This window comes from Isoptericola sp. Y581 (genome assembly GCF_059445475.1).
The window spans coordinates 111353-167318 of the sequence record NZ_JCAIUK010000007.1 but is presented as its reverse complement, the minus strand read 5'-3'; the positions used below and the strand labels follow the sequence as shown (position 1 = coordinate 167318).

53 protein-coding genes (2 of these 53 cut by a window edge) are annotated in these 55966 nt (G+C 73.1%); 29 read left to right on the top strand and 24 right to left on the bottom strand.

The features are described from left to right. On the top strand, positions 1-470 hold the 3' portion of the coding sequence (locus tag AC1C2W_RS14620; RefSeq protein WP_495413485.1) for a response regulator transcription factor. The gene continues 169 nt to the left of window position 1, outside the view; the window shows 470 of its 639 coding nt (coding positions 170-639); its start codon lies off the left edge, out of view; the stop codon is at positions 468-470. A gap of 111 nt (positions 471-581) precedes the next feature. Further along, a complete protein-coding gene (locus tag AC1C2W_RS14615; RefSeq protein WP_495413484.1) occupies positions 582-1445 on the top strand; it encodes an HNH endonuclease in 864 nt (287 codons plus the stop codon). A 58-nt stretch (positions 1446-1503) separates the two neighbouring features. Here AC1C2W_RS14615 and AC1C2W_RS14610 read toward each other — a convergent pair whose 3' ends face one another. Beyond that, positions 1504-2061 (bottom strand): small multidrug efflux protein, encoded by a 558-nt coding sequence (locus AC1C2W_RS14610; RefSeq protein WP_495389987.1) that lies wholly within the window; start codon positions 2059-2061, stop codon positions 1504-1506. Between the two features lie 173 nt (positions 2062-2234). On the opposite strand from AC1C2W_RS14610, the gene AC1C2W_RS14605 reads away from it, so the two are divergent. The 5 genes from AC1C2W_RS14605 to AC1C2W_RS14585 all read left to right on the top strand — a co-directional run bounded on the left by AC1C2W_RS14605 (position 2235) and on the right by AC1C2W_RS14585 (position 5552). Next, on the top strand, positions 2235-2537 hold the full coding sequence (locus AC1C2W_RS14605; protein ID WP_495389986.1) for a putative quinol monooxygenase: 303 nt from the start codon (positions 2235-2237) through the stop codon (positions 2535-2537). 3 nt (positions 2538-2540) lie between these two features. Further along, the gene (locus AC1C2W_RS14600) at positions 2541-3698 is read left to right on the top strand and encodes an FAD-dependent monooxygenase (RefSeq protein WP_495413483.1); all 1158 of its coding nucleotides are present in this window, start codon (positions 2541-2543) and stop codon (positions 3696-3698) included. A 101-nt stretch (positions 3699-3799) separates the two neighbouring features. Next, positions 3800-4393, top strand: a complete 594-nt coding sequence (locus tag AC1C2W_RS14595; protein WP_495413482.1) for a DUF6318 family protein — start codon at positions 3800-3802, stop codon at positions 4391-4393. 1 nt (position 4394) lies between these two features. Then, positions 4395-5390: a hypothetical protein gene (locus tag AC1C2W_RS14590; RefSeq protein ID WP_495413481.1), complete on the top strand. Its 996-nt coding sequence runs from the start codon at positions 4395-4397 to the stop codon at positions 5388-5390. Positions 5391-5429: 39 nt separating this feature from the next. Further along, complete coding sequence (locus AC1C2W_RS14585; RefSeq protein ID WP_495389982.1) at positions 5430-5552, top strand: hypothetical protein; 123 nt, start codon at positions 5430-5432, stop codon at positions 5550-5552. Here AC1C2W_RS14585 and AC1C2W_RS14580 read toward each other — a convergent pair. Continuing rightward, positions 5539-6711, bottom strand: coding sequence for an FAD-dependent oxidoreductase (locus tag AC1C2W_RS14580; protein WP_495413593.1), 1173 nt, complete (start codon positions 6709-6711; stop codon positions 5539-5541). The genes AC1C2W_RS14585 and AC1C2W_RS14580 overlap by 14 nt on opposite strands. 123 nt (positions 6712-6834) lie before the next feature. On the opposite strand from AC1C2W_RS14580, the gene AC1C2W_RS14575 reads away from it, so the two are divergent. The 3 genes from AC1C2W_RS14575 to AC1C2W_RS14565 all read left to right on the top strand — a co-directional run bounded on the left by AC1C2W_RS14575 (position 6835) and on the right by AC1C2W_RS14565 (position 9171). Further along, the gene (locus AC1C2W_RS14575) at positions 6835-7200 is read left to right on the top strand and encodes a nitroreductase/quinone reductase family protein (protein ID WP_495389980.1); all 366 of its coding nucleotides are present in this window, start codon (positions 6835-6837) and stop codon (positions 7198-7200) included. Positions 7201-7309: 109 nt separating this feature from the next. Beyond that, a complete protein-coding gene (locus tag AC1C2W_RS14570) occupies positions 7310-7726 on the top strand; it encodes an Hsp20/alpha crystallin family protein (protein WP_495389979.1) in 417 nt (138 codons plus the stop codon). A 221-nt stretch (positions 7727-7947) separates the two neighbouring features. After that, complete coding sequence (locus tag AC1C2W_RS14565) at positions 7948-9171, top strand: NAD(P)/FAD-dependent oxidoreductase (RefSeq protein ID WP_495389978.1); 1224 nt, start codon at positions 7948-7950, stop codon at positions 9169-9171. A gap of 32 nt (positions 9172-9203) precedes the next feature. Here AC1C2W_RS14565 and AC1C2W_RS14560 read toward each other — a convergent pair whose 3' ends face one another. After that, the gene (locus AC1C2W_RS14560; protein WP_495413480.1) at positions 9204-9515 is read right to left on the bottom strand and encodes a MerR family transcriptional regulator; all 312 of its coding nucleotides are present in this window, start codon (positions 9513-9515) and stop codon (positions 9204-9206) included. Between the two features lie 51 nt (positions 9516-9566). Here AC1C2W_RS14560 and AC1C2W_RS14555 point away from each other — a divergent pair, with 51 nt between their 5' ends. After that, positions 9567-10757 carry a class I SAM-dependent methyltransferase gene (locus tag AC1C2W_RS14555; RefSeq protein WP_495413592.1) on the top strand — a complete coding sequence of 397 codons (1191 nt, stop codon included), beginning with the start codon at positions 9567-9569 and terminating at the stop codon, positions 10755-10757. Positions 10758-10769: 12 nt separating this feature from the next. On the opposite strand, the gene AC1C2W_RS14550 is transcribed toward AC1C2W_RS14555, so the two are convergent. Together AC1C2W_RS14550 and AC1C2W_RS14545 are read right to left on the bottom strand one after the other, a co-directional pair. Then, positions 10770-11621 carry a VOC family protein gene (locus tag AC1C2W_RS14550; protein ID WP_495389975.1) on the bottom strand — a complete coding sequence of 284 codons (852 nt, stop codon included), beginning with the start codon at positions 11619-11621 and terminating at the stop codon, positions 10770-10772. Beyond that, positions 11618-12349 (bottom strand): TetR/AcrR family transcriptional regulator, encoded by a 732-nt coding sequence (locus tag AC1C2W_RS14545; protein ID WP_495389974.1) that lies wholly within the window; start codon positions 12347-12349, stop codon positions 11618-11620. The genes AC1C2W_RS14550 and AC1C2W_RS14545 overlap by 4 nt, the downstream gene beginning before the upstream one ends. Positions 12350-12447: 98 nt before the next feature. On the opposite strand from AC1C2W_RS14545, the gene AC1C2W_RS14540 reads away from it, so the two are divergent. After that, on the top strand, positions 12448-13347 hold the full coding sequence (locus tag AC1C2W_RS14540; protein ID WP_495413479.1) for an LLM class flavin-dependent oxidoreductase: 900 nt from the start codon (positions 12448-12450) through the stop codon (positions 13345-13347). A gap of 23 nt (positions 13348-13370) precedes the next feature. Here the strand turns inward: AC1C2W_RS14540 and rbsD are convergent, their stop codons facing one another. The 5 genes from rbsD to AC1C2W_RS14515 are packed head-to-tail and all read right to left on the bottom strand — an operon-like array spanning position 13371 to position 18362. Then, complete coding sequence (gene rbsD, locus AC1C2W_RS14535) at positions 13371-13766, bottom strand: D-ribose pyranase (protein WP_495389972.1); 396 nt, start codon at positions 13764-13766, stop codon at positions 13371-13373. Between the two features lie 40 nt (positions 13767-13806). Then, on the bottom strand, positions 13807-14793 hold the full coding sequence (locus AC1C2W_RS14530) for a substrate-binding domain-containing protein (RefSeq protein ID WP_495389971.1): 987 nt from the start codon (positions 14791-14793) through the stop codon (positions 13807-13809). Between the two features lie 37 nt (positions 14794-14830). Continuing rightward, on the bottom strand, positions 14831-15805 hold the full coding sequence (locus tag AC1C2W_RS14525; RefSeq protein ID WP_495389970.1) for an ABC transporter permease: 975 nt from the start codon (positions 15803-15805) through the stop codon (positions 14831-14833). Further along, entirely contained in the window at positions 15802-17328 is a 1527-nt protein-coding gene (locus tag AC1C2W_RS14520) for a sugar ABC transporter ATP-binding protein (protein WP_495413478.1), read from the bottom strand. The genes AC1C2W_RS14525 and AC1C2W_RS14520 overlap by 4 nt, the downstream gene beginning before the upstream one ends. Next, positions 17325-18362, bottom strand: coding sequence for a LacI family DNA-binding transcriptional regulator (locus AC1C2W_RS14515; RefSeq protein WP_495413477.1), 1038 nt, complete (start codon positions 18360-18362; stop codon positions 17325-17327). Before AC1C2W_RS14515 ends, AC1C2W_RS14520 begins: the two co-directional genes overlap by 4 nt. A 297-nt stretch (positions 18363-18659) precedes the next feature. Between AC1C2W_RS14515 and AC1C2W_RS14510 the strand changes: the two genes are divergently transcribed. Beyond that, positions 18660-19421 carry a CPBP family intramembrane glutamic endopeptidase gene (locus AC1C2W_RS14510; protein ID WP_495413476.1) on the top strand — a complete coding sequence of 254 codons (762 nt, stop codon included), beginning with the start codon at positions 18660-18662 and terminating at the stop codon, positions 19419-19421. 425 nt (positions 19422-19846) lie between these two features. On the opposite strand, the gene AC1C2W_RS14505 is transcribed toward AC1C2W_RS14510, so the two are convergent. Beyond that, positions 19847-20944 carry a Gfo/Idh/MocA family protein gene (locus AC1C2W_RS14505; protein ID WP_495389966.1) on the bottom strand — a complete coding sequence of 366 codons (1098 nt, stop codon included), beginning with the start codon at positions 20942-20944 and terminating at the stop codon, positions 19847-19849. 16 nt (positions 20945-20960) lie between these two features. Further along, positions 20961-22115 carry a Gfo/Idh/MocA family protein gene (locus tag AC1C2W_RS14500; RefSeq protein ID WP_495413475.1) on the bottom strand — a complete coding sequence of 385 codons (1155 nt, stop codon included), beginning with the start codon at positions 22113-22115 and terminating at the stop codon, positions 20961-20963. Between the two features lie 107 nt (positions 22116-22222). Here AC1C2W_RS14500 and AC1C2W_RS14495 point away from each other — a divergent pair, with 107 nt between their 5' ends. Next, positions 22223-23233, top strand: a complete 1011-nt coding sequence (locus tag AC1C2W_RS14495) for a LacI family DNA-binding transcriptional regulator (protein ID WP_495413474.1) — start codon at positions 22223-22225, stop codon at positions 23231-23233. Between the two features lie 311 nt (positions 23234-23544). Here AC1C2W_RS14495 and AC1C2W_RS14490 read toward each other — a convergent pair whose 3' ends face one another. Beyond that, positions 23545-24912, bottom strand: coding sequence for a serine hydrolase domain-containing protein (locus AC1C2W_RS14490; RefSeq protein ID WP_495413473.1), 1368 nt, complete (start codon positions 24910-24912; stop codon positions 23545-23547). 173 nt (positions 24913-25085) lie between these two features. Here AC1C2W_RS14490 and AC1C2W_RS14485 point away from each other — a divergent pair, with 173 nt between their 5' ends. The 3 genes from AC1C2W_RS14485 (at position 25086) to AC1C2W_RS14475 (ending at position 26925) form a co-directional block, all read left to right on the top strand. Further along, positions 25086-25289: a hypothetical protein gene (locus tag AC1C2W_RS14485; RefSeq protein WP_495389962.1), complete on the top strand. Its 204-nt coding sequence runs from the start codon at positions 25086-25088 to the stop codon at positions 25287-25289. After that, on the top strand, positions 25286-25603 hold the full coding sequence (locus AC1C2W_RS14480) for a type II toxin-antitoxin system PemK/MazF family toxin (RefSeq protein WP_495413472.1): 318 nt from the start codon (positions 25286-25288) through the stop codon (positions 25601-25603). The genes AC1C2W_RS14485 and AC1C2W_RS14480 overlap by 4 nt, the downstream gene beginning before the upstream one ends. Before the next feature lie 236 nt (positions 25604-25839). Next, positions 25840-26925 (top strand): hypothetical protein, encoded by a 1086-nt coding sequence (locus tag AC1C2W_RS14475; protein ID WP_495413471.1) that lies wholly within the window; start codon positions 25840-25842, stop codon positions 26923-26925. 9 nt (positions 26926-26934) lie between these two features. Here the strand turns inward: AC1C2W_RS14475 and AC1C2W_RS14470 are convergent, their stop codons facing one another. Genes AC1C2W_RS14470 through AC1C2W_RS14460 form a run of 3 tightly spaced genes read right to left on the bottom strand, consistent with a single transcriptional unit; the run spans position 26935 to position 31663 of the window. After that, the gene (locus tag AC1C2W_RS14470; protein ID WP_495413470.1) at positions 26935-27915 is read right to left on the bottom strand and encodes an NAD-dependent epimerase/dehydratase family protein; all 981 of its coding nucleotides are present in this window, start codon (positions 27913-27915) and stop codon (positions 26935-26937) included. Beyond that, a complete protein-coding gene (locus tag AC1C2W_RS14465; RefSeq protein WP_495413469.1) occupies positions 27912-30647 on the bottom strand; it encodes an alpha/beta fold hydrolase in 2736 nt (911 codons plus the stop codon). The genes AC1C2W_RS14470 and AC1C2W_RS14465 overlap by 4 nt, the downstream gene beginning before the upstream one ends. Then, positions 30641-31663, bottom strand: a complete 1023-nt coding sequence (locus AC1C2W_RS14460) for a 3-oxoacyl-ACP synthase III (RefSeq protein WP_495389957.1) — start codon at positions 31661-31663, stop codon at positions 30641-30643. The genes AC1C2W_RS14465 and AC1C2W_RS14460 overlap by 7 nt, the downstream gene beginning before the upstream one ends. 224 nt (positions 31664-31887) lie before the next feature. Between AC1C2W_RS14460 and AC1C2W_RS14455 the strand changes: the two genes are divergently transcribed. Next, the gene (locus AC1C2W_RS14455) at positions 31888-33135 is read left to right on the top strand and encodes a threonine aldolase family protein (RefSeq protein WP_495413468.1); all 1248 of its coding nucleotides are present in this window, start codon (positions 31888-31890) and stop codon (positions 33133-33135) included. Positions 33136-33182: 47 nt separating this feature from the next. Here AC1C2W_RS14455 and AC1C2W_RS14450 read toward each other — a convergent pair whose 3' ends face one another. Next, positions 33183-34448, bottom strand: a complete 1266-nt coding sequence (locus AC1C2W_RS14450; RefSeq protein WP_495389955.1) for an MFS transporter — start codon at positions 34446-34448, stop codon at positions 33183-33185. Positions 34449-34544: 96 nt separating this feature from the next. On the opposite strand from AC1C2W_RS14450, the gene AC1C2W_RS14445 reads away from it, so the two are divergent. The 5 genes from AC1C2W_RS14445 (at position 34545) to AC1C2W_RS14425 (ending at position 38612) form a co-directional block, all read left to right on the top strand. Further along, complete coding sequence (locus tag AC1C2W_RS14445) at positions 34545-35429, top strand: winged helix-turn-helix transcriptional regulator (RefSeq protein WP_495413467.1); 885 nt, start codon at positions 34545-34547, stop codon at positions 35427-35429. A 41-nt stretch (positions 35430-35470) separates the two neighbouring features. After that, positions 35471-35953: an SRPBCC family protein gene (locus AC1C2W_RS14440; protein ID WP_495389953.1), complete on the top strand. Its 483-nt coding sequence runs from the start codon at positions 35471-35473 to the stop codon at positions 35951-35953. A 92-nt stretch (positions 35954-36045) separates the two neighbouring features. Then, positions 36046-37302 carry a glycoside hydrolase family 3 N-terminal domain-containing protein gene (locus AC1C2W_RS14435; RefSeq protein ID WP_495413466.1) on the top strand — a complete coding sequence of 419 codons (1257 nt, stop codon included), beginning with the start codon at positions 36046-36048 and terminating at the stop codon, positions 37300-37302. 105 nt (positions 37303-37407) lie between these two features. After that, a complete protein-coding gene (locus AC1C2W_RS14430; protein ID WP_495413465.1) occupies positions 37408-38241 on the top strand; it encodes a class I SAM-dependent methyltransferase in 834 nt (277 codons plus the stop codon). 149 nt (positions 38242-38390) lie between these two features. Continuing rightward, the gene (locus AC1C2W_RS14425; RefSeq protein ID WP_495413464.1) at positions 38391-38612 is read left to right on the top strand and encodes a TetR/AcrR family transcriptional regulator C-terminal domain-containing protein; all 222 of its coding nucleotides are present in this window, start codon (positions 38391-38393) and stop codon (positions 38610-38612) included. A 65-nt stretch (positions 38613-38677) separates the two neighbouring features. Here the strand turns inward: AC1C2W_RS14425 and AC1C2W_RS14420 are convergent, their stop codons facing one another. From AC1C2W_RS14420 to AC1C2W_RS14410, 3 genes are all read right to left on the bottom strand, one after another. Beyond that, positions 38678-38992 carry a hypothetical protein gene (locus AC1C2W_RS14420; protein ID WP_495389950.1) on the bottom strand — a complete coding sequence of 105 codons (315 nt, stop codon included), beginning with the start codon at positions 38990-38992 and terminating at the stop codon, positions 38678-38680. Beyond that, positions 38989-40269, bottom strand: a complete 1281-nt coding sequence (locus AC1C2W_RS14415; protein ID WP_495389949.1) for an inorganic phosphate transporter — start codon at positions 40267-40269, stop codon at positions 38989-38991. Before AC1C2W_RS14415 ends, AC1C2W_RS14420 begins: the two co-directional genes overlap by 4 nt. A 77-nt stretch (positions 40270-40346) precedes the next feature. Continuing rightward, positions 40347-42647, bottom strand: a complete 2301-nt coding sequence (locus AC1C2W_RS14410) for a S9 family peptidase (RefSeq protein WP_495413591.1) — start codon at positions 42645-42647, stop codon at positions 40347-40349. 340 nt (positions 42648-42987) lie between these two features. Here AC1C2W_RS14410 and AC1C2W_RS14405 point away from each other — a divergent pair, with 340 nt between their 5' ends. From AC1C2W_RS14405 to AC1C2W_RS14390, 4 genes are read left to right on the top strand one after another with little or no spacing between them, the layout of a single operon-like run. Beyond that, a complete protein-coding gene (locus tag AC1C2W_RS14405; protein WP_495413463.1) occupies positions 42988-44484 on the top strand; it encodes a branched-chain amino acid ABC transporter permease in 1497 nt (498 codons plus the stop codon). 13 nt (positions 44485-44497) lie between these two features. Beyond that, complete coding sequence (locus tag AC1C2W_RS14400; RefSeq protein WP_495389947.1) at positions 44498-45499, top strand: branched-chain amino acid ABC transporter permease; 1002 nt, start codon at positions 44498-44500, stop codon at positions 45497-45499. Beyond that, positions 45489-46502, top strand: coding sequence for an ABC transporter ATP-binding protein (locus AC1C2W_RS14395; protein ID WP_495389946.1), 1014 nt, complete (start codon positions 45489-45491; stop codon positions 46500-46502). Before AC1C2W_RS14400 ends, AC1C2W_RS14395 begins: the two co-directional genes overlap by 11 nt. Continuing rightward, positions 46499-47281: an ABC transporter ATP-binding protein gene (locus AC1C2W_RS14390; protein ID WP_495413462.1), complete on the top strand. Its 783-nt coding sequence runs from the start codon at positions 46499-46501 to the stop codon at positions 47279-47281. Before AC1C2W_RS14395 ends, AC1C2W_RS14390 begins: the two co-directional genes overlap by 4 nt. Before the next feature lie 246 nt (positions 47282-47527). Here the strand turns inward: AC1C2W_RS14390 and AC1C2W_RS14385 are convergent, their stop codons facing one another. From AC1C2W_RS14385 to AC1C2W_RS14375, 3 genes are all read right to left on the bottom strand, one after another. After that, the gene (locus tag AC1C2W_RS14385; protein WP_495413461.1) at positions 47528-48550 is read right to left on the bottom strand and encodes a hypothetical protein; all 1023 of its coding nucleotides are present in this window, start codon (positions 48548-48550) and stop codon (positions 47528-47530) included. Positions 48551-48854: 304 nt separating this feature from the next. Continuing rightward, on the bottom strand, positions 48855-50141 hold the full coding sequence (locus tag AC1C2W_RS14380; protein WP_495389943.1) for an ABC transporter substrate-binding protein: 1287 nt from the start codon (positions 50139-50141) through the stop codon (positions 48855-48857). A gap of 197 nt (positions 50142-50338) precedes the next feature. Then, positions 50339-51193 (bottom strand): aldo/keto reductase, encoded by an 855-nt coding sequence (locus tag AC1C2W_RS14375; RefSeq protein ID WP_495389942.1) that lies wholly within the window; start codon positions 51191-51193, stop codon positions 50339-50341. Between the two features lie 280 nt (positions 51194-51473). Between AC1C2W_RS14375 and cspE the strand changes: the two genes are divergently transcribed. Both cspE and AC1C2W_RS14365 read left to right on the top strand, forming a co-directional pair. Further along, positions 51474-51677: a transcription antiterminator/RNA stability regulator CspE gene (cspE, locus tag AC1C2W_RS14370; RefSeq protein ID WP_495389941.1), complete on the top strand. Its 204-nt coding sequence runs from the start codon at positions 51474-51476 to the stop codon at positions 51675-51677. Between the two features lie 131 nt (positions 51678-51808). Continuing rightward, positions 51809-52585 carry a hypothetical protein gene (locus tag AC1C2W_RS14365; protein WP_495413460.1) on the top strand — a complete coding sequence of 259 codons (777 nt, stop codon included), beginning with the start codon at positions 51809-51811 and terminating at the stop codon, positions 52583-52585. A 191-nt stretch (positions 52586-52776) separates the two neighbouring features. Here AC1C2W_RS14365 and AC1C2W_RS14360 read toward each other — a convergent pair whose 3' ends face one another. Further along, positions 52777-55966, bottom strand: partial view of a TM0106 family RecB-like putative nuclease gene (locus tag AC1C2W_RS14360; RefSeq protein ID WP_495413459.1) — the 3' portion only. Its footprint extends 605 nt past the window's final position; 3190 of the gene's 3795 nt are visible here — the last part of the coding sequence; its start codon lies off the right edge, out of view — the gene reads right to left on this strand; it ends in the stop codon at positions 52777-52779.

Genomic DNA, 55966 nt, shown 5'->3' with positions numbered 1-55966 from the left:
AGCGCATGGACGGCATCCGCGCCACGGCTGCCGTGGTGGCCCTGCCCTCCGCGCCCGGGGTCATCGCGATGACGTCCTTGGACACCGAGTCCGCCATCCTCGACGCTGTGCATGCCGGGGCGTCCGGGTTCCTTGCGAAGGACTCCGGGCCCGACGAGCTCGTCGCGGCTGTGCGTGCCGTCGCCGACGGCGAGGGGGCGTTGTCGCCACGCGCCGCCCGGATCGTCATGGAGCAGGTGAGCGCGAACCCCGCTGCGCGTGGTCAGCGCGAGGCGCGCGATCTGCTGGCACAGCTCACCGCGCGGGAGCTGGAGATCGCGAAGTGTGTCGCCGAGGGGATGTCGAACGCCGCCATCGCGCAGCGGCTGTTCCTCGGCGAGGCGACCATCAAGACGCACCTGACCCGCGCCACCACCCGGCTCAGCGCCAACCGTGTTCAACTGGCGCTGCTGGTGGACCGGGCGGGGTGAAATCGCCTGTCACCTGCCACGTTGCTCACGCGAACTCTTGCGGGAGCGCCCCGGCGATGGTGAGCTCCTCGGGTGGAGTCAGCGGTCGAAGCAGAGCTTCGCAAGCAGATCATGGCGTGGGTTGCAAAGCGTGCTGAGTCCAACGGCGGCTTCCTCCACCGCGACGAGCTGCTCGACTTCCACCTCGATGGCGAGAAGCTGCCGGTCATCGACTACTCCCGCGGCATCCGCAACCCCGCCACGTTCCACTCGACGCTCTCCATCGTCAGCGCCGCCAACGGACCGTACGACGACACGGAGTCCGACGACGGACTGCTGCACTACGCGTACCGCAAGGGCGACCCCTGGGCCGGCGACAACAAGAAGCTGCGCCATGCCATGGAGACCGGCATGCCGCTCCTCCTGTTCCGCAAGGAGATCGCGAACATCTACACGCCGGTGTTCCCGGTGTACGTGGTGGATGACGAACCGGAGAACCGGCAGTTCCTCATCGCCCTCGACGAGGCGTTCACGTTCCTGCACGACCCCCGCCACCTCACCGCGCCGCAGCGAGAGTACGCCCTCCGGCTCGCGAGACAACGCCTGCACCAACCGGCCTTCCGCACCCGCGTGCTCGTCGCCTACGACACCCAGTGCGCGATCTGCGAGCTCAAGCACGGCTCCCTGCTCGACGCCGCGCACATCGTGCCGGACGGGCACGCGCTCGGCGCGCCGACGGTGAACAACGGCCTCGCGCTCTGCAAGATCCACCACGCCGCGTACGACCAGAACATGCTCGGCGTGACGCCGGACTACGAGGTGCGGATCTCGTTCCGCCTGCTCGAGGAGATCGACGGGCCGATGCTCAAGCACGGCCTCCAGGAGATGCACGGCCGCCAGCTCTCGCTGCCGCAACGGCGAACCGACCGCCCCGATCGCGATCACCTCGACTGGCGCTACGAACAGTTCGGCGCCGCAACGGGCGTGCGCTGGTGACTCCAAGGCTGGGCCGTCCCAGAACCTGCCCTGGTCGTGGCCGGCTTCGTCGTCGTTGTCACCGGATGGCCTGGAGGACGCCGCTGATGACGAGCGCGGTGGCCGTGGTCCATGCGACGATCGCGGCCGCCTGCCAGATGAGGATGCGGACCTTGCCGACGCCCGAGGCAGCGAGCATCGTGGCCGTGAACTGGGTCGGCAGCAGCGCGGGCCCGAGCAGGCTCACGCCCGGTACGCCGTAGCGTTCGTAGGCGCGCTGGAACTTCGCCCGGCGCGCGGAGCTGCGAGCTTCATCGGGCTCCATGGCCGGTGCTGACTCCATGGCGGACCAGCCGCCGACCGTCGCGCCGACCCGTGCCTGGGCGTTCGCACGATGCCGGGTGACGACGGCGTTGCGCGCACCGGAACCGAGCAGCACCAGCGCCGCCACACTGAGGAAGTTGCCGATCATCGCTGCAACGGCAGCGACGACCGGGTGGATGCCGCCGAGGATGCCGATCGCCACGCCACCTTCGCCCTCGATGAAGGGGATGGCGCCCGCGGCCGCCACGATCAGCGGCTGCACGAGCTCGGGCACCTGGCCCATGAGGTTCTGGAGGGTTTCGACGAGGTCCATGATCTGCTCCTGTGGTTCGTGGGTCGGGGTGACCCCCGTGCTGACTCCAGTCCACCGTTCGCGCGCGCAGCGCGTAAGTGTCCGTTGTCAGCAGCTTCTGGGCACTTCGCACGCCGCACCCGTGACATGTGTCATGCCCCCCGTCGCCTGATGAGCCGCTAGCGTCACGACCCATGACCTACGCGAACGTCGGCACGCTCGGCACAGCCCCCGGACGGCGCGACGAGCTCGTCGCGCACCTCACGCAACGCAGTACGGAGCTGGCGGACGCGGGCTGCCTGCTCTACGAGGTCGGCGTCAGCGACGACCAGCCGGACACGGTGTTCGTCGCCGAGCTGTGGATATCGGCGGAGGCACACCGCGCGTCGTTGCAGCTGCCCGCCGTGCAGGCGTCGATCGCCGCGGCCCGCCCGCTGCTGTCGGGCGACTTCGGCGGGTTCGACTTCACCGTCGTCGGCTCGCCGCTGAGGGGCTGACCGATGCCGGACGAGCGCACCGCCGTCGTGATCGGCGGCGGCATCGGCGGCCTGGCGTCGGGCGTGGCGCTGGCCCGCCAAGGGTGGGACGTCACGGTCATCGAGCGTGCGACGTCGCTGGACCCGGTGGGCGCGGGGATCGCCGTCGCGCCGAACGCCGTGCGGTCGCTGGACGCGCTGGGCGTCGGGGACGCGACGCGCGACCTGGCCGCGCTGCAGGGCGAGGTCGGCCTGCGCAGCCCGGACGGGCGGTGGCTGCTGCGCGGCCGGGCGGAGGAGTCGACGTCGCTGTTCGGCGACCGCACGCTGCTGCTGCACCGCGCACAGCTGGTCGGCCTGCTCGCGGACGCCCTCCCCGCCGGGTCGCTGCGCCTCGGCACGAGCGCCGTCGTCACCGATCCGGGCACGACGTCGCGGCCCGCGCGGGTCACGACCCCGGACGGCGACCTCGACGCGGACCTCGTGGTCGCGGCCGACGGCATCGGGTCGGCGACCCGCACCCGCTGGTGGGCGGGCGCTCCGGCGCCGGTGCCGGGCGGGTCGACGGCGTGGCGATTCGTCACCCCGCCGGTGCCGGGCGTCGTCGGCTCGGAGACCTGGGGTCGGGGGATCGTCGTGGGCGTCGCGCCGCTCGCCGACGGGCAGGTCTACGCGTACGCGTCGGTAGCCGAGGCCGCGGGCGTGCCCCGAGACCTCGACGAGCTGCGGGCCCGGCTCGCCGGCTGGCACGACCCGATTCCCGCGCTCCTGGCGTCGGTCGACGACACCGCGGTGCTGCGGCACGAGCTGCGCCACCTGCCCGCTCCCCCGGCGTCCCTCGCGGCGGGGCGTGTCGCGCTCGTCGGCGACGCCGCCCACGCGATGCTGCCGAACCTCGGGCAGGGCGGGTGCCAGGCGATCGAGGACGCGGTGGTGCTGGGCGCGCGCGTGGGCCCACGCGACGACGTGGCGGCGGCGCTGCAGCGCTGGTCGGCCGAGCGGCGGCCGCGGGTTCAGCGGGTGATGCGGATGTCGGCGCGGGTCGCCGGGCCCACCCTGTGGACGTCGGCGGCCGCCACCGGCGTCCGCGACACGGGAATGCGCGCCCTCGGCCGTTGGACGGAATCGCTCGGTGCCCGGGCCTTGCGGCCCGTGATGAGCTGGCACCCGCCCAGCAGCTGAGCCGCCACCTGCGGCGACGTCGTTGTCCACAGACTCCGAGTCAACCATCTGACGGATTGCCCTACAGTGACCGCGACGTCACCGCCGACAGGAGCCCCGTCATGACCCGCACCCGGGCCATCCTCGCCGCCACCTCCATCGCCGCCGCACTGCTCGTCGCCGGCTGCGACGGCGACGCGCCCGCGCCGCCGTCGCCCGAGCCGACCGCCACCAGCGCGAGCCCTGATGCCTCGTCGTCACCGTCGCCGACATCCAGCTCTGTCGTCGTCGCGCCAGAGCGGCCGAAGGCGATGGACGACGACGGCCCCGCGGGTGCCGAAGCCGCCGCGGTCTACTTCCTCGAGCTCGACGACTACATCATGAAGACGGGCGACACCGCCGAATGGGAAGCGATGTCGCACAAGAGCTGCGGATTCTGTGCAAAGCGACTGACGCAGGCGCAAGACATCCAGGAGCGTGGCTACACGTGGGAAGGCACCCAGTCCCAACCCCGTGTGACCCACACGTATGACCAAGACGCAGCGACGGGGATCTGGCCCATCGACGTCAAAATCACGCAATCGGTGAAGATCCTGGACTCGGCGGGCGAGACCATCCACTCCCCAGATTCCGAGAAGGTCGGCCTTGCGTTCGAGGTAGGCCGCAAGGACGACGAGTGGATCATCGTCGAGGTCGGCCAGGTGGAAGGTGACTAGCGTGCGTCTCTCCGCTCTCATCCTTGCGGGTGTACTTCTCGGCGTGTCCGGAGCGCCGACTCCATTGCTGGCCACCGCCACCGAGGCTTCCGGCGACGAGGCGTGGGGTCTTGGGGATGACAGCAACAACGAACTCACCGTCGGCCGTGAGGGCAGTTCGCGTCACGGCAACGGTGACACGGCGGAGGAATCCGAAGGGCCCCAGGACAAGTACACGCGCACCGACGCGGTGACGTGCGGGACGCTGGGCGACCTGGACTCCCTCAGCGGCATCGTGACCGCCCCCGGCGCGTGCCCCGACGGCAAGGACGTCGCGGAGATCATCGTGCCCTGCGACGAGAGCGAGTACGCGCTCGACGCGCTCTGGGTGCGGCGCGTCCAGGAGGACGGCTCGTACGGCGACGCGGAGCAGCTGTCGGACGACGAGTGCATCACCCCCGCGGACATCGCCGCCCAGGCCCGCCGCGAGTTCAAGTCGATGAAGATCGCCGCGCCGGAGGTGACGGTGCAGGGCAACCCGCCGATGGTGGTGAACGTGCACTACCCGGCGTACACGTCGGCCACGCCGCAGGACCGGCAGGTCACGCTGCTGGGTGTGCCGGTCGTCATCCGCGCGGAGCCGACGGAGTTCACGTGGGACTTCGACGACCCGTACTCGCCGGGCGGCAGCACCCTCACGACCACCGACCCCGGCCGGCCCTGGCACGACGGCGACCCCCTGCCCGACGCCACCTGGGTGGGGCACACCTACAGCCGCCTGGGCACGCCCGGCGCGGACGCCGGCACCGACGTGGACGACAACGGCAACGTGTACCGCACCGGCGTCGCGGTCTCGCTCACCACCACCTGGCAGGGCCGCTTCCGCGTTCAGGGGACCAGCACGTGGACCGACATCGCCGGCACGATCTCTACGACGAGCACCACGGGTCCCACCACCGTCACCGAGGTGCGAACCCACCTGGTCTGCGACGACCTCGAGGGCAGCACCTCCTGCTGAATCGCGCCGCCGGCACCACAGGTGCGGTGCGGGCTGCAGATGCCCGACGCCGTCGTCCTCGCCACCGCGCTCCACCTGGACGGCGCGGTGGCCACTTTCGACGACGCCCTCCGTCGTGCGGCCGAGACCCAGGGAGTCCTGCACAGCTTCACCGTAAGGTGACCGGTCGTCCCCCCCGGAGCCGCGCATCCGCCGGGCGCCCGTCGTCGTCGGAGTCCAGATACCGGACGATCCGCGCGACGGCTTCGCGCCCGGCGCGGTTCGCCCCCACGGTGGAGGCCGACGGCCCGTAGCCCACGAGGTGCACCCGCGGCTCGCCGTCCACCTGGGTGGAGTCCATCCGGATGCCGCCGCCCGGGGCGCGCAGCTGGAGCGGCCGCAGATGGTCCAGGGCGGCGCGGAAGCCGGTGTTCCAGAAGATGACGTCCACGGCGAGCGTCTCACCGTCGGCGGACACGACGCCGTCAGGCACGATCCGCGTGAACATCGGACGGCGCTGGAGCACGCCGCGAGCCTCGGCCGCGAGCAGCCGCGGCGTGCGGATCAGCCCAGTCACGGACACGACGCTCAGCGGTGGCAGGCCCTCGCGCACGCGGTCGGCGACCATCGCGACGGCGTGCGACCCGTCGTCGGGCCCGAACTCGTCGCGCCAGACCGGCTCGCGCCGCGTGAACCAGAAGGTCTGCGCCACGTGCGAGACCTCCTCGAGCAGCTGCACGGCGGAGATCCCGCCGCCGACGACGGCCACCCGCTCCCCGGCGAAGTCCTCGGCGCGCACGTAGTCGGCCGTGTGCAGCTGGCGTCCGCGGAACGTCTCCTGGCCCGGGTAGCGCGGCCAGAACGGCTTGGACCAGGTGCCCGTCGCGTTGACCATCGCCCGGGCGGCGATCACCCCCGACGTCCCCCGACCCTCCCAGCGCACCACCAGGTCGTCGTCTCCTCCGTCAGCGCCGTCCGCCCGCTCGACGCGGCGCACCCGCACCGGCCGCGCGACGGCGAGGCCCAGCTCGTCCTCGTAGTCGCCGAAGTAGGCGGGCAGCACGTCGGCGCTCGCGGCCTCGGGCTCGACGTCCGGCTGCTCGATTCCGGGCAGGTCGTAGATGCCGTTGACCGTGCTCATCCGCAGCGAGCGCCAGCGGTGCCGCCACGCGCCGCCGGGGCCGTCCTCGGCGTCGAGGACCACGAACGTGCGACGGGCCGCGCCGTCGACACCCGGCTGCGCACCCGCGGGCACGAACCCGCGGCGCCGCAGGTGATAGGCCACGGACAGCCCCGCCTGGCCCGCGCCGATGACGACGACGTCGGCCACGGTGGGCAGCACGTCGGTCGGGGTCACGACCACGAGAACGCCGGTCCGGCCTGCAGTCTTCCCTCGCGCCGCATGGAGTGCGCCACCGCGGAGGGCACGCCACCGCGGTCATCGTCCGGATCGTAGGCTGGCGAGGTGTCGGACACCGGAATCCCTGCGGCCCTCTGCGGCGCGACCACCTGCCGGATCACCACTCGCGGGCGCGTCAGCGGCGCGGCGCATGCGGTGACGGTCTGGTTCGCACCGGTTGGCACTCGGCTGTACGTCGCGGTGCGCGGAGGGCCTCGCAGCGACTGGCTCCAGAACGCACTCGCGCAGCAGCGGGTGGGCGTGAGCCGACGCAGCAGCTCATGGTCAGCCGCCGCGACGCTCGTCAGCGATCCAGACGAGAGCCGTCGTGCCGTCGAGGCGTTCGCCGCCAAGTACGCCCGGCACGGCTCGATCATCCGCGCCTGGCGCGCCGACGCTCCCACCTTCGCGCGGCTCGACCTCGACGTGTGACCTCCTGGCACCCGCCACGACGGGGATGATCGCCCTCGGCGAACCCGGAAATTGAGTCGAGGGCGCTCAAGTTGAACCCTTCAGCAGCACCCACCTGGAGGAGGACAGCATGACCACCACCCTGACCCGTACCCCGTTCGCCGACGCCTGGCTCCGCGACCTGTGGACGCCGCGTCTCGCGACCGAGAGCCCCGTGCCCGCGGCCGACGTGTACCGCGACGGCGAGGACCTCGTCGCCCGCCTCGACCTGCCGGGCGTGAACCCGGCCGAGGACGTCACCGTCGAGGTCGAGGGCCGCAAGCTCGTCGTGCGCGGCGAGCGCAAGGACCAGCGCACGGAGGAGTCCGAGGGCCGCCGCATCTCGGAGGTCCGCTTCGGCTCGTTCCGTCGCGTCGTCACGCTGCCGAAGGCCGTGGACGGCGACGCCGTCCGCGCGACCTACGACGCGGGCGTCCTGACAGTGACCGTGGCCGGCGTCTTCGCCGGCACCGCGCCGCAGCGCGTCGAGGTCACCACCGCCGCCTGAGGCGGAGGTGCAGCGAAGGGTGAGGGCCGAGGAACGAGGCCCTCGCCCGCAGCGGAACCGCAGACTCGGGCGGCCGACAACACCGCCGCCTGATCGCTCAGGCGCACGCCCGACGGCGTCCGGTCGCTTCCGCGACCCGGGCGCCGTCTGCATGTCCGGTGTCACGTCTCCGACCCCCACCCCGTCGTGGTGTCAGAACCGACGACGATGAGGGAGAGACGATGTCTGAGAAGAACATCAGCAAGGTCGTGGTGATCGGCGGCGGGTACGCCGGTGTGATGACGGCCAACCGGCTGACCAAGCGCGACGACGTGACGGTGACCCTGATCAACGCCCGCCCGCAGTTCGTGGAGCGGATCCGCCTGCACCAGCGGGTGGCGGGCTCGAACGACGCGGTCGTGAGCTACGACGAGATCCTGGCCGACGGCGTGCGGCTGACGGTCGGCACCGTGGACCGGATCGACGCGCCCGCGCGCCGGGTGACCCTGGCCGACGGCGGCACGGTCGGCTACGACTACCTCGTGTACGCGGTGGGCAGTACCAGCGCCGATCCGAGCGTGCCGGGGGCGGCCGAGCACGCGTATCCGCTCGCCAGCCTGGAGGAGGCGGACCGGCTGATGCCGGCGCTCGACGCCGTGGGTCGCTCGGCCGCGATCACCGTGGTCGGCGCGGGTCCGTCCGGCCTCGAGACCGCCACCGAGCTGGCGGAGCAGGGCCGACGCGTGACGCTGGTCGGCGGCGACGTGCTCGGCCCGTACCTGCATCCGAAGGGACGCGAGGTCGTCGCCGCGACGCTCGCCCGCCTCGGCGTCACCGTGCTGGCGGGCCCGTCGGCCACGGTCACCGAGGTGACGGCCGACGTCGTGCGGCTCGCCGACGGGCGCGAGATCCCCGGCGACGTGACGATCTGGACCGCGGGGTTCCGCGCGCCGGACCTCGCCGCGCGCAGCGGCCTGAGCACCGACGCCGCGGGCCGCCTGCTCACGGACGAGACGCTGACCAGCGTGGACGACGACCGCATCGTCGCCGCCGGCGACTCGGCCGCGCCGTCCGACCGGCCGTTCCGCATGAGCTGCCAGGCCGCGGGGCAGCTCGGCGGGGTGGCCGGCGACACGGTGCTCGCCAAGATCGCGGGCGAGGAGCCCGCACCCGCCGCGGTCGGCTTCCTCGGCCAGTGCCTCAGCCTCGGCCGCAGCGCCGGCCTCTTCCAGTTCGCCCGGCGCAACGACGACCCCGTGAGCCTCTACCTCGGCGGCCGCCTGGCCGCCAGGCTCGGCGCGGGGCTCAAGGAGCTCGTCTGCTGGAGCACCGTCAAGCAGCTCACCTGGGAGGCCCGAAAGCCTGGGCTGGTGCGGTTCCCGTCGTTCATGGCCGACCCGCGACGTCGCCAGGTGCTGAGCGAGCAGGCCGCGCCCGAGCGGGCCGACGTCGTCCGGGTTGCCTAGGTCGCGCCCCGCCGGCTCAGGCGGGCACGGGGTCACGACCGGCCGAGCCTGGTCATCTGGTCCTCGATCCGCCGGAGTCGCGACTGCATCGCGCCCAGCAGCTCGGGGCACCCCGCCCACTCCGGGACCTCCCCGACGGCGCAGGGCAGCACGTAGGCGATGTCCACGGACGACAGGCCCGCACCGAGCAGATGCCGGATCTGCCTGACCCGCAGTACGGCGTCCTCGCCGTACTCGCGATAGCCGTACGCGCCGCGGTCGGCGTCCAGGAGGCCCTGCGACCCGTAGTAGCGCAGCTGGTGGGCGCGGACTCCCGTCCGACGGCTCAGCTCCCCGATCCGCATCCCGCTCCCCCTTGACCTTCACACCGGTATGAACGTCGACGATGCACGGCCCTGCTCACGACGGCCGGTGTCGACGCCGCGGCATACGCCCCGTTCGCGCAGCAGATCGCGGCCGGGGTGGCCGGGTGGCTGCCCGGGTACGCCGCCCAGATCGACCGCGGTTCGTTCCCCGCCGAGATCTCGGCCCTGGAGACCGACGCACGCGCGATGTCGCACCTGGTCGAGGAGAGCGAGGCGGCGGGTGTGAACGCCGAGCTGCCGAGGCTGATCAAGGCGATGGCCGACCGCGCGATCGCCGCAGGGCACGGCGCCGAGCAGTACCCCGTGCTCATCGAGGAGTTCGGCAAGCCGTCGACGGCCGACCGGGCCCCGGCTCCGGCCCTAGCCCTCGAGCGCGTCCCACAGGACCCGCACCGCCTTCGGCCGGACGCCCAGCATCAACCCGTCGAAGCCGACAGAGCCGGTAGCGTGCCCGGCATGGCAGAGAGCTCCCCGAGGGCCCGGGATCACGTACGGCTGCGCGACGACGTCCGCCCGGGCGAGGAGGACAGGGCGTACCTGCCCGGCATGAGCAGCGCCTGGAAGATGCCCTGGTACGACGTGCAGAGCTGGTGGCGTCGCGCCGGCCGCCTGCACCGCCGCACGGTCGAGCTCGCGGGCATCACCGGCGGCCAGCACGTGCTCGACGTCGGCTGCGGCACCGGCAACCTCACGCTCGCCGTGCTGCGCACCGTGCCCGACGCCGTCGTCACCGGCCTCGACCCCGACGGCGCCGCGCTCCGCCGTGCGGCGCGCAAGGCCCGGCGGCGCAGGGTGGGCCGCACCGGCGACCTCACGCTCGTCCGCGGGTTCGCCGACCGGCTGCCCGCCGCCGACGCGAGCCTCGACCACGTCCTCTCCTCGCTCGCGCTGCACCACGTGCCGCTGGACGAGAAGGAGCGGTTCGCGGCCGAGCTCGTCCGCGTGCTCCGCCCCGGCGGCCGGGTCACCATCGCCGACCTCGACGCACCCGGGGGCCACGGGCACGGCGGCGGTCACGGGCACGGCGGCCACCCGCACGGGCACGGCGGTCACCCGCACGGGCACGGGGACGAGATCGGCGGCAACCAGCACCGCGAGGACAACGCCGACGGCGGCATCCAGCGGCTGCTCACGGACGCCGGCCTGGTCGACGCCCGCGAGGTGGGCCGCACGACGTTCATGGACACGCCGGTCATGTGGGTCCAGGCCGGCCGCCCCTGAGCGGTTCCGCCGTCAGGCGGATCCCTGCGGCGCGAACTGCGACAGCACCAGCTCGGCCCCCTGCGGGTCGCGCACCACCGCGCGGCGCTCCCACTCGTCGTCCTTCGTCGACAGCACGGTGCCGCCCGCCGCCCGCGCGGCGTCGGCCGAGGCGTCGCGGTCCGCGATCGCGAAGACGACCGACCACCGGGCCGGGCCGTCGGTGTGCTGGATCCCGGCGACGGCGTCGGCGAAGCCAGGCGGCGCAAACCCCACCTGACGCTCGAAGATGTCGGGGTCGGAGGTGGCGGCCAGGTGGTCGCCGTACCCCGGCACGCGGGCCATACCGATCGCTAGCTCCGGGTCCACCTCCCAGCCGAGGAGCGCCCCGTAGAACGCGACGGCGCCGTCGCGGTCGGAGGTCTCGAGGTTGCTGAAGTTCCACGTGCCCGGCGCGTTGACCACCTGCGCTCCGAGCCGGTACCCGGCCTGCCACAGGCGGCCCGGCGCACCCTGGGGGTCGACGATGCGCGCCATCCACCCCGCGACGTGGCCGGGCGGGCCCACGGGCTGGGCCGCCGAGGCGACGACCCCGCCCAGCTCGGCGACCCGCGCGGCCGCCGCGTCGGCGTCGTCCACGGCGAGGTAGGTGTGCCACTCCGTCCCGCCCTCGAACCCCGGGTCGGGGCTGGCGATCCCGGCGATCGCCGTATCGTCGGTGCCGTCCCACGACGCCACGACGTACCTCCCGGGCGCCCCGGGCGGCAGCTTGTCCGTGAACGTCCAGCCGAACAGTGCGCCGTAGAACGCGATCGCGGCGTCCACGTCCGGCGTCTCGAGGTCGATCCAGCTGGGTACCCCGTGCGGGTAGGTGTGTGACGTCATGCCTCCAGGCTGCTCCGCGCCACCGACATCGAGCCCGACATCGAGCCCCGCAGGTCGCCGATCCCGCCCTCGAGCATCGCCAGGGCCGAGCGCGTGAGGCGGCGGACGTCCTGATCGAGCTCGGCCACCCGGTCGTCGTCGAGCACGCGGCGGCGCACGTGCAGGAGGAGGGCGCGCTGCACGCCGACCAGCGCGGCGGCGGCCGTGCGGGCGAGCACGTCGACCTCGTCGTCCTCGGACGGGGTATGAGCCACCGTGCCCCGGGGCGCCCCGCCCGTTCCACGCCCCGCCTCCGCGGCGAGCTGCACCGCCAGGGCGTCGGTGTACCGGTCGGTGGCCTGCCGCTCGCGCGCCTGGAGCGCGGGGCTCGCGGCGACGACCCTGTGCAGGGTACGCAACCGCTCCGCCGCGCCCGGTTCCCCGGCCGAGGCCTGGGCGACGAGTCCGCCGGAGGCCGTCAGGGCGCGTTCGACGGCCGCGACCACGGTCTCTCCTTCTGCCCGCCCCGCGACGGTGGCGACCAGCCGGTCGCCGAACTCGTCGAGCCGCGGGAAGAACAGGTCCTCCTTGCCGCGGACGTAGTTGAACACCGTCGCGGGCGCGACCCCCGCGTCCCGAGCGATCTGCTGCACGGTCACGTCGTCGTAGCCGTGATCGGCGAACAGCCGCCACGCCGCGTCGAGGATCGCGCGCCGCGTGCGCTCCTTCTTCTCGTCCCGCAGTCCCACTCATCCACTCCTCGTCCGAGCCTGTACGGAAGTCTAGATCCAGACTAGTTTTAGAGTTACTCTAATTTTAGACCAACTCGAAAATTTGGAGACAGCCGATGCGGATCAGCATCAACCTCACCGACCAGTCCTGGCAGGGAACGGCGCCGACGGCGATCGCCGATGTCGCGCGCCGCGCCGAGGACGCCGGCGTCGACACGCTCTGGCTCCCCGACCACCTCGTCCAGGCCGACCCCACGGTCCCGGCGGACCACGACGACCAGCTGGAGGCGTTCACGACCCTCGGCCACCTCGCCGCGCTCACGTCGCGCGTGCGGCTGGGCACGATGGTGGCCGCGGCGACGTTCCGCGCCCCGGCCCTACTGGTCAAGGCCGTGACTACGCTCGACGTGCTCAGCGGCGGGCGCGCGTGGCTCGGCGTCGGCGCGGGCCACCACGGCGGCGAGGCCGCGGACATGGGTCTCGACCTGCCCGCCACCGGGGCTCGGATGGACCGGCTCGCCGACGTCCTTCGCCTCGCCCGCCAGATGTGGGCGGGCGACGAGAGCCCTTTCGTCGGCAGCGGCGGCCTCCGCCTCGAGCGCCCGCAGTGCCGGCCGGGTCCGGTGCACGAGGGTGGACCGCCGATCCTCGTCGGCGGCGCCGGCGAGCGCCGCACCCTGCGGCTCGTCGCCGAGCACGCCGACGCGTGCAACGTCTTCGACATCCCCGACGAGGGCGCGACGGTGCGGCACAAGCTCGCCGTCCTCGCCGCGCACTGCGCCGACGTCGGCCGCGACGTCGCGGACCTCGACCGCTCGCTCAGCGCGCGCCTGACGCCGGGCGAGCCCGCGGACAGCCTGGTGCGCCGGGCCGAGGCCGCCGCCGCATGGGGCATCACCCACCTCGTGCTCATCACCCCGGAGCCGTGGGGCGCGGCCGCGCTCGACGCCGTCGGGCGGGCCGTCGCCGAGGTCGCGACGCTCGAGGCCACGGTGCCGCAGCCCCTCGGCCGCTGACCGGCACGCTCAGAACGGCACGCTCAGAACGGCACGCCGCAGCGCAGGACGACGTTGGCGTACGGCGTCGCCTCGCCGGTGCGCACCACGAGCGCGGCGCCGGCGCTCAGCTCCTTGAGCCGCTCGTGCGGCACCGCGGACGGCTCGAGGCCGCGCGTCGTGACCCACCGCTCGACGACCGTGCCACGCGCCTCGTCCGCGATCGTGGACGCCTCGACGACGAGCTCGTCCAGCAGCGCGTCGAGCACCTGCTCGAACGTCGGGACCCCGGGCACGAGCGCGAGGTCGACGACGGCGACGGCGACCTCGCCGCCGCGCGGCAGCGGCAGCCCGCGGTCGGCGACGACGACGCGGTGGGTGTGCCCGAGCCGTGCGACCTCCCGGGCCAGGTCAGCGTGCAGGATCCCGCCGCGCTTCACTCCGGTACCCCCGACTCGCGGCGGCCCGAGCCGCCCGGCGTCACTTGACGAAGTCGGCGACGTTGTCCGCCGTCACCGTCTCGACGGGCACGGGGATCTCGGCGTCGACGCTCTCCCCCGCGAGCACCTTCGACATCACCTCGACGGCCTGCTTGCCCAGCTCCACGGGCTGCTGGGCGATCGTCGCGATCATCGTGCCGTCCTGCACGGCGGCCAGGCCGTCGTCGGTGCCGTCGAAGCCGACGACGGCGACGTCATCGCCCGCGCGGTCGCCGAGCGCCTGGACGGCACCGAGCGCCATCTCGTCGTTCTCGGCGAAGACGGCCGCCGCGTCCGGGTGCGACTGCAGCAGGTTGGTCGCGACGTCGAGCGCCTCCGCACGGTCGAAGTTGGCCGTCTGCGTGGCCACGACCTCGATGTCCGGGTAAGCCTCCAGGCCCTCGGCGAAGCCCTGGCCGCGGTCACGGCTCGCGGACGTGCCGGCCACGCCCTGCAGCACGATCACCTCGCCCTTCTCCCCGATCGTGGCGGCGAGCGCGTCGGCGGCCTGCTTCCCGCCCGCGACGTTGTCGCTCGAGACGAGGGAGCCCACCTCGGCACCGTTGACGGCCCGGTCGACGGCGACCACGGGGATGTCGGCCTGGATCGCGGGCCCGATGCCGGCGCCCGCGGCGTCGGAGTCGACCGGGTTGATGATGAGGCCCTCGGCGCCGCCGGTGACGGAGTTCGCCACCTGGTTGGCCTCGGTCGTCGAGTCGTTCTGCGCGTCGACCACCTCGAGCTCGATGCCGAGCTCGTCGGCGGCGGCCTGCGCGCCGTCGCGCACGTCGACGAAGAACGGGTTGTTCAGCGTGGACAGCGACAGGGTGACGGACTTGCCCTCGGCGGCGCCTTCGCCCTCGTCGCCCGATCCGCCGTCGCCGCCCCCGGTGTCCCGGTTACAGGCCGCGAGCGTGAGCGCGAGCGTCGTGCCGAGCGCGACGGTGGCCGTGAGGCGGCCGGTGCGTGTGATGCGGTTCCGCAGCATGGTTCTGCTCCCTGGGTGTGGGTGGGCGTGTGGGGTGTCAGTGGCGGGTGTTCTTGCGGCGCAGCACGTCGATCCCGACCGCGACCGCGATGACCACGCCGATCACGACCTGCTGCCAGAACGACGACACGTTCATGAGGTTCAAACCGTTGCGGATGACGGCGAGGATCAGGGCGCCGACGAGCGTGCCGGACACGCGGCCGACGCCCCCGGCGAGCGATGCGCCGCCGATGACGACCGCCGCGATCGCGTCCAGCTCGTAGCCCGCGCCGGCCTGCGGCTGCGCGGACGTGAGCCGACCGGCGAGCAGCATGCCCGCGAGCCCGGCGTACAGACCGGAGAGCGTGAAGACGGTGACGAGGACCCGGCGGACGCGGATGCCGGACAGCCGCGCCGCCTCGACGTTGCCGCCGACCGCGTACATCTCGCGCCCGACGACGGTCCGGTTGAGGATCAGCGACGCCACGAGGCCCGCGACGACCAGCACGAGGATGGGCACGGGGACGCCGACCACCGTGCTGCCGAGGAACGACACCTCGGACGCCGTCGCGATCGGGCGCCCGTCCGAGACGACGAGGGTGAGCCCGCGCGCGACCGACAGCATCGCCAGGGTCGCGATGAACGACGGCAGCCGGCCGTAGGCGACGGCCAGCCCGGAGACGGCGCCGGTCACCGCGCCGGTCGCGAGGCCGGCCACCACCGCGAGCCATCCCGGCATGCCGGCCGAGGCGTACGACCAGGCGGAGATCATGCCGGCCAGCGCCGCCACCGACCCGACAGAGAGGTCGATGCCGCCGGCCACGATGACGAAGGTCATGCCGAACGCGAGCACCGCGATGGTGGAGGCCTGGATGCCGATGTTCAGCAGGTTGGTTCCGGTGAGGAAGTCCGGGGTCGCGATGAACAGCGCGAGGCACAGCACGACGAGCCCGACCAGGGCGCCGTTCTCCGCGAGGAACCTGCCGACCCGGGCGCGTCCCCGGCGCGGGGCAGTGGTGGTGGCGGTGGTCATGACTCAGCTCCTTCGGCGCGGTCCTCGGCGTCCCGGTCGACGTCCCGGACCGCGAGGGACATGACCCCGTCCTGCGTGGCGCCCTCGGCGGGCAGCTCGCCCGCGAGGTGGCCGCCGCTCATCACGAGGATCCGGTCGCTCATGCCGAGCACCTCGGGCAGGTCGCTCGAGACCATGACGACGGCCCCGCCGGCGGCGGTGACAGAGTTGACGAACTCGTAGATCTCGACGCGGGCGCCGACGTCGACGCCTCGGGTCGGCTCGTCGAGCAGGAGCACGCGCGACCCGGCGAGCACCCAGCGCCCGAGGACGACCTTCTGCTGGTTGCCGCCCGACAGGTCGCCGACCACCTGGTCGACGTCGCGCATCCGCACCCGCAGGCGCTCGGACACTGATCCCGCCCGCCGGCGCTGGCCGGCGCGGTCGACGAGCCCGGCCCGCGCGGTGGACCGCAGCGTGGCGTACCCGAGGTTCTCCGCCACCGACGCGCCGAGCACCAGGCCCTGGGACTTGCGGTCCTCGGGGACGTGCCCGACGCCGGCGTGGATCGCGCCCGCGACGTCCTTGCGCCGCAGCCGGCGCCCCCCGACCCGCACCGTGCCCGCGTCGTACGGGTCCGCACCCGCGATCGAGCGCAACAGCTCCGTGCGACCCGCGCCGACGAGGCCCGCGACGCCCACCACCTCGCCCGCGCGGGCCTGGAACGTCACGCCCTCGAGCACCCCGGCGCGCGTCAGGCCCTGCACGTCGAGCAGCACGTCGGCCGGGCCGTCGTACTCCCGGCGACGTGGGAACTGGTCGTCGATGTCGCGGCCCACCATGAGCCGCACGAGCTCCGGCTCCGGCGTGCTCGCGGGCACCTCGTCGACGAGTCGCCCGTCGCGCAGCACGCTGACGCTGTCGCCGATCTCTGCGATCTCGTCCAGGTGGTGGCTGATGAAGACCATCGCCACGCCCGCCTCGCGCAGCTCCCGCACCACGCGGAAGAGCTGGTCGATCTCCGTCCGCGTCAGCGCCGCCGTCGGCTCGTCGAGCACGAGGATGCGCGCGTCGAGGCTCAGCGCCTTCGCGATCTCCACGAGCTGCTGACGTGCCACGCCGAGCTCGCCCACCTGGTGGTCGGGGTGGACGTCGAGCCCGATGCGGTCGAGCCAGCGGCGGGCCGTGGCGCGCATCGCCCTCCGGTCCAGCAGCCCACCGCGCTGCGGCATGCGCCCGAGCGAGATGTTCTCGGCCACCGACATGCTCGGCACGAGGTTGAGCTCCTGGTGGATGGTCCCGATCCCCAGCGCCTCCGCGGCCCGGACATCCGGCAGCGACACCTCGGCGCCGTCGACGACGATGCGGCCGCCGTCCGGCTGGTAGATGCCGGACATCATCTTGATGAGCGTCGACTTGCCGGCGCCGTTCTCGCCGAGCAGCACCTGCACGCGCCCGGGCCGCACGTGCACGGTCACGTCGTCGACCACGGTGACCGGGCCGAACGTCTTGGTCACGCCCTCGAGCGAGAGCACCGGGGTCATGCGGACCTCCTGGCGGGCCCGGTGGACCCGCGCACGACGAGATGGGCGGGCAGGACCGTCGACGCCGCCCGGCGCCCGGCGAGCAGCTCGCGCACGGCGTCGGCGGCGAGCGCCCCCATCCGTGCCGGGTCGTGCGCGACGACGGTGAGGGGCGGGGTGACGAGCGAGAACGCGGGCAGGTCGTCGTACCCGACGAGGGAGACGTCATCCCCCACCCGGACCCCGCGCTCGCGCAGCACCTCGAGGGCACCGAGCGTCATGGGCGAGTCCGCAGCGACGATCGCCGTGGGCGGGACGTCGAGGTCGAGCAGGCGGCGTGCCCCGGAGACCCCGCTCGCATACTGGAAGTCGCCCTGGGCGACCAGCGCCGGGTCCGGGTCGAGTCCCGCCGCGGCCGCCGCCTCGTGGAACGCACGCAGGCGCTCGCGCCCGGTGGACGTCTGCTGGGGGCCGGCGATGAGCCCGACGCGCCGGTGTCCGAGCCGCACGAGGTGGTCCACCACCTCGTGCATGCCCGTGCGGTTGTCGGAGGTGATGCTCGGGACGAGCGCCCCGCCGGCGCCGGCATCGCCATCCAGGTCCTCGAGCGTGCGGTCCACGAACACGATGGGGATGCCGATCCCGAGGATCTCGCGCAGCGTCCCGGAGCCGTCGCCCTGCGGGGCGATGACCATCGCGTCGACCCGCTGCGAGACGAGGAGGTCGAGGTAGCGGTCCTGCTGCTGGACGGACTCGTCGGCGTTGCACACGAGCGTCGCGATGCCGGCCCGGAGCGCGCGGCTCTCCACGGCGTACGCGATCTCGGCGAAGAACGGGTTGCGCACGTCCGAGAGCAGGATCCCGATCGTGCCGGTGCGGGTCCTGCGCAGCGAGGCCGCCCGGGCGTCCGGGCGGTAGCCGAGCGCCTGCACCGCCTCCTCCACCCGGGCCCGTGCCGTGGGCGACGTGGCCGGGTGCCCGGACAGCACGCGCGAGGCGGTCGCGACGGAGACCTCAGCCTGCGCCGCGACGTCGCGGATGGTCACCGACCGCATCCCGGCCTCCCACCGTGTTGGTTGAATCTGTCGAAACCCGCTGGTTGAGCCTGCCGAAAACCCGCTAGTTGAGCGTGTCGAAACCCGCTGGTTGAGCGTGTCGAAACCCGTGCAACCGTTTCCATGGAATCGGTTACACGATCGTGTCATGCCCGGTCGCGCCCGGGCAAGGGCAGCCGCCCGAGTGCCGCGCCCCGCGCACTCCAGGTACGTTGTCGCGGGCGACCGGCCCCCCTGACCTGGCACTTCGCGATTCCCTTCGCGACGAAGCCCCCGACCCCCGAGGAGACCCGCACCGTGCACCGCCTCCGCACCAGCACGCGCATCGCCCCGCCCGTGGTCACCTTCCTCCTCGTGACCGGGGTGGCCGCACCCCTGCTCGACGCGGCCCAGGGCGCACTGGGGCTGGGCGTCGACCTGGTCCGCCTCACCATGTTCGCGACGGTGGTCGGCGCCGCGGCCGTATGGGCCGTCTGGCCCCACACGCGCACTGCCCTCGACGTCTCTCGGACGGACACCGGGCGGGCGGTCGGGCTCGCCACCGTCCTCGCGCTGGCGGTGGCCGCGGTGCTCCTCGTGCTCGACCTCGCCGAGGGCGACCGGTGGTCCGTGCTCGATCCGTCGACGCTGTCCGCACCGCTGGTCGTGGTCCTCGTGGTCCAGGTGGTGGCTGCGGCCGCCGAGGAGGTCGGCTGGCGCGGCGTCGTCCAGCCCCTCCTGGAGCGGCGGTTCTCGCTGCTCCTGTCCGGCGTCGTCACGGGCCTGCTGTTCGGGCTGGGGCACGTCTACATGCTGGCCGACGGGGGAGCGGTCGTGTACGCGACGTTCGTCCTGTCCGCCGTGGGCCTCTCCGTGCTGCTCGCCGTCCTCACCACGGGCCGCTCGCTCGTCGCGCGCGTCGTGATCGGCACCGTCTTCCACTGGCTGATCAACGTCGTGATCCTGCTGCTCTTCTCGGACGGCGACGCGTCGCTGCTGTGGACGGCGAACCTGGCCGTCGCGTTCGTCGCCGTGGCCCTCGTGACGCTCGCGCTCCGCCGGCAGTTCACCCGCCGTTGACGCGCGTGTCACGGGCAACCCAACCATGGGCCGCGTGACCCTGCGACGACGCACCCTCACCACCGCCACGGCCCTGGCCGCGGCTCTCGCAGGGCGGCGCCGACCCGGCGCGCTACCGGTACGCGTACACCGCGCCGTCGAACACGGGGATCAGCATCGACATGCACCGCCGCTGACCACATCGCTGGTTGAGCCTGTCGAAACCCGCTGGTTGAGCCTGTCGAAACCCGCTGGTTGAGCCTGTCGAAACCCGCTGGTTGAGCTTGTCGAAACCGGGTTTCGACAAGCTCAACCAACGGCGGGCCGGATTTCGACAAGCTCAACCAACGGCGGGCCGGATTTCGACAGGCTCAACCAACGGCGGGCCGGGTTTCGACAGGCTCAACCAACGGCGGGCCGGGTTTCGACAAGCTCAACCAGTGAGATCAGGGCGTGAGCACCCGCGCGGTCTTCTGGGCGCGCACGCTCAGCTCGGCCGCCTTGAAGGCGTGCTCCTGCGTCATCGCGTTCTCGGTGCGCTCCAGGGAGTCGAGGATGAGCTGCCCGAAGAAGGGGAAGCCGACCTGGCCGTTCGCGACCAGGTGGTGCTCGCCCTCGCCGTCGACCAGGAACACGTGCCCGCCGCCCTCGCCGGTGGCGACGTTGGCGTACTTGCGCAGCTCGATGTACCCGTCGGTGCCGAGGATGAACGTGCGGCCGTCGCCCCAGGTGCTCAGGCCGTCCGGCGTGAACCAGTCGACGCGGCAGTACCCGGTGGCGCCGTTGTCCATGACGATGCCGGCCTCGCCGAAGTCGTCCAGCTCCGGGTGGTCCGGGTGGTGGTAGTTCGCGATCGCGGCGTGGCTGACCTCGGCGTCCTTCGCCCCCGCGTAGTGCAGCATCTGCTCGAAGTTGTGGCTGCCGATGTCGCAGAGGATGCCGCCATACTTCTCCTTCTCGAAGAACCAGTCCGGGCGGCCGGTGCCGAGCCGGTGCGGGCCCATGCCCATCACCTGCAGCACCCGCCCGATCGCGCCCCGGTCGATGAGCTGGTCGGCCAGCACGGCCGCCTCGACGTGGATGCGCTCCGAGTAGTAGACGGCGTACTTGCGCCCGGTGCGCGCGGTGGCCTCGCGGGCCGCCTCGAGCTGCTCGAGCGTCGTCAGCGGCGCCTTGTCCGTGAAGTAGTCCTTGCCCGCCTCCATGACGCGCAGCCCGAGCGCCGCCCGCTCGGAGGTCACCGCGGCGCCCGCGACGAGGCGCACCTCGTCGTCGTCAAGGATCTCGGCCTCGCTGCGCGCGACGCGCACGTCGGGGAACTTGGTACGCATCACCTCGACCTTGGCGGGGTCCGGGTCGTACACCCACTTCAGCGTGCCGCCCGCGCCGGCCAGCCCCTCGCACATGCCGTACACGTGCCCGTGGTCGAGGCTGGACGCGGCGAACGCGAACTCGCCCCGCTCCACCACCGGCGCGGGCACCGGGTCCGGCGCGTAGGCGGCGCCGCTCGCCGCGCCCGTGCTCCGGTTGCTCGTCGTGCTCATGCCTCGCTCGTCGCGTTCATGCCTTGGCTCCCACCGTGATCGCGCCCGGCAGCTCGCCGACCGACGCCGTCTTGGAGAAGAAGTGCGGGGCCCGCTCGACGAGGGTGCCCGTGCGATAGAACGGGTCGTCGGGGCCCAGGGGCAGGTCGACGGTGCGACGCTCGATGCCCGCCTCGTAGATGGCCGTCACCAGCTCGATCGCGCGGCGCCCGTCCTCGCCGTCCACGGCGGGACGGCGGCGCTGCCGCACCGCGTCGAGCATGTCGCCGATCTGCCCGGCGTGCCCGGTGTGCGCCAGCGGCCGGTGCGCGGCCGCGACGGCCTCGATCTCGGCCTTGCGGCCCACGTCGCCCTCGTCCGCCGGGAAGCCGTTGGGGTTCGCGAGCTCCGCCTCGACCTTCCACGGCTGCGAGACCCGCGCGTCGCGGCCCTGCACGACGATCGCCTGCTCCTCGCCGTGGGACACCACCGAGGCGGTGACCTCGGCCAGCGCCCGGTCGTACTGCAGCACGCTCACCGACAGGTCCTCGACCTCGGCGTTCTCGTGCGCCGTGTTGGCGAGCACCGACGTCACGGCCCGCGGGGAGCCGAGCATCCACAGGGTCATGTCGAGGTGATGGATGGCGTGGTTGAGGGTGCAGCCGCCGCCCTCGCTCTCCCACGTGCCGCGCCACCACAGGTCGTAGTACTCGGTGCTGCGCCACCAGGCGGAGCTGACCTGCGCGTGCGTGACCGGGCCGGCGAGGCCCGAGTCCAGCACCTCCTTGAGTGTGGCGATGTCGTCGCGGAAGCGGTTCTGCGCGACGACGGACAGCAGCCGGCCGTGCTCGCGCGCGGCCGTGATCATCGCGTCGCACTCCTCGAGGGAGAGGGCCATCGGCTTCTCGACCAGCACGTCGACGCCGGCGCGCAGGACGGCGATCGCGAGGGCGGCGTGGGTGGACGGCGGCGTCGCGACGCTGACGAGGTCGAGGTTCTCCGCGGCGAGCATCGCGTCCTCGTCCTCGTACACGCGGGCACCGTCGAGGCCGAGCTCGGCGCGCACGGCCGCGGCCCGGCCGGGCGCGATGTCGCACAGCGCGACGATCTCGCACTCCTGCCCGAAGCGCTGATAGGCGTCGATGTGCGCTCGGGAGATCCCGCCCGTGCCGACGATCCCGATGGTGAGCATGGTTCCTCCGATGGAACGGCATGATACGTATCATGTGAACGAAGATCAGAGTGGCCGCAGGGCGCGGACATGTCAAGACGGCGAGCGACGGAGGCCATACTGTGGCGGTGCCGAACCCCCCGACCAGCCGCGACGTCGCCCGCCTCGCCGGGGTGTCGCAGGCGGCGGTCTCCTACGCGCTCACCGGCCGCGGCACCATCTCCGCGGCCACGCGCGAGCGCGTGCTGCAGGTGGCCGAGTCGATCGGGTACCGCCCCAACCTGGCGGCCCGCTCCATGCGCACGCGGCGGTCCGGCCGGCTCGCCGTCGTGACCGGCACGACCCTCGACACCCAGCTCCGGGTGCTCACGGGCGCGAGCGAGGTCGCCGAGGCCGCGGGCTACGCGACCGAGACGCACACCATCGACGGCACCGTCGAGGAGCGCACCGCCCGAGTGCGCGACCTCGCGGCGAGCCGCCAGTACGAGGGGGTCCTCACCCTCGTGCCCTTGCTCCCCGAGGCCCTCTCCGCGGAGTCGTCGCCCGAGGGCACGGCGCCCGTCGTGGCCGAGGCCACCTTCGACGAGCAGATGCGCAGCCTCGGCGACCTCGCCGAAGCGAGCTCGATCGAGGTGTTCGTCCGGGCGCTCGCCGCCGCCGGCTGGCGCCGGTTCGTGCACGTCGGCGGCCCGGAGCAGTACGCCTCCGCCCGCGCCCGCCGCGACGTCTACCTCGCGACGGTGGCGAGCCTCGGCCCCGAGGCCGAGTCGCTCGGCGTGTTCGGGGGCGAGTGGTCAGGGGAGTCGGGCCGCTGCGCGATCCACGAGCTCCCCGACGACGCGCCGCCCTTCGCGGTGATCGCCGCCAACGACGTGCTCGCCGCCGGCGTGCTGCGCGGGGCGGCCGAGCGCGGCTGGTCCGTGCCCGGCGACCTCGTCGTCACGGGCTGGGACGACTTCGAGATCGGCGCCTACATGTCCCCGTCGCTCACCACCGTGGCCGTCGACTTCGCGGAGGCCGGCCGCAACGCGATGCGCGTGCTGGTCGCCGCCGTGCGCGGCGAGCCCCGACCCCCCGCCGGGGGGCCGATCCACCGCGTCGTCTGGCGCGAGTCCACGGGCGGGGAGCCCGCTGGTTGAGCCTGTCGAAACCCGCGTTGAGCCTCTGGTGCGCCCGTGGCCGCCATCCAGCAGAAGTCCGAAAGGCGACTGGGGTGCGTTGAGCCGGGCCACCCACGGCCCCGGCCCTCGCCGGCTGGGTGGCGCGGTCCAGGACATAGGAGGCAGGCGGACGATTGGCTGACCTCGTCGTTCGGGCTGGGCCGGGAGGATGGCGCGCGAGGGGCTGTCGAGTACGCCCGTCGTCGACGGCTCGAGGCGGAGTGTGCTTCCAGGAGTGGTCGGGCGGTGTCGTGGGTCAGGTTGCCGGAGACGAGCGATGGGGGTGCGGGCTACGCGACGTCGGGCCGCGTCATCAGCGGTGACGCGAGGTGCAACGCCAGGCTGGGGCCGGTCAGGGGCACGACGTTCCACGTCGCGACCGCCGTCCCCGCGCCGGCGTCGACCACCAGCCGGACCCGGTGCGGGGTGGTGATGACGTAGAGGTCAGCGACGAACGCGTGGCCCTGCCAGGCGCCGGCCGCGACGACCGGGCGGCCGAGCGGGGAGCTCTCCCGCCACTCGCCGTGGCCGACCTCGACGTCGAGGGACGACCCGAGGTGCACGAGCCACCCGCCGTCCACGGGATCGACGACCACCGTGGTGCCGTCGGGCAGGGCAGAGTCCTCGGCGGGGGCGTCGACCCTCGCCTCGACGAAGCGCCCGGGTTCGGCCGAGCCCTGCGGTGGCGCGAGCGACAGCCGCCGCGACCGCTCGGCGAGGGCGTCGTCGTCCTGACCGCTGTCGGCGTGATCCAGGCCGGGCAGAAGGTACTCCCAGATCGGATCGAGCACGGTCTCGCCGCCCTGCGTGAGGGCGCTGGTCACGACGACGACGAGATCGTGCGACGGCACGACCACGCACAGCTGACCGAACGAGCCTTCGCCGCGAAACCCGTGCCGCGACATCCAGAACTGGTAGCCGTACCCGCACCGCGTGTCGGGGTTGTCCGACCAGCCCTCGACCTGCTGCGTCTCGATGTGGCGTCCGGTCGCGAGCTCCACCCACTCGCGCGGGACGAGCTGCCGGTCGCCCCGACGCCCGCCACGCAACAGCAGCTCGCCGAAGGCGGCGACGGCCTCGGTCGTGAGGTGCAGACCGTGGAAGCCGAACGCAGCGCCGCTCGCCACCCGGTCCCATTCGGCGTGGTCGACGCCCATCGGCGTGAAGAGGCGCTCGTCGAGCAGCTCCGGCAGGCCGCGGCCGGTGACCCGTTCGACCATCCGGGCCAGGACATAGGTGGTGGCGTTGTCGTAGGCGTGCCGCGTCCCCTCGGCCTCGGGGAACGGCACGCGCAGGAAGCCCCTGGTCAGGTCGTCCGGTTCCAGCTGCCACGCCTCGGCGAGGCTGTCCGTGTCGTGCCCGGTCGTCATGGACAGCAGGTGGTGCACGGTGAGGCGGCGGCCCTGCTCCGAGATGTCGGAGGGGACGTGATCGGGCAGCACGTCGACCACCCGATCGTCGAGCGAGAGGAGCCCGTCGGCGATCGCGAGCCCCACGGCGACCGAGGTGAACGACTTGGTGAGCGAGTAGAGCAGGTGCGGGCGCTCGGCCGAGTAGGGCGCCCACCAGCCCTCGGCGACGACGTGGCCGTGGCGCACGACCATGACGGCACTCGACGGACTCCGCTTCGAGCCGGTCCAGCAGCGCGGCCACGGCACGGGACGACACCCCCGTGGCAGCCGGCGTCGACCGCGGCAGCAGGGCGCGTGGCGAAGGCATCCCCGCACCCTAGCGAGCCCGGCCACGTGAGTGGTCAGGTTTTCGACGACGTCGGCACGCGCACCGGCGCGGCATGTTCGACAGATGTTCAACACGGTCCTACGCTGTACGCATGTCGCAGAGCACCGTCGGCTTCCGCCCGTCCGCCGAGGAACGTCGCATCCTCGAGAACATCGCCCGCACGGGCATGTCCACCAGCGACGCGCTGCGCCGCGGTCTGCACCTCGTCGCGCACGAGCGGTGGCTCGACCAGGCGCGCGCCGACGCCGAGAAGCTGCGCGACGAAAACCTGAACGACGAGCCGGACGGCTGGTGATCCGCGGCGCCGTCTACCGGGTCGACCTCGGAACCCCGCGCGGCCACGAGCAGGGCGGTCGCCGGCTGGGACTCGTGCTGTCGCCCTCGGAGATGAGCTGGTCGGTCGCGACCGTCGTGCCCACCTCGACCAGCGCCCACCCGGCGACGTTCCGCCCCGAGCTCATGATCGGCGGGCAGCAGACGCTGTTCCTCGTCGACCAGATCCGGACCGTGGACACCGACTACGTCGTCGGCGAGCCCGTCGACTACCTGCACCACAGCGAGCTCGCCATCGTCGAGCAGGCCGTGATCCACTACCTCGGCCTCGTGTGACGAGCGCTCCGGCACCCCGTCGTCCGGTCTCGCCGCTCGAGGCTCACGGCGCCCCACGTCGCTCGGGCTGTCCCCCCAGGTTGCCAGGAGGCGTGCACCGTGTCGGCCCCGTCATGCTCCACGCGACGCTGATCGCATGTTCTTCGGACGAGGTTCCCGATCGGTGTCCCGTACGTTCCTGGCGCTGACCTCCGTCGTCGCGGTCGGCCTGAGCGCCGCGTGCGGCGCGGGGCGCCGTGCAGTCGGTGACGCCGGTGGAGGACCTGTCGGCGGCCGAGGTCTCGGCCCGGCTGCGCGACGCGGAGGTCGATCCGGGCGAGGTGCGCTACGGCGTGACGGCGTACCGGGTCGTGTACAGCACGATCGGCGTGGAGGGCGCGCCCACGACGGCGAGCCAGCTGGTCGCGTTCCCCCAGAACGACGAGAGCGACCTGGGGGTCGTGTCGTGGCTCCACGGCACCACGGTGTACCGGGGTGACGACGCCTCGGTGAACGAGGCGTCCACCGACCGGGCCGCGACGCTGCTGCTCGCCTCGACCGGCCGTGCGGTCTCCGCCCCGGACTACCTGGGTCTGGGCGAGGGCCCGGGCAACCACCCGTATGGGGAACCGGAGGCGACGGTCTCGGTGTCGCTGGACGCCCTGTGGTCGGCGCGGGAGCTGGCCGAGCGGCACCACCTGACGTTCGACGAAGAGGTGCGGGTCGGCGGCTTCTCCCAGGGCGGGCCGGCCACGATGCTGCTCGGGCGGGCGCTCCAGGAGGGCGCCGACCCCGCGTTCGAGCTGGGCGGGCTCGCCCCGATCTCCGGGCCGTTCGACCTGAGCCGGTTCGAGGCGGACGCCGCCGACGACAAGATCGCGATGGCCGCGCTCTACCTGGTCTACTTCTCGACGGCCTGGGATCGCCTGTACGACCTCTACGACACGCCGGAGCAGGCGTTCCGCGAGCCGTACGCCGCCCAGGTGGAGGAGCTGCTCGACGGCGACCACCGCACGCAGGAGATCGCCGCCGCGCTGCCACCGGCGTCCGCGGACCTGTTCACCGACGAGTTCCTCGAGTCGATGCGTCACCCCACCGGGATCCTGCGGCAGAAGCTGCGCGTCATGGACACGACCTGCGACTGGCGCCCTGAGGTCCCCGTGCACCTCTTCCACGCCTCGGGCGACCAGGACGTCGCCATCGAGCACGCCCGGCACTGCCAGCGGCAGCTGACGGCGCAGGGCGCCGACCAGCAGCTGACCGACGTCGGCGACGTCGACCACAACGGCACCGTGCGCGCGGCGCTGCCGCAGGTGGCGCGCGCGTTCAGCCCGGGTGCGTGAACGAGCGGGTCAGCCGTCGAGGCGGTAGTACGCGGCGAGGCGGGCCAGGCCCTCGTCGATGCCGACGGCGGGCGTCCAGCACAGGTCGGCGCGGGTCGCCCGCTGGTCGAACCAGTGCGCGGTGGACAGCTGCTCGGCGAGGAACCGCGTCATGGGCGGCTCGTCGTCGCCCGGGCGCACCCGCCACACGACCTCGGCCAGCCCGCCCGCCGCGCGCGCGACCGGCGCGGGCACCCGCCACGCCGGCGGGCGCACCCCCGCCGCCCGGCAGATACCCGTCAGCAGGTCCGCGACCGTGCGCGGCTCGCCGTTCGTCAGCACGTACGCGCGCCCGTGCACCTCAGGCGCGCGGTCGAGCGCGGCGACGATCCCGTCGGCGGCGTTGTCGATGTAGGTGGTGTCGATGAGCGCGGCGCCGTGCCCCAGCAGGGGCAGCCTGCCGCGCGCGGCCCGGTCCACCACCCGCTGCACGAGCTGCGTGTCGCCCGGCCCCCACACGATGTGCGGGCGGACGGCGACCACGCTCGTCCCGGCGGGCCCGCCATCGAGGGACAGGGCGGACCGCTCCGCCACCGCCTTGGTCCGCGCGTACTCGCCCCGGGCGTGCTCCGGGTCGGCGGGCTCGGCCCCGACCCCCGTCAGCGAGGTTCCGGCGTGCGCCACCGACGGCGACGACACCTGCACGAAGCGCGGCACCCCGGCCCGAGCGGCGGCCTCGAGCAGCCGGCGGGTGCCGCCCACGTTCACGGCCTCGAACTCGGCCGGGTCCCCCGCGAGGGACACCTTGGCCGCGAGGTGCACGACGGCGTCCACGCCGGCCAGGGCGCGTTCCACGGCGTCGGCGTCGGTCACCGACCCCTCGACGTCGAGGGCCCCCGCGACGCCGGACGGGCGCCGCTGCAGGGTGCGCACCGGCTCGCCGCGGTCCACGAGGACCCGCGCGACCGCGCCGCCGAGCAGCCCGGAGGCGCCCGTGACCAGCACCGTCACGGCGCCGCCACCCGGCCGCCGGCCAGCACGCCGTCCGCCCAGGCGGCGAGCCGGGCGCGGTCGATCTTGGAGTTGTGCCGCACGTCGGTGGGCATCGACGGCACCACCAGCACCGCGGCGAGCGGGACGGGCGACGCGGCCCGCACGGCGGCGCCGAGCTCCTCCGGCGCGAGGCCGGGACGGCGCGCCCCGGCGACGGTCTCCACGACGGCGACCGGCTGCTGCAGCCCCGCCGGCCCCACGCCGACGACCGCCGCGCGGCGCACCTGCGGCACCCGCTCCACGTGCTGCTCGGGCCCGACGGGCGCGAGCGGGCCGGACGTCGTGGTGAGCACGTGCGCGAGCCGCCCCTCGATCCACAGCCGCCCCTCGGCGTCGAGGTGCCCGACGTCGCCGGTGCGGTGCCAGCGCCCGGGCGGGGTGTCCCGCTCGGCGGCGAGGTCGGTGAGCCAGAGCCGGTCGTACCGCTCCTTGAGGTGCGGCGCCCGGACGAGCACCTCGCCCAGTACGCCCGGGGTCGCGGCCGGCTCGCCCGTCGCGGCCCCGTCGTCGTCCAGCGCGCTGACGAGCACCTCGCCGCCACCGACCGGCCGCCCGACGCAGACGCCGTCGTCGGGCGCGGACGCGGCGGCCCGGATGCCGTCGAGCGTGACGTCCGTGACGAGCAGGCACTCCGTCATCCCGTACGGGGTGTGCGCGGTCGCGGCGGGCATGAGGTCGGCGGCCGAGCCGAGCAGCTCCGCGCCGATCGGCGCCCCCGTCGACAGGAACGTCCGTACCCGCGCGAGGGCGGCCCGGTCCGCGTCGTCGAGCGCGCCCGCGGTGGCGACCACGTGGAGGATGGCCGCCGGGGAGAGGAAGACGATGTCGCCGTCGGACGCGCGCACGGCGTCGGCGACCGCCCGCGCGGTGAGGGTCCGGGGCGCGGACACGTCCATGCGCGGCGTCACCGAGCGGGTGCCGAGGGCCGGGCCCAGCAGCGCGAACGGCGCGAAGCCCGTCACCAGCCCCGTCTCGGGCCCGACGTCGAAGTGGTCGCGCAGCACGTCGCGCAGCGCCGACAGCTCGGCCTGCGTGTAGACGACGCCCTTCGCGGGCCCGGTCGACCCGGAGGTGAACAGCACGGCGGCCTCGTCGTGCGGCCCGGGCTCGGGCGGCAGGTCGTGACCCTCGCCCGCCCGCGCGACGTCGATCAGCTCGTGCGCCACCCCGAGCGCCCGCCGGACCACGGGGCCGAGCGGTTCGGCGGAGATCCGCACCCCCGGCCAGCCGAGCGCCCGCGCCGCCGCCAGCCCCGGTCGCTGCGCCACCACGAACTGCGGCCACGCCCCCCGCTGCGCGCGGGTCAGTCCGCGCACCCCCAGCCCGGCGTCCGCCACCACGACGACGGCCCCGATCCGCAGGCACGCGTACACCAGCGCGGTCAGCGTCGGCCCCGGCTGCACCAGCAGCGACACCCGGTCCCCGCGCCGCACCCCGATCCCGTACAGCCCGGCGGCGACCCGCCGCACCTGCCGCGACAGCGCCCGCCAGCTCACCGTGAGCGGCCCGCCGTCCGCGCCCTCGGTCGTCATGTCCAGCACAGCGGGCGACCCGTCCGAGGCGCGCGAGTCGAGCGCGGCCCACAGCGGGGTTTCGACAGGCTCGACCGGCGGCTTCGTCGGTCGAGCGGACGGCGACGCGGTCCACGAGGCGGAGGAATCGGCGGGCTCGGGCACGGAAGTAGAAGTTCCCGAAGTGGAGGGCCCCTTGGGGCCCGTGAACGCATCCGTGCCCGAGCCCGCCGATCCCTCCGCCGGCCGCAAGACAACCGACGGAAGCCATGCGAGCACGGTCGACGCGACGTCGACGTCCTCCGCGAGAAGATGCCCGGCGCCGGCGAACCGGTGCACGCGCGCGTGCGGCATCCGGTGCACGAGGTCGTCGAGGTACCGGTCGGAGAACACGGGGTCCCGCGGGCCCCACAGCAGGAGTGCGGGCACGGTGAGCTTGGCGACGCCCGCGGCGATGCGGTCGAGCTCGGGCCGGCTGGGGTGGCGCGGCGCGGCGGGGATGTCGGCGACGAACCCCTCGATGCCACCGCGCTCGTCGGCCGCGCGGTACGGCAGCCTGTAGGCGTCGGCGACGTCATGCGGCAGGCCGGGGTGCGCCAGACGCAGGGTGGTCTCGAGGAACGCGCGGGTGGTGCGGGTGCCGAGCGGCAGCACCGGGCCGGCGAGCGCGAGGCGCAGGGGTGCGGGGATCGGCACGTCGTCGGGCTGGTGGACGGCGGTGTTGAGCAGCGCGACGCCGGCGAGCTGCTCGGGGTGGTCGACGGCCCAGCCGAGCGAGACGACGCCGCCCCAGTCGTGGCCGAGCGTCACGACGGGGCCGTCCAGCCCGAGCGCGTCGGTGAACGCCGCCAGATCTGCGACGCGCCGCGCGAGCGGCCGGTGCTCGCCCGTCCGGCCGGACAGCCCCATCTCCAGCTGGTCGACCGCCACGACGCGCCAGCCGGCGTCGCCCGCGGACCTGACGAGCCGCCGCCACAGGTACGACCAGGTGGGGTTGCCGTGCACCGCCAGCACCGTGCCGGCGGGGTCGACGCCCCGCGAGCGCAGCTCGGCGAGGTTGTCGAGGTAGTGCCACTGCCCTCCACGGGCGTCGTCGAGCACGTGGCTGAACCGCGGGTCGAGCCCGGGCAGCCCCGGCGGCACGGTGTCCGCACCCCGCGACACGGGGACCGTCACCACGCGAGCTCCAGCATCGCGGTGTTGATGCCGGAGCCGACGCCCATGAGCAGCACGCGGTCGCCGGCGGTCAGGGAGTCCTGCTGCCCGGCGAGCGTGATCGGCACCGAGGCCGGGCCCACGTTGCCGAGGGTCGGATAGGTCACCGGCACCCGCGACCGGTCGAGCCCGACGGCCTCGACGATCGCGTCGGTGTGCACGCGCGAGACCTGGTGGGTGACGTACCGGTCCATGGAGGCCCAGTCCCAGTCGGAGACGGCGTCCTTCCAGGCGTCCACCACGAGCTCGAGGCCGCCGTCGAGCAGCGCCTTCGCGTCGGTGAACATGCCGTCGGTGCTGCCGACGCACAGGTCGTGGAACCGGGTCGCGGCGCGCGACACGCCGCCCAGCACGCGATGCCCCTCCGGGTGCTCGTCCGCACGCCCGAGGACGGCGGCGGCCGACCCCGAGCCGAGGGTGAGGGAGGCGAACTCCTGCATGAACTCGGAGCGCCCCCGGTCCTCGGCGAGCAGCCGCTCGATCGTGCGGTCGTGGATGAGGTCGGCGTCCTCGCCGTCCACCACGACGGCGTACCGGATCTGCCCGGAATCGATCATCGTCGCCGCCAGGCTCATGCCGTTGATGAAGCCGAGGCACGCGTTCGCGATGTCGAAGTTCACGGCCGACGACGGCAGCCCGAGCCCGTGGTGCAGCCGCACCGCGACCGACGGCTCCAGGTGCCTGCGCGTCACCGAGGTGTTGATCAGCAGGCCGACGTCGCTGGGGTCGACCCCGGCCGTGCCGAGCGCTTCGTGCCCAGCGGCGATCGTCGCGGTGTCCGAGTCCTCGCCCGGCGCCCAGGCGCGTCGCTCGGTCACGCCGGCCACACGCTCCAGCAGCGTGGACGGCAGGCGTAGTCGCCGCAGGGCAGGACCGAGCCTCGCCTGCACATCGGCGGAGGTGCGGACTCCGGAGGGGAGCCTGCTCGCGACCGACAGCAACGAGACGTTGGTGAACCTGGTGGTGGCGTTCCCTGTCACACGAGCTCCAAGAGGCCGGGTACACCGGCACGACGACGGTAGGTCGGGGCCGGCATGGCGTCGCCGCCCCCGGACAGTGCCGGCGGCACATCTCCTAACCTTCCGCCCCCCAGGGGTCTGACGCACGACGCCGGCGCACGGTTCCCGGGTGAGGTGTGGCGTCGCCCACGCCCGCGGGGGCGTCCCGGCCGTTGCCGCGCCGACGCCGCGCCTACCCTAGGCGCGTGACCGACCCGCGCAGGACCGCCCCACAGCTCCCGCCGTTCGCCTCCGACAACTATGCGCCCGCCCACCCGGACGTCCTCGCTGCCGTCGCCGCGGCCAACGACGGGTACGCCGTCTCGTACGGGGACGACCCGTGGACGGCGCGGCTGGACGCCCGCGTGCGCGAGGTCTTCGGTGCGGGGGCGCTCGCGTTCCCGGTGCTCAACGGCACGGGCGCGAACGTCGTGTCGCTCACCGCGCTGTCCCCCCGCTGGGGCGGCGTCGTCGTGTCCGACGTCGCGCACGTCAACACCGACGAGAACGGCGCGCCCGAGCGGGTGGGCGGCCTCAAGCTGCTCGCGTGCCCGTCCGTCGACGGGCGGATCACGCCGGACGACGTCGCGCGCTGGGCCGGCCAGCGGGACGACGTGCACCGCGCGCACCCGGCGGTACTGTCGCTCACCCAGTCCACCGAGCTGGGCACCGTGTACGCGCTCGACGACCTGCGGGCGCTGACCCACGTGGCGCACGCCCTGGGAATGGCGGTGCACGTGGACGGCTCGCGGCTGGCGAACGCGGCCGCAGCGCTCGGCTGCTCGCTGCGGGCGCTGACCACCGACGCCGGGGTCGACGTCGTCTCCCTCGGCGCCGCGAAGAACGGCGGCATGCTCGGCGAGGCCGTCCTCGTGCTCGGGCCCGACGACGCGCCCGACCCGGCGTCCGCCCGCTCGCGGGAGGCCGCCGCGGCCGCCGTCCCGTACCTGCGCAAGTCGACGATGCAGCTCGCGTCCAAGACGCGGTTCGTCTCCGCCCAGCTCCTCGCGCTGCTCGGCGAGCCCTCCTCGCCGGTTGAGCCTGTCGACATCGACTCGCTGGTCGAGCCCGTCGAAACCCGCCCACTGGTCGAGCCCGTCGAAACCCGCCCGCTGGTCGAGCCCGTCGAAACCCGCCCGCTGGTCGAGCCCGTCGAAACCCCGCCGCTCTGGTGGCGCAACGCCGCGCACGCGAACGCGATGGCTGCGCGGCTGCGCGACGGGCTGTCGGAGCTCGCGCCGCAGGTGCGCGTCACCCGCCCCACCGAGGCCAACGCCGTCTTCGCGACGCTCCCCCGCGCCGCCGCGGACCGGCTGCGCGCCGTCTCGCGCTTCTACGACTGGGCCGACGGCGAGTCGCCGGACCGCGTCGAGGTGCGGCTCATGTGCGCCTGGGACACCGCGCCGGAGTCCGTCGACGCGTTCGTCTCCGCGGCGGCCGACCTCGCCGGTTGAGCTTGCCGCTCGCCGGTTGAGCCTGTCGAAACCTGGTTTCGACAGGCTCAACCGGCGTGCGTGGTTTCGACAGGCTCCACCGGCGACGCGTCGTAGTCGTCGAGGTCGCGCAACCGGCGGACCGGGCTGAGCCCCACGATGACCGGGCCGGCCAGCAGCACGAAGGCCGAGCCGAGCAGCACCGCCCGGTTACCGAGCTGCGCGGCGAGCACGCCGGCCGCCAGCGACCCGAGCGGGATCATGCCCCAGGAGACGAACCGCACGGTGGCCATCACGCGCGAGAGCAGCTCCGGCGGGCTGGCCACCTGCCGGTAGGTGCGCGTCACGACGCTCCCCGGCACCACGGACGCCCCGAACACGAGCGTGCCGAGCGCGAAGCAGAGCCACCCGACGGGGCCGGCGCCGAGGGGGATCAGCAGGGCGCCGGCGAACCCGAACAGCCCGTCGAAGAGCAGCACCCGCGCGGAGCCGAACCGTCGCACCAGCCACGGCGTCGCCACCGCCGCGAGCAGCGACCCCACGCCGTCGGCGGCGAGCAGCACGCCCACCATGGCGGGCGGCGCGTCCAGGTCACGCACCAGGTAGAGCGCGAACAGCCCGGCCTGGACCCCGCACACGAGGTTGACCACGCACGCCCACCAGGTGGCGGGCGCCATCACCGGGTGGCGCACCACGAACCGCCAGCCCTCGGCGATCATCGCCCGCATCCCGGGGCGCTCCTCGCCGGCGGCGAGCGCGGGCTCCCGCCGCTCCGGCAGCCGGGTCAGCAGCAGCGCCGAGGCGAGATACGACACGACGTCGACCAGCAGCGCCGGCACCGCGCCCACGGCCTGGACCAGCAGCCCGCCGGCGGACGGGCCGCCGAGCTGCGTCGCGGCCTGCGTGCCGGAGACGAGGCTGTTGCGGCTCGTGAGCTCGTGCTGCGGCACCACGGTGGGCAGGAACGTCGTGTTGGCGGTGAAGAAGAACACCTCGGCCACGTTGACCGCGAGCGCCGCGAGCACGAGGTGGGTGAGCGTGAGCTCCCCCAGCCACCAGACCAGCGGCACCGTGAGTATCGCGGCCGCCCGCACCAGGTCCGCCACCACCTGCGTGGCCCGCAGCGGCAGCCGGTGCACGATCGCGCCCGCAGGCAGGCCGAGCACGATCCAGGCGAGGTACGACGACGCGGCCAGCACGCCGGTCTCGATCGGCCCGGCGTGCAGCACGGCGACGGCCGTCAGCGGCAGTGCGACGGCGGTGACCGCCGTGCCGACGCCGCTGGCGGTGCTCGCGGTCCAGTAGGTCCAGAACGGTCGGGCGCCTGGGGCCACCGTCCGCCTCCCTCGATCGTTGTAAGTTCCAATTTGGAACTCTATACGAACGACGACTCCTGGACGTACGCCCGGCCCGACGAGAGGATGACCCCCATGCGCCGCGAGGACCTTGCCGACAGCGACTGCGGCATCGCCCAGTCCCTCGGCGTCGTCGGCGACTGGCAGAGCCTGCTGATCGTGCGCGAGGCCGCCGCCGGCGTCACCCGGTTCGAGGGCTTCGCCCGCGAGCTCGGGCTCTCCCGCCGCGCCCTCACCGAGCGGCTCGGCCAGCTCGTGGAGCACGGCGTGCTGGAGAAGGTGCCGTACTCCGAACGGCCGCCGCGTCACGACTACCGCCTCACCGCGCAGGGCGAGGGGCTGCTGCCGGTGCTGATCGCGCTCCAGGAGTGGGGCACGCGGTTCGTCATGGGCGACGGCGAGCTGAGCGGCGCGCTGGGCGACGGCGACCTCGCGCGGGTGCGCGCCCTCCAGGGGACGCGCGTGCCCGACGTCGAGCTCACGGCGCACGACGGCTCCCGCGTGACGCTCGTCGACCCCGACCGCTGGACGGCGCTGTTCTTCTTTCCCGGCGCGTACGCGCCGGGCACCCACGGCTACCCGCCGCGCTGGGGCGAGGTGCCGGGCACCAGCGGCTGCACGCTCGAGTGCGTCACCTACGGGCGGCGGCACGCCGCCCTGGAGGCGGCGGGGGCGCGCGTCCTCGGCGTCAGCACCCAGCACCCGGAGCAGCAGGCCGCGTTCGCCGCGCACGCCGGGCTGCCGTACCGGCTCGCGTCGGACCAGGACGGCCTCGCGGCCTCCGCCCTGCGCCTGCCCGTGTTCCGCGCGGGCGGGGCGGACCGGCTCAAGCGCGTCACGCTGCTGGTCGACCCGGGCGGCATCGTGCGGCACGTGCAGGCGCCCGTGACCGACCCGGCGCAGTCGGTCGACGACGTGCTCGCCCTCGTCCGCGGGCTTCGGACGGCGACGCCGCGTTAGGGTCGGGTGCGAGCACCGGAGCCGGCGGAAGGACCCCCCACATGACCAGCCCCACGAGCCCGACCAGTCCCACCGAACCGGCAGGACCCCACAGCCCCCACGTCGCCGAGGCGTCGATCCACGTGACCCAGCCGCCCCCGCGCGTGTGGGCCGAGCTCATGCACCCCGGCGCGCGGTGGATGCTGGGCGCGAACATCGAGACCGACTTCCAGCCGGGCAGCCCGATCACGTTCGAGGGCCGCTTCTTCGGCCGCCAGTTCGCCGACAAGGGCATGGTGATCGCCGTCGAGCGCCCGCACCTGCTGCACTTCACCCACTTCTCGCCGCTCGGCGACCTCGAGGACCTGCCGGAGAACTACCACGAGATTCGCATTACTCTCGCACCGGACGAGACGGGTACGGTCGTGTCCGTGAGGCAAGAGAACATCGACACGGCACAGCACGCGACCAACTCCCAGGCGCACTGGCAGGACGCTCTCCGCACCCTGGCCCATCGGGATGGCGCGCCTGCCCGGCACGCGTGACCCCCGTACCCCGCCGCTGGCTGAGCGTGTCGAAACCACGCCGGTTGAGCCTGTCGAAACCACGCCGGTTGAGCCTGTCGAAACCACGCCGGTTGAGCCTGTCGAAACCTGGTTTCGACAAGCTCAACCAGCGGTTCGTGTCGCTGGCCGGCGCGCTGGCCGTCGTGACGATGCTGGCAGCGTGCTCCGGCGCCGGCACCGAACCCTCCCCGGGGTCGGGCTCGTCGTCGAGCGCACCCGCGGCTGACTCGCCGTCCGCCGCGCCGACGGCGTCCGGCACGCCGTCCCCGACGCCCTCGCCCACCGAGGAAGCCCCCGACGACGTGCTCGCCGGCTGGTCGCTGGAGGAGAAGGTGGGCCAGCTGCTCATGGTCGGGGTGTCGGTGAGCGAACCGGCCGCCGTCAGCGCCGACTCCGTGCGCGAGAAGCACGTGGGCAACGTCTTCCTGCACGGACGCAGCGAGGCGGGGGTGGAGGCCACCCGCGACCTCGTGGACGAGTACACCGCCCTGGTCTCCGAGCGCTCCACGCACGGCACGCCGCTGCTGGTCGCGACCGACCAGGAGGGCGGTCTGGTCCAGGTGCTGCGCGGCCCGGGATTCAGCGAGATCCCGAAGGCCACCGAGCAGGCCACCTGGAAGGCCGCCACCCTGCAGGACCGGGCGCGCGACTGGGGCGACGAGCTCGCCGCGGCGGGCGTCAACCTCAACCTGGCCCCGGTGATCGACGTCGTCGACGAGGGCGACGCGGCGAACAACCCGCCCATCGGGGCCTTCGGGCGCAACTACGGGTTCACGCCGGAGTCCGTGCTGCGGTCGGCGACGGCGTTCGGTGACGGCATGACCGACGCGGGGGTCGCGCCCGTGTTCAAGCACTTCCCGGGGCTCGGCCGCGTCACGGCCAACACCGACACGGACGCCGACGTCGTGGACGACGTCACCACCACGGACGACCCGTCCGTGCAGGTCTACGCCGACGTGATCGACGACGGCGCCCCGTACGTCATGATGTCCACCGCCGTCTACGAGCGCATCGACCCCGACGCCCCCGCCGCGTTCTCCCCGGTGGTGGTGGGCGACCTGCTGCGCGACGAGCTCGGCTTCGACGGCGTCGTCATGACCGACGACCTGTCCGCCGCCGCCCAGGTGCAGGGCTGGTCGCCCGGCGAGCGGGCGGTCGCCGCCGTGGACGCCGGGGTGGATCTCGTGCTCGCCTCCGCCGACCCGAGCGTCGCGCCCGAGATGGCGGACGCGCTGGTGGCGAAGGCTGGCGAGGACCCCGAGTTCGCCGAGAAGGTGGACGAGTCCGCGCGGCGGGTGCTGGCGGCCAAGGCCTCGCTCGACGACTGACCCCGGCGCCGCAACGTGCGTGCCCGTTCCCCCGCGGTTGGAGGCAGTGGTCCGCCGTCGGCGAACGTCGTTGACCGGGGTGACGCGGAGGTCTTGGCTGACCGGATGACGAGCTCACCCGGCACCCCTCCCCCCGTCCCGGACCCCTCGCAGCTGCGGCAGGTCGCGTCCTCGTTCGGCGGCGACGCCGAGAGCTACGACCGCGCCCGGCCGCGCTACCCCGACGCCCTGATCGCGGCGATCGCCGAGGCCGCCGGCCGGGTCGCACCGGGCGGGCAGGCGCCCCGGGTGCTCGATGTCGGCGTGGGCACCGGCATCGTCGCGCGCCAGCTGCGCGCGGCGGGCTGCGAGGTGCTCGGGGTGGACGTCGACGAGCCCATGGCCGAGATAGCGCGCCGCGACGGGATCGACGTCGAGGTCGCCACCATCGAGGACTGGGACCCGGCCGGGCTGGTCTTCGACGCCGTGACCGCGGGCCAGACCTGGCACTGGGTCGACGCGAAGGCCGGCGCCGCGCGGGCCGCCGAGGCCCTGCGCCCCGGCGGCGAGCTCACGATGTTCTGGAACGGGGGCGACCCGCCCGCGGACCTGGCGGCCGCGTTCGCCGCCGTGTACCAGGAGGTGCTGCCCGGGTCCCCGATGGCCGCCGCCGGGACGCTCTCGGCAGCCGAGGGGTACGCGCGGATGGTCGCCACCGCCGCCGCGGGCGTGCGGGCCGCCGGCAGCTTCACCGAGCCGCGCGAGCACCGCTACCCCTGGGAGCGCACCTACACCCGCGAGGAGTGGCTGGACCTGGTGCCCACCTCCGGACTGATGACCCGCCTCCCCGCCGACCAGCTGCGCGCGGTGCTCGACGGCCTCGGCGCCGCGATCGACGCCGACGGCGGCAGCTTCGTGCAGCGGGGCGTCACGCTCGCGCTCAGCGCGGCACGCGTCTGACGGCGCACCGCCCCAGCGGGGGCGGGGCGGCCGACGGGCCCCGGCCCCGGCGTCGGTCTGCAACTCGGAGTTGTCACCGTTCCGGTTGGGCGTTCGCCGACGCGATCTCCACTGTCGGCTCCTCGCGCTCGTCGAGCGTGACGGCGTTCTTGGCATGGTCCACAGACTCCTCCGAGGCCGGGCCGCCCGGGTTCTCGGTGGCGAGGGCCTGGTTGGCGGCGACGAACGGTCGCAACCGCCGCTACCCGGCCTTCGCCGGGATCCTCAGCACGTTCATGCAGGACGGCTACGACCTGGACCTGGACCAGCTGTTCGAGCTCGGACTGCACTTGCTCCTCGACGGCATCACCACACGTCTCGGCAGACCATAGCTCCGACGAGATTTCGTGCGAGCTCACTCGCCGTCGCGTTCGCCCTCGTACCGGGAACTTGTCGCTCAGTGCCCGCCGGAGACGAGGAAGACGATCCCGAAGGCGATCGCGCCGACCACGACGCCCAGGCACGCGATGGCGCCGGCGAGGCGGGCCGGCGTCGGGCGGGGGATCGAGATCGCGCGGGACCCACCGTCCGCCGCATCCGCCGCACCGTCCTGAGCCGGTCGAAGGGTGCCGGGGATGGCGGCCGGCGCCTCCGGGGGCGTGGTGCCGGCCAGCAGGCGCAGCCCGAGGGCGAACAGCGCGGGGATGCCGGCGCCGATGATCAGCCCGGCCACGACCACCTGGCCCAGGGCGCCCCACTCGATGAAGTTCATGCTCCCACCTTCTGGTTCGACGGGGCTGCCACGGTGCCGACGGCCTCGACGGCCGGCCCGACGGAGGACGCGGTCGCGGTGGCGGGCACCGGCCCGACCCGCTCGCCGCCGGCCTCGCCCGTGGTCGCGGCGACGGGCTCCACGGAGGCGCCCTTCTCCTCGTCCCAGGCCTCGTTGACGTTGTTGTGGTCCACCGGCCTGCGGCGCGACGCGAGCCAGATGGCCACGGACACGACCACCAGCAGCACGAAGACGGCGATCGTGCCGGCGGTGCCGCCGATCGACGACTCGAGCCAGTGGCACAGCGCGCCGACGAGCCCGGCCGCGGGGAGGGTGACCAGCCAGGCGACGAACATGCGCCCGGCGACGCTCCAGCGCACCTTTGCCCCCGGCATGCCGACACCGGAGCCGAGCACGGACCCGGTCGCGACGTGCGTCGTCGACAGCGAGAAGCCGAAGTGGCTGGACAGGAGGATGACGGCGGCGGACGACGTCTCGGCGGCCATGCCCTGCCGGGTGTCGATCTCCACGAGCCCCTTGCCGAGCGTGCGGATGACCCGCCAGCCGCCCAGGTAGGTGCCCATCGCCATCGCGACGGCGCAGGCGAGGATCACCCAGAACGGGACGCCGGAGTCGGCCGGCACGGCCCCGCCGGCGATGAGCGCGAGCAGGATGATGCCCATCGACTTCTGCGCGTCGTTGGTGCCGTGCGCCAGGGAGACGAGCGACGCGGAGCCGATCTGGCCCCAGCGGAAGCTGCGGCTCGTCACCTCCTGCGGCACGCCGCGGGTCAGGCGGGCTACGAGCCATGTGCCCACGCCTGCCACCGCGATCGCGACGAGCGGGGCGATCAGGGCGGGCACCAGCACCTTGGAGATGACGCCGGTCCACAGCACGCCGGACGTGCCGACGGCGGCCAGCACCGCGCCGACCATGCCGCCCACCAGCGCGTGCGAGGAGCTCGACGGGATGCCGAACAGCCAGGTGATGAGGTTCCAGACGATGCCGCCGACCAGCCCGGCGAGGACCACCGGGAGGGTGATGACGCCGGCATCGACGATGCCCTTGGCGATCGTGGCGGCGACGGCGAGGGAGAGGAACGCCCCGACGAGGTTGAGGACGGCGGACAGCGCGACGGCGGTCCGGGGCTTGAGGGCTCGGGTGGCGATGGAGGTGGCCATCGCGTTGCCCGTGTCGTGGAACCCGTTCGTGAAGTCGAACGCGAGGGCCGTCACGACGACGAGCACGAGCAGAAGCGTCTCGGTCACGTCATCCATCGTGGGGGGTGATCCTGAGCGTTGACGACCAACGGTGGGCCGACAGGTGAACTGTTCGAGGACTGTTCACCTGCTGTTCATCTTGCCTGGAGCACGTCCAACGTCCAGGCGTGCTCGAAGGCGATCTCCTCCCAGCGCGCGTACCGGCCGGACACGCCCCCGTGCCCGGCCGACATCTCGATCTTCAGCAGCGCAGGGGCGCCCGCGGCCCGCAGGCGGGCCACCCACTTGGCGGGCTCCACGTACAGCACGCGGGTGTCGTGCAGCGACGTGGTCGCGAGGATCTGCGGGTAGGCGGACGCGGCGCGCCGTCCTGAGCTCGTCGAAGGGTCCGGCACGTTCTCGTACGGGGTGTACGCCTTCATCCGGGCGTACACCTGAGCGTCGTGCAGCGGGTCGCCCCACTCGTCCCACTCCACCACGGTCAGCGGCAGCGTCGGGTCGAGCATCGACGTCAGGGCGTCGACGAACGGCACCCCGGCGAGCACGCCCGCGAACAGCTGGGGTGCCAGGTTGACCGCCACGCCCACCGTGAGGCCGCCCGCGCTGCCGCCGTCGGCCACCATCCGCTCGGGCGCCGTCCAGCCCGTCTCCACCAGGTGCCGCCCGCAGGCGACGAAGTCGGTGAACGTGTGCGTCTTGTGCTCCAGCTTGCCGTCGTCGTACCAGTGCCGGCCCAGCTCGCCGCCGCCGCGCACGTGCGCCACGGCGAACACGACGCCGCGGTCGAGCAGGCTCAGCCGGGGCACCGAGAAGTACGGGTCGATACTCACCTCGTAGGCGCCGTACCCGTACAACAGCAGCGGCGCGGGCTCGGCGCGGGTGCCCGAGCCGTCCAGGGTCACCGCGTCCCGACGCCACACCAGGCTGATCGGCACCCGCGTGCCGTCCTCGGCCGTGGCCCACTCCCGCCGCTGCACGTAGTCGGCCGGGTCGTAGCCGCCGAGCACAGGCTGCTGCTTGCGCACATGTCGCTCGCCCGTGGCGAGGTCCACGTCCACCACCGTGGTCGGGGTGACGAACGACGTGTGCTGCACCCGCAGCAGCGGCTGCTCCCACGCGGGGTTCGCGTCCACGAACACGGAGAACAGCGGCTCGTCGACGTCGATCTCCTCCGCCTCCCACGCGCCGTCGGCCGCGCGCTGCGCCGCCCGCTCGAGGTCGACGACGGCGACCCGCGGCAGCGCCTCGCGCCGCAGGCTCAGCACCGCGTGGCGGGCGAACGCGTCGACGCCCTCGAGCCGCACGTCGGGGTCGTGCGGCACGACGACGCGCGCTGCCGCGGGGTCGAGCGGGGCCGTCGCCCCGTCGTCGCCCGCCGTGGGCACGTCCGCCACGACGAGCTCGAAGTTCTCCGCCCCGTCGTTGTGCAGCACGAGCAGCACGTCCCTGGTGCCGACCATGCGGTCGGGGCCCGTCCCGTCGCCCGGACGGGCCCCCACCCCCTGGTCGGCCGACGAGTCCGCCTGGTCGTTGCCGGCAGTCGTCGGGAGGACGGCGTGCTCGACGGTGTACTCGACGCCGTCGCGGCGCGCCCACACCACCCGGGGCTCGCCCGTCGGGTCGGCGGCGTCCAGCAGCAGCGCCTCGCTCGTCGTCTTCGACCCGACCTCGATCACCAGGAAGCGGCGCGAGCGCGTCAGCCCGACACCCACCCAGAACCGCTCGTCCGGCTCCTCGAGCACGAGCACGTCGTCCGCGGCCGGCGTGCCCACCCGGTGCCGCCACACCTGGTGGGGGCGCCAGGCGTCGTCCACCGTCAGGTAGAAGACGTGCGAGCCGTCCGGCGTGAGCACCGCGCCGGGGAAGGTGTTCTCGACCACGTCGGGCAGGTCCTCGCCCGTGGTCAGGTCCCGCAGCCGGAGCGTGAACCGCTCGTCGCCCGTGGTATCCACCGCGTACGCGAGCCGCGTCCCGTCCTGGGACACGTCGAACGTGCCGAGGGAGAAGAAGTCGTGGCCCTCGGCGGCCACGTTCTGGTCGAGCAGCACCTGCTCGCCGGCCGGCACGGTGCCCGCGTCGATCAGCGGCGGCGCCCACTCCCCCGCCGCGGGCACGCGCGCGTGGATCGGGTACTGCCGCCCCTCCTGGGTGCGCGTGTAGTACCAGGAGCCGTCGAGCCGCACCGGCACAGACAGGTCGGTCTCGAGCGTGCGCCCCTTGATCTCGTCGAAGACCGCCTGGCGCAGCGGCGCCAGGTGCGCCAGCCGGGCCTGCGTCCACGCGTTCTCGGCCTCGAGGTGGGCCAGCACGTCGGGCGAGTTCTTGTCGCGCAGCCACTCGTAGTCGTCCACGACGTCGTCGCCATGGTGCGACCGGATGGTCGGGCGGCGCTCCGCCACCGGCGCCTGCGCGGGGGCCGTCGCTGCGTCCGTCACGGCGTCCGTCACGGCGTCTGCCTGCGGGGTCGTCTGCGGGGTCGTCGCTGGGTCGACGTCGGGGTCGGCTGGGGGCGTCAGGTCGTCGGGCACCCGGCCAGCCTAGGTCCCGACCGCAACGCCGGGGTTGACGCCGGGGTCGGTGCCCCGGGCCCATCCCGCGATGCAGGACTGTGACCTGGATCTGTCATTTCTGTCACATTTTCGTCGCTACACTCGCGGCACGCTCGCGAAACCCCGCGGATACATGGGCCCTTTAGGGTCCCTGCATCGACGGGGCGAGCGGGTGGAACCTGGGCTCGCCCAGGGAACGACACCGATCTGACGGAGGACCCGCCCGATGACGACGGACCGACCCAGTAGGGCAACCGTGCTGTGCCGCACCGTGGCAGTGCTCGCGATCGCCCTCGTACCAACGGTGCTCGCCACGCCACCAGCTCAGGCGAGCCCCGGCGCGAACACCGAGGCGCACGCCGCCGCCGCAACCGCCGGCGACAGCGACACCCCGACCGACTGCCAGCCGGACGACACGACCGCGTGCGTCGCCGTCCTCGTCCTGAACGAGCAGAACGACCGGATCGCGGGCGCCGAGGCGACCATCGCCGGCCCGGGCGACTTCAGCGCATCCGTCACGACGACGGCGGACGCCCTCACGTCCGTGGCGGTGCCCGAGGTCGGTCGGTACACGATCACGATCGACCCCGCCTCGCTCCCCGCCGACGAGCAGCTCCCCGAGGGGGCGTCCACCGAGCTCCAGGTCACCGCGCAGACCGGCGGCACGGCCCGCGCCGCGTTCCGGCTCGGCGCCGAGGCCGAAGCGCCGAGCCCGTCGTCCGAGGCGACCAGCTCCGCGCCCGCCGAGGGCGGGACCGACGCCGACTCGGGCACCGGAACCACCACGGAGGGCGAGGGCGTCAGCACGGCACCGGAGGGCGACGCCTCCCAGCAGGCCATCACCTGGGCCCAGGTGTGGCAGCAGTTCGGCTCCGGCATCCGCTTCGGCCTGCTGCTGGCCCTCGCCTCCATCGGGCTGAACCTCATCTTCGGCACCACCGGGCTGTCGAACTTCGCGCACGGCGAGCAGTTCGCGCTCGGCGCCGCGGTCGGCTTCATCACCATCAACCAGATGGGGATGTCGATCTGGCTCGGCGGTCTGCTCACCATCGCGATCTGCGCGTTCACCGGACTCGCGCAGGACGCCGGGATCTGGCGCCCGCTACGACGGCGCGGCACACCGGTGATGCAGATGATGATCGTCTCCATCGGGCTGTCGATCACCCTGCAGTACGTCATCCAGCTCCTCATCGGTGGCGGGTCCGAGCGCATCCTGGGCGCCAACCCACGGCCGCTGAACATCGCGGGGATCACGCTCAGCACCACGTCGTGGATCTCGATGGCGGTCGCCCTCGTGTGCCTCGTGGGCTTCGCGTTCTTCCTCACCCGCACCCGGCTGGGACGGGCCACCCGCGCTGTGTCGGACAACCCGGCGCTCGCCGCGACCACCGGCATCGATCCCGACAAGGTCGTGCGCATCGTGTGGATCGTGGCGACCGGCTTCGCCGCCCTCGCCGGCCTCATGTGGGGCATCTCGTTCGGGTCGTTCAACTGGCAGCTCGGGGTGCAGCTACTGCTTCTGATGTTCGCGGCGGTCACCCTCGGCGGCCTCGGCACCGCGTTCGGCGCGCTCGTCGGGTCGATCCTCATCGGGCTCGTCGTCGAGCTGTCCAACCTCGTGATCCAGAGCGACCTGCGCTACGCGTCCGCGCTCGTGATCCTCATCCTCGTGCTCCTGATCAGGCCGCAGGGCATTCTTGGCCGCCGCGAGCGGATCGGCTGAAGGGAGACCCATCATGGACGAGTTCCTCAGAATCCTCACCCAGTCGCTGGCCGAGCTCATCGCGCCCACCACGGCCGCCTACGCCATCGCCGCGATCGGCCTCAACCTGCACTTCGGGTACACGGGCCTGCTCAACATGGGCCAGGCCGGCTTCATGCTGCTCGGCGCCTACGGCTTCGGCATCGCGACGATCGCCGGCGCCCCGTTCTTCCTCGCGCTGCTGGTCGCCCTCGCGGCCGGCCTGCTCTTCGCGCTGCTCCTCGGTATCCCGACGCTCCAGCTCCGGGGCGACTACCTCGCGATCGTCACCATCTCCGCCGCCGAGATCATCCGCTGGATCGGCCGGTCCACCTGGCTGCAGGAGTGGACCGGCGGCGCGTCCGGCCTGCAGGGCCGCAACTTCAAGGGCACCTTCCAGGACCTGTCCCCGCTGCCCGACGGGCGCACCGTCATCGGGCCGCTGGAGTACATCAACACGGGCTCCGACTCGTGGTGGACGCGGATCTTCGCGTGGGGGCTCGTCGCCGTCGTGCTGCTCTTCGTCTGGCTCATCACCCGCAGCCCCTGGGGCCGCGTGCTCAAGGGCATCCGCGAGGACGAGGACGCCGTGCGCGCCCTGGGCAAGAACGTCTACTCGTACAAGCTCCAGTCGCTCGTGCTCGGCGGCATGCTGGGTGCACTCGGCGGCGTGCTCTACGTGCTGCCGCTCACGATCGCGCCGGACGCGATGGGGCGCACGATGACGTTCTTCACCTGGACCGTCCTGCTATTGGGCGGAGCGGCCACGGTGTTCGGGCCGGTTCTCGGTTCGATGGTCTTCTTCGGCGCGTACATGCTCATGCGCACCGGCATGCGCGCCCTCGCGGAGAACACCGGCGTGGGCGACGTCATCACCACCACCAACGTGGAGCAGATCGGCGGCATGCTGGTCGGTCTCACGCTGATGCTCCTGGTGATCTTCCGGCCACAGGGCATCCTCGGGAACAAGAAGGAGCTGGCCTTCAATGTCCGCTGACGAGACCCCCACCCAGACTGCGCCGGACGCCACGCCCGAGCCCACCCCCGCGCCCGACTCGGTGGTCGACGCCGCCGCGGCGGCCGCGCAGGAGCCGAACTCCGCCGTCGCCGTCGAGGCCCGCGGCGAGCTGGCCCAGGTCGAGCCCAAGGTCGGCGTCGCAAAGCCCGACGCCATCCTCGTCGCCGACGACGTCGTCCGCCGCTTCGGCGGCATGACCGCCGTCGACGTCAAGCACCTGGAGGTGCAGCGGGGCGCCATCACCGCGCTCATCGGCCCCAACGGCGCCGGCAAGACGACGTTCTTCAACCTGCTCACCGGGTTCGACACCCCGCAGAGCGGCACCTGGAGCTTCGAGGGTCGCTCGCTGCAGGGCAAGGGTGGCGCGCGCGTCGCCAAGGCCGGGATGGTGCGCACCTTCCAGCTCACCAAGGCCCTGTCGCGGCTCACGGTGCTGCAGAACATGCTGCTCGCCGAACCGAAGAACCCCGGCGAGCGGTTCTGGCTGTCGTGGCTGCCGTTCACCTGGCAGGCGCACGAGAAGGCCGCCACCGAGAGGGCGATGGAGATCCTCGCCCGGTTCACGCTGGATGCGAAGGCCGCCGACTACGCCGGGTCGCTGTCGGGCGGGCAGCGCAAGCTGCTCGAGATGGCCCGTGCCCTGATGACGAACCCCACGATCATCATGCTCGACGAGCCGATGGCGGGCGTGAACCCCGCGCTCGTGCAGTCGCTGCTGGGGCACGTGCAGGCGCTGCGTGACGAGGGCATGACGGTCCTCTTCGTGGAACACGACATGCACGCCGTGCGGCACATCTCCGACTGGGTGGTGGTGATGGCCGAGGGCCGGATCGTCGCCGAAGGGCCGCCGGCGACGGTGATGCATGACCAGGCCGTCGTCGACGCCTACCTGGGGGCCCACCACGACACCGACCTCGGGGACGACTCGCTGCTCGACCCCGAGATCCTGGCCCGGCTCGAGGCCGAGGAGGAGAAGCGATGAGCGACACCTCGATCCTGCCCGGGGAGACCGCGACCGGCGCCCCGAAGGACAAGGAGCTGCTGCTGCGGGCCGACAACCTCGTGGCCGGCTACATCCCGGGCGTGAACATCCTCGACGGGTGCTCGATCGAGGTCACCAAGGGCGAGCTGGTCGGCATCATCGGGCCCAACGGAGCCGGCAAGTCCACGCTGCTCAAGGCCCTGTTCGGGCTGGTGAAGGTCTACTCCGGCACCGTGACCCTCGAGGGTCAGGACATCACCGGCATGAAGGCGAACTCCCTCGTGGCGCGCGGCGTCGGGTTCGTGCCGCAGACGAACAACGTCTTCCCGTCGTTGTCCGTCGAGGAGAACATGCGTATGGGCGTCTACCTGCGGCCCAAGGTGTTCGAGGAGCGCTGGTCGTTCATCGGCGACCTGTTCCCCGTGCTGCACGACCGGCGCAACCAGCGGGCGGGCGCCATGTCGGGCGGCGAGCGGCAGATGGTCGCGATGGCCCGAGCGCTCATGATGAACCCGTCCGTGCTGCTGCTCGACGAGCCGTCCGCCGGCCTGTCCCCCGTCCGCCAGGACGAGACGTTCCTGCGCACGCGCATGATCAACAAGGCCGGCGTCTCGGTGATCATGGTCGAGCAGAACGCCCGCCGCTGCCTGCAGATCTGCGACCGCGGCTACGTCCTCGACCAGGGCAAGGACGCCTACACCGGCACCGGCCGGCAGCTACAGGCAGACCCGAAGGTCATCTCCCTGTACCTCGGCACCCTCGCTGAGGAGCCGTCGTGACCCACCCGGCGAGATAGTTCGATTCTGGCCGAGGTAGTTCGAGTCTGGCCGAGGTAGTTCGGAATTCGGCGAGATAGTTCGAGTCTGGCCGAGGTAGTTCGAGTCTGGCCGAGGTAGTTCGGATTTCGGCGAGGTAGTTCGGAATTCGGCGAGGTAGTTCGGGTGAGCACGACGACGGCGGTGGAAGCTCCGCGGAGCTCCCACCGCCGTCGTCATTCCACCTGGCTCACCGACCCGGGCGTGGCCTCAGGCCGTCAACCCGAGGATGCTGCGTCTGCGCCCCACCCGGTACGCGGCCCGAAGTCGCTGCTCCAGGGCGATGGGGTCGCCCAGGTCCTCCCAACGCACGCGCACGACGATCCACCCAGCGGCCTCGAGCGACTGCTGCCTCGCTGCTTCCGCACGACGCACGGCGTCCGGGTCGCCGTGCTCGTCACCGGAGTACTTGATCGCCCCGTCGAACTCCACGGCGACACGCACGTCCTCCCAACCGAGGTCGACGAAGACCGTCCCCTGCGCCGTCGCCACCTCGATCTGGCAGTCCGCCCGTGGGAGCCCGGCGTCGGAGGCGACGAGCCGTGTCACCGTCTCGCCCGGCGATCCCGACCGCGGATCGCACAGGTCGAGGACGCCGCGGGCCTGCACCACACCCCGCTTGCCACGCGACGCCGACATGATGCGTGAGACCTCGTCGAGGTCGGCACCGAGCCGGGCCAACGAGTCGCACACGACGAGCGCGCCGTCCCGCGGCAGGCTGCGGATGCAGTCGACGAGCGTGCGAGCGAGCGACGTCACCGGCATGCCGCGCACGGTCGCCCGGTCCGCGACGGGAAGAGTCGTGTGGTGCCGCCGCACCAGTGGCTCGGCCTCCTCGTCGACGTGCGGGTTCCACTCCCGCGTGACGTGGACCAGCGACGGTGTGCGATAGAGCCAGGCCCCGTGCAGCAGCGCGGCGGTCGTGTGGCTGAACCACAGGGGTGCGGTCGTCCCGTCGACGAGCCCTCGCACCTGCGTCAGGATCGTTTCCTCGAACGTCCGCTCGACCTCGCCCGGCAGGAAGACTCCGCGAAGGCGCTCGACCACCCCGACCGCGAGCCGGTCCGCGACCGTGCCGGCGTCAACGCGGGAGAGGTCGAGGGCGAGCGGCACGATCGGCGGGTGTTCGACGTCCGCCGAGCGCATGCCGCCCAGCGGAGAGCCGGTGGCGTTCATTGCGTCCACGATCCCGGCGATCCGGCGGATCGCCGGGAGGTGCTCGGCTTCTCTCATGGACCGACGATGCTCCAGGGACGACGTCGGGCGGGCCACCGGACGCTGACCTGTGGAAACTGCAAGCCTGGGGGCAGCGTCGCACCCCGCCGTCCCGAGAACGCGACGCGAACTACCTCGGCGAGATCTGGACTACCTCGCGGGGTTCGTAACTACCTCGCGGGGTTCGTAACTACCTCGCGGGAATCTGGACTACCTCGGCGGACGACGACGGCCCGGGCGCTGGTTGAGCGCCCGGGCCGTCGTGCCGTGCGGTGGTGCTGTGGGGTCGCCGGTCAGGAGCTCGGCCCCGACCGCCGAGGTGTCACTCGGTGGTGCCCTCGATCTCCCGCTCGAACGTGTAGGTGTTGTCGGGGCCGTACTGGTAGATCCCGATGAACGCCGAGGACGGGTCGTTGGCGTCGTTGAGCGGCCCGATGCCGGACTTGCCGACGTAGTTGATCTCGTCGCCCGCCTCGAGCGCCTTCACGCCCTCCTCGAACGAGTTGACCTCCTTGCTGCCCTCTTCGGCACCGGAGACGGCCCGGATGTTCTTCGAGATCGTGGCGCCGTCGGTGGCGCCGCCCCTCACCGCGGCCAGCGCGGCGAGGACGGTCGCGTCGTACGACTCCGCCGAGTACGAGAAGTCGTTGAGCTCGCCGTCCTCGTTCTCGGAGTACCAGGCCTTGAGCTCCTCGCGGAACGTCTCGTCGGCCTGCGCCCCCGGCAGAGTGCCCTTGACGCCCTCGAGGGTGCCCGGGTCGAACTGGTCGCCGTAGTTGGACAGGTTCCCGTCGACGAAGTAGGTGTTCCCGGCGAAGTCCCACCCCTGCGAGACGAGCTCGTTGACGATCGCGACGGTCTCCTCGAAGGCGATGACCGAGATCGCGTCGGGCTTCTGCGCGAGCAGGTCGGTCACCTGGGCTCCGAAGTTGGTCTCACCCGGGGCGAACTCGTGGCCCTGGCCGGTGCCGCCGTAGACGACTTCGCAGCCACCGGCCTTGACGGCCTCCTCGACCACGTCGCGCAGACCGGTGCCGTATGCCTCGTTCTGCACGAGGAAACCGATCTTGCAGTGGCCGTCGTCCAGGAGGAGGGAGGCGTGCGCCGCACCCTGCACCGTGTCCGGCGGGGCCGTGCGGGCGAAGAAGTCGCCGTACCCGGAGAGGTCCGCCGCGGTGTTCGCGGGCGAGATCAGCATGACCCCGGCCTCCTCGAACGTGTCGACCACGCCGAGGGTCACCGCGGAGGACGCGGCACCGATCACGGCCGAGACGCCCTTGCCGATGAGGTCAGTCGCCGTGCTGCTCGCGACGGACAGGTCCGTGCTGTCGCCGGAGTCGCCCCACTCGACGGTGACGTCCTCGCCGAGGACACCCCCGCCGGAGTTGATGTCGTCGATCGCGAGGCCGACGCCCGCGATCTCGGGCGGGCCGAGGAACGCGAGGGTGCCGGTGACCGGGAGGATCGTGCCGATCTTCAGGGGTTCGGCCGAACCCTCGCTGCCCTCGTCGTCGCCGCCGCCGCCGTCGGAGGAGGCACAGGCGGTGAGGCCAAGGCTGAGTACCGCCGCGAGGGCGAAGCCCCGGGCGACCGTGCTGCGTCGGATCATGCTGTTCCCCTTTTGGAGGTAGGACATTCGCGCGGCTCAACACCGCATTCAGTGCCGCTGAACGTAGCGAGACTGTATGTCGCGTACGTGTCGCGCGGGTCACTCGCAACAGATCGTGACGAACCTGTTACCTGCGTCACACTGGCATATCCGGGGGCGCGCCGATAGACCCCGGAACGCGGGTCGCGACGCTCGGTTCAGTCGCGGAACTGCGTGAACGACGCCGTCGCAGGGTCGGCACCCGTGCGCCCGGCGACGCCGGACTCGAGCGCGTCGATCTGTGCCACCTGCTCCGCCGACAGCTCGAAGGTGAAGAGGTCCAGGTTGGAGGCCTGACGGTCCGCCGACAGCGACTTCGGGATCACGATGCGGCCCTGCTGCACGGCCCAGCGCAGCACCACCTGCGCCGGCGTGACGCCGAGGTCGGCGGCCGCGGTGACGACAGCGGGGGCGTCGAGGTCGGCGCCCCGCCCGAGCGGGGAGTACGCCTCCACGGCGATCCCGAGCTCACGGCAGCGCTGCTGGAGCGGCACCTGCTGGAACGTCGGGTGCACCTCGATCTGGTTCACCGCCGGGACGACGTCGGCCGCGGCGACGAGCCGGTCGAGCTGCTCCACCAGGAAGTTCGACACCCCGATCGCACGCACCGCTCCGTCGGCGAGCAGCTTCTCGAAGGCGCGCCACGTCTCGACGTACAGGTCGCGGCTCGGGACCGGCCAGTGGATCAGGTAGAGGTCCACCTGGTCGACGCCGAGCGCCCGGCGCGAGCCCTCGAACGCACGCAGCGCCGCCTCGTAGCCCTGGTCGCCGTTGCGCAACTTGGTGGTGACGAACACCTCCTCGCGCGGCAGCCCCGACGCGCGCAGCGCCGCGCCGACCCCGGCTTCGTTGTAGTAGGCGGCCGCGGTGTCGACGTGGCGATATCCCAGCTCCAGCGCCTGCTCGACGTTGGCCTGGGTGCCGTCGTCGGGAACCTGGAAGACGCCGAGGCCGACCTGCGGGATCTGGATGCCACCGGCGAGGTGGACGGGCGGGACAGGTGAGGTGGTCATGACCCCTTTCTATCGGCCGGGACGCCTGTCTGCGCCGCACGTGCTCACCCTGTGGACGTCCTGAGCGGGAACACTGGTGCCTATGCGCGCGCTCGCGTACCGTTGTGCCTGTTGCAGTGCCTCGCTCGTACCGGACGGTCATCCCGTCTGCGCCACGGTGGCCGTGTCGTCAGGATTGACGCAGCCTCCCGGCGGACCTTGGTTTCAAGAGTTGACGACGATTCACCGTGATGCGCGATCTCGACGGTCGAGGTCGTCGACACCTCTTGAAGGAGTAAGCATGGCCACCGGAACCGTGAAGTGGTTCAACAGCGAGAAGGGCTTCGGCTTCATCGCCCCCGAGGACGGCTCGGCTGACGTGTTCGTCCACTTCTCCGCGATCCAGTCCCAGGGCTACCGGTCCCTGGACGAGGAGCAGCGCGTCGAGTTCGACGTGACACAGGGGCCCAAGGGCCCGCAGGCGGAGAACGTCCGCCCGCTCTGATCTCGTCTCTCGGTCGGCTGACGCCGGCCGCGTGAGGCGCACGGCCCGTGCCCCGCTCGTCGGGGTGCGGGCCGTCGTCATTCCCGGACGAAGCATGGGAACGCGCGTCCGGCCACGGTCGTTGACCCGTCATGGGATTCCTCGACCGACTTCTCGGCAGGGCTCGCGACGAGCGCTCGTACCACGGCGTGCCCGGCCGGCCCGGGTACGAGCAGCCAGCCACGGGTGAGGCGCCCGGCAAGTACGGCTACGCGCCCGCGCCCGGGCAGCAGCCCGCCGGCCGCCCCGGCTCCGCGACCCCGGTCGCCCACCGCGACCCGGACGAGGTGGCCGTCGAGCGGTACCGCTACCTGCTGCGCACCGCCCCGCCGGACGCGGTGGAGCAGGCGCACGCGGAGGCGTTCGCCCGCCTCACGCCGGAACAGCGGCGACGCGTGCTCAGCGAGCTGGGGTCGACGGTGCCCGAGTCGGAGCGCGCGACCTCCGACGACCCGCAGTCGCTCGCCCGCATGGCGACGCGTGCGGAGATGCGCAACCCGGGCACGCTCGAGCAGTCGTTCCGCGGCCAGGGCGCGGACGGCGGCGCTCCCGGCGCCCGCGGCCTCGGCTTTGGCTCGATGGTCGGCTCGAGCCTGTTGGGCACGGTGGCCGGCGTCGTCATCGGCTCCGCCGTGGCGAACGCCATCTTCGGCCCTGCGTTCGGCGACCCCTCGCAGGACTTCGCCGGCGACGCGGGGGCCGAAGGAAGCGGGTCCGGCGGTGAGGGCGGCGACGCCGGAGCGGACGCCGGCGCCGGGGATCCCGGGTACACGGAGGCGGCGGGCGCGGACCCGGGGTACGGCGCGGACCCGGGTGGCGACGCCGGCGGGTTCGGCGACTTCGGGGGTGGCGACTTCGGCGGCTTCTGACCCTCGTCGGTCGAGCCTGTCGAGACCACGCTCCGGGTTTCGACAAGCTCACCAGCGGGGTTTCGACAGGCTCAACCAGCGGGGTTTCGACAAGCTCAACCAGCGGGGTTTCGACAGGCTCAACCAGCGGGGTTTCGACAGGCTCAACCAGCGGGGTTTCGACAAGCTCAACCAGCGGGGTTTCGACAAGCTCAACCAGCGGCGCAGAGCCCGAGGAACGCGCCGAGCCGGCCCAGGCCCTCGGCGCTGTGCGGCAGGTAGTCCGTCAGCGCCGGGGACCGTACGACGATCGCGCACCACTGCCCGCGGGAGACCGCCACGTTGATCCGGTGGCGCGAGAGCAGGAAGCCGGTGCCGCGCGGCACGTCCTGCGGGGAGGACGCGGCGAGCGTCACGATCGCCACCGGCGCCTCGGTGCCCTGGAACCGGTCGACCGTGCCGACTCGCACGCCCGCGAGCCCGGCGCCCTCGAGCGCGCGCCGCACGGCCCAGACCTGGGCGTTGTAGGCGGCGAGCACCACGACGTCGCGCGGCTCCAGGGGCCGTGCCGGCTCCCCGGCGCCGGGTACCCAGGCGCGGCCGACGATCTCGGTCACCTGCCGCACCACTTCTGCGGCCTCCTGGGGCGAGGCGACGCCGTTGCCGGAGTGCTCCACGGGCACGTGGTGGACACCGGGGGCCACGCCCTCCAGCCGCCGGCCGGACGCGGTGTCGTGGGCGCGCAGCCGCCCCTCGTAGGCAAGCTGGGACACCGCCTCGCACAGCTCGGGGTGCATACGCCACGACCGCGCCAGGAAGTACCCGAGCCCGGGCGGGAGCACATCGTGCCCATCCGCGAGCCACCCGAGCGCCGACCGGTCCACGGGCTCCGGGTGCCGGCCCCGGCTGACCTGCGGCAGCTGCTGCGGGTCGCCCAGGAGCAGCAGCCGCTGTGCCGACCGAGCTACGGCGATCGTGGACGCGAGGGAGAACTGCCCGGCCTCGTCCACCACCAGCAGATCGAGCCCGCCCTCGGGCCAGCGGTCCGGGTGCGCGAAGTCCCAGGCCGTTCCCCCGACCACGCTCGGACCATGCCTCGAGAACTCCGCCAGGTCCTCCCCCGGCAGCTCGGCGCAGACGGCCGTGGGCGACGGGCCGTCGGCCTGCCGCTTCTTGGCGACGCGCTCGGCGGGCACACCGGCCTTCTCGACGACGGCACGCAGCATGTTCTCGACGGCGGCGTGCGACTGCGCCACGACGCCCACCCGCCAGCCCTCCGCGACGAGCGCGGCGATCACGTGCGAGCCCACGTGCGTCTTGCCGGTGCCGGGCGGGCCCTGCACTGCGAGGTAGGAGCGGTCGAGGTCGCGCGTCGCGGTCAGGATCGCGGTCGTGAAGTCGTCGTCGACGACGTCGGGCAGCGCGCCCCCGCCGGCCACGCGCGGGGGGCGTCGGCGCAGCAGGTCCGTGGCCGGGCCGTCGGGCAGCGTGCGGTCGGCGTCCCAGCGCGAGAGCGCCGCCTGCGCCACGTCCTCGAGCGCCTGCTCCTGCGGGTCTGCGCGCGGCCCGCTCGACGGCGTGAGCGCCATCGGCAGCTCCGGGAAGGTCTCGGCGCCCACGCGTACCTGCTCGCGCAGCACCAGCACGTCCCGCTCGCCGCCGGGCGTCTCACGACGCGAGGCCTCGAGGATCAGCCCGCCCCCGTGGAAGCCCCGCACCGCGTTGGCCGGGACGGTCGCCGCGGCCGGCGCCGGCGCGTCGTAGAGCACGAACGGCGCCGCCCCCACCACGAGCTCGGACCCCTCGGGCAGCCGCCCGACCAGCTCCATGACGCGCGACGACGCGCGCCGCCCGTCTTCGACCGCCCAGTCCTGGACCACCGTGGCGCGTTCCACGTGGAACGTGTTGCGGCGACCCTGCCACTCGTCCGTCGGCAGCTCGAGCCGGGAGTAGTGCTCGTGCCAGAACGGCTTGCTCTCCCGGCGCCAGTAGCCCAGCGATGCCCCGATCATCGCCAACCCCTGGGCCTCGTCGTCCCGGATGCCACGGTCCTCGCCGGCCCGCTCCCGGATCTCGGCCTCCAGCGCGAGCCGCCGCTCCCGTGCCTCGCGGGCCGCCGCCTGCCGCGGCGTCTCCTCGGCGGGGGGCATGGTCTCGACAGGCTCGACCGACGAGTCGGGGGGCATGGTCTCGACAGGCTCGACCGACGAGTCGGGGGGCATGGTCTCGACAGGCTCGACCGACGAGTCGGGGGGCATGGTCTCGCCGGGCTCGACCGACGATGCCGCGTCGACGACGTCGGCCGCGCCACGCAGCCAGTCCAGCAGCCGCAGCGTGGAGAGGCAGTCGTAGCGGTTGTAGTCGGCGATGCCGCGCAGCAGGGCGTCGGCCTCCTCCGTCCGCCCGGCGTCGCGCAGTGCCGTGAACTCGGCGTACGCCACGACGGACGCCGCCGCGGTGGTGACGTCGCCCGAGCGCAGCTCGTCGCCCAAGTACAGCGGCTCGAGCTTCTTGATGGACTTGGACCGGTTCGAGATCCGCAGCGAGGACCGGACGACGGCGTAGAGGTCCACGAGCACGCCGTCGCGCAGCAGCTGGTCCACCTCCTCCTCGTACACCCCGTGCCGGGCGGCGATGGACAGCAGGTGCACGCGCTCGTACGACGCGTAGTGGTAGACGTGCAGGTCCGGGTACCGGCGCCGACGGTCGGCGAGGTAGTCGACGAAGTCGATCAGCGCCTGCCGCTCCTGGGGCAGGTCGTGCGCCCAGAAGGCGCGGAACGGCGGCGCGCCGCCATCGGACATGCCGTCGGACGCCGGGCGCTCGACCAGCCCGAAGAGGTAGTCGAGGCCGGTCTGCGCGCCCCATTGCTCGCCCTGCGGGTCCGACCACAGGGGGTCGCCCTCGAAGTCGAAGAACACGTCGCCCGGGCTGGGCGGCGGCAGCCGGCGCACGAGCGAGGTGTCCGGGAGCGACCACCGGATGGTGGCGGGCCGGCCGTGGTCGTCGTACGCGACCTCGCCGTCGCCGGGGCTGGTGCCGAGCTGGAGCCGTGCCTGGTCGCGCAGCCGCTCGAAGCTCCGGGCGGGCATGCCCGCGGGCGGCTCCTCGGCCGCGGCGAGGGCGTCGATCGTCGTGATCCCGCCCGCGACGAGCCGCTCCCGCTGCGCCTCGTAGACGCCGCCGACGAGGAGCACGTCGCGGTGGGCGGCCGCCTGCTCCGCGCACGCGGCGCAACGCCCGCAGGCGGTGAACCGCTCGTCGCCCCAGGCGAGCGGGCCGTCGTCGGCCCGGTGCTCGGCCACGACGGTGCGCAGCCGAGCGCTCCGCTGGTGCAGCACGGGCAACAGCTCGGCCAGGCGGTGGCTGGTGGTGACGCGCGTGCCGAGCACGAGGTGCACG

Coding starts and splice junctions, on each gene's coding strand:
- AC1C2W_RS14530 (WP_495389971.1), bottom strand. CDS start 14,793: ATGCTGCGGAACCGCATCACACGCACCGGCCGCCTCACGGCCACCGTC.
- AC1C2W_RS14380 (WP_495389943.1), bottom strand. CDS start 50,141: ATGATCCGACGCAGCACGGTCGCCCGGGGCTTCGCCCTCGCGGCGGTA.
- AC1C2W_RS14610 (WP_495389987.1), bottom strand. CDS start 2,061: ATGGACCTCGTCGAAACCCTCCAGAACCTCATGGGCCAGGTGCCCGAG.
- AC1C2W_RS14565 (WP_495389978.1), top strand. CDS start 7,948: ATGTCTGAGAAGAACATCAGCAAGGTCGTGGTGATCGGCGGCGGGTAC.
- AC1C2W_RS14585 (WP_495389982.1), top strand. CDS start 5,430: ATGCCCGACGCCGTCGTCCTCGCCACCGCGCTCCACCTGGACGGCGCG.
- cspE (WP_495389941.1), top strand. CDS start 51,474: ATGGCCACCGGAACCGTGAAGTGGTTCAACAGCGAGAAGGGCTTCGGC.
- AC1C2W_RS14600 (WP_495413483.1), top strand. CDS start 2,541: ATGCCGGACGAGCGCACCGCCGTCGTGATCGGCGGCGGCATCGGCGGC.
- AC1C2W_RS14525 (WP_495389970.1), bottom strand. CDS start 15,805: ATGACCACCGCCACCACCACTGCCCCGCGCCGGGGACGCGCCCGGGTC.
- AC1C2W_RS14500 (WP_495413475.1), bottom strand. CDS start 22,115: ATGCTCACCATCGGGATCGTCGGCACGGGCGGGATCTCCCGAGCGCAC.
- AC1C2W_RS14615 (WP_495413484.1), top strand. CDS start 582: ATGGCGTGGGTTGCAAAGCGTGCTGAGTCCAACGGCGGCTTCCTCCAC.
- AC1C2W_RS14390 (WP_495413462.1), top strand. CDS start 46,499: ATGAGCGACACCTCGATCCTGCCCGGGGAGACCGCGACCGGCGCCCCG.
- AC1C2W_RS14445 (WP_495413467.1), top strand. CDS start 34,545: ATGCGCCGCGAGGACCTTGCCGACAGCGACTGCGGCATCGCCCAGTCC.
- AC1C2W_RS14385 (WP_495413461.1), bottom strand. CDS start 48,550: ATGAGAGAAGCCGAGCACCTCCCGGCGATCCGCCGGATCGCCGGGATC.
- AC1C2W_RS14365 (WP_495413460.1), top strand. CDS start 51,809: ATGGGATTCCTCGACCGACTTCTCGGCAGGGCTCGCGACGAGCGCTCG.
- AC1C2W_RS14415 (WP_495389949.1), bottom strand. CDS start 40,269: ATGGATGACGTGACCGAGACGCTTCTGCTCGTGCTCGTCGTCGTGACG.
- AC1C2W_RS14440 (WP_495389953.1), top strand. CDS start 35,471: ATGACCAGCCCCACGAGCCCGACCAGTCCCACCGAACCGGCAGGACCC.
- AC1C2W_RS14395 (WP_495389946.1), top strand. CDS start 45,489: ATGTCCGCTGACGAGACCCCCACCCAGACTGCGCCGGACGCCACGCCC.
- AC1C2W_RS14520 (WP_495413478.1), bottom strand. CDS start 17,328: ATGACCCCGGTGCTCTCGCTCGAGGGCGTGACCAAGACGTTCGGCCCG.
- AC1C2W_RS14485 (WP_495389962.1), top strand. CDS start 25,086: ATGTCGCAGAGCACCGTCGGCTTCCGCCCGTCCGCCGAGGAACGTCGC.
- AC1C2W_RS14420 (WP_495389950.1), bottom strand. CDS start 38,992: ATGAACTTCATCGAGTGGGGCGCCCTGGGCCAGGTGGTCGTGGCCGGG.
- AC1C2W_RS14400 (WP_495389947.1), top strand. CDS start 44,498: ATGGACGAGTTCCTCAGAATCCTCACCCAGTCGCTGGCCGAGCTCATC.
- AC1C2W_RS14550 (WP_495389975.1), bottom strand. CDS start 11,621: ATGACGTCACACACCTACCCGCACGGGGTACCCAGCTGGATCGACCTC.
- AC1C2W_RS14515 (WP_495413477.1), bottom strand. CDS start 18,362: ATGCGGTCGGTGACCATCCGCGACGTCGCGGCGCAGGCTGAGGTCTCC.
- AC1C2W_RS14560 (WP_495413480.1), bottom strand. CDS start 9,515: ATGCGGATCGGGGAGCTGAGCCGTCGGACGGGAGTCCGCGCCCACCAG.
- AC1C2W_RS14595 (WP_495413482.1), top strand. CDS start 3,800: ATGACCCGCACCCGGGCCATCCTCGCCGCCACCTCCATCGCCGCCGCA.
- AC1C2W_RS14605 (WP_495389986.1), top strand. CDS start 2,235: ATGACCTACGCGAACGTCGGCACGCTCGGCACAGCCCCCGGACGGCGC.
- AC1C2W_RS14505 (WP_495389966.1), bottom strand. CDS start 20,944: ATGAGCACGACGAGCAACCGGAGCACGGGCGCGGCGAGCGGCGCCGCC.
- AC1C2W_RS14405 (WP_495413463.1), top strand. CDS start 42,988: ATGACGACGGACCGACCCAGTAGGGCAACCGTGCTGTGCCGCACCGTG.
- AC1C2W_RS14430 (WP_495413465.1), top strand. CDS start 37,408: ATGACGAGCTCACCCGGCACCCCTCCCCCCGTCCCGGACCCCTCGCAG.
- AC1C2W_RS14570 (WP_495389979.1), top strand. CDS start 7,310: ATGACCACCACCCTGACCCGTACCCCGTTCGCCGACGCCTGGCTCCGC.
- AC1C2W_RS14540 (WP_495413479.1), top strand. CDS start 12,448: ATGCGGATCAGCATCAACCTCACCGACCAGTCCTGGCAGGGAACGGCG.
- AC1C2W_RS14375 (WP_495389942.1), bottom strand. CDS start 51,193: ATGACCACCTCACCTGTCCCGCCCGTCCACCTCGCCGGTGGCATCCAG.